This is a genomic window from uncultured Corynebacterium sp. (assembly GCF_902489365.1).
Lineage (GTDB): Bacteria > Actinomycetota > Actinomycetes > Mycobacteriales > Mycobacteriaceae > Corynebacterium.
This window is the reverse complement of sequence record NZ_CABTZR010000005.1, coordinates 1-56,685: the sequence shown is the minus strand read 5'-3', so window position 1 is coordinate 56,685 and position 56,685 is coordinate 1. Positions and strand designations below refer to the sequence as shown.

Genomic DNA, 56,685 nt, shown 5'->3' with positions numbered 1-56,685 from the left:
GACATCTGCGACGTCATTGGCAGCCTCGACCAATTCGCGGGTGCCGGTGGTCAGACCGATAATCGCGTCCGGCCCCAACAACGCGCGGGCAGCGGCGACGGGCAAATCGTCTTGGCCGACGTGCACGCCATGCACCGGCTCGCCGGCGTGGCGGAGGGCGGCGGCGACGTCCACGCGGTCGTCGATAAGCACGCGCGTTTCTGGGTTGGCCTTCGCCACCGCGCGGGCCACGTCGCGGCCTAAAAAGAAAAGGTCGCGGGCGGAAATCGGCTTGGAGCGCACCTGCACGACCCCGGCACCGCCCCGAGCCGCTGCCGCAGCGATGCGCACGATCTCCGCAGGCGTGCCCGCGCCCGTGACGAAGTAGCAGCGAAGATCAGGCATGCGCGGTTTCTTCTTCCTGATAGAGCTGAGATCCCTGAGCCTTAAACTCTTCCGACATCTGTTTCTCACCGGCACGGGCGGCGGCCACGACCTCGGGATCGATGGAGCCCTTACCCGGAAAACTTGGCATACCAAGGGAATCGGAGAAGGTATCCCGAATGTCCTGGCTGATGCGCATCGAGCAGAACTTCGGGCCACACATGGAGCAGAAGTGCGCGGTCTTCGCCGGCTCCGCGGGCAGGGTCTCATCGTGGTAGGCCTGCGCGGTGTCCGGGTCGAGGGAGAGCGCGAACTGGTCGTGCCAGCGGAACTCGAAGCGGGCCTTACTCATCGCATCATCCCAAGCGCGCGCACCTGGGTGGCCCTTGGCCACGTCGGCCGCATGGGCGGCAAGCTTGTAGGTGATGACGCCGGCCTTCACATCATCGCGGTTGGGAAGCCCCAAGTGTTCCTTCGGGGTGACGTAGCACAGCATGGCCGTACCACCCATGGCGATATGCGCCGCACCAATGGCGGAGGTGATGTGGTCATAGCCCGGTGCGATATCCGTAACCAGCGGGCCCAGTGTGTAGAAGGGAGCGTCGGAAGCCCAGTCCTGCTCGAGCTCGTTGTTTTCCTGAATCATGTTGAGCGGAACGTGCCCGGGGCCTTCCACCATGACCTGGACGTCGTACTCCCAGGCGCGCCGGGTGAGCTCACCGATGGTCTTCAGCTCGGCGAACTGGGCGGTGTCGTTGGCATCCGCCAAGGAGCCGGGGCGCAGGCCATCGCCGAGGGAGAAAGCGACGTCGTAGCGCGCGAAAATTTCACACAGCTCGTCGAAGTTTTCGTAGAGGAAGGACTCCTTGTGGTGCGCCAGGCACCATCCCGCCATGATGGAGCCGCCGCGGGAGACGATGCCGGTGACGCGGTTCGTGGTTAACGGCACGTAGGGCAAAAGCACGCCGGCGTGCACGGTCATGTAGTCCACGCCTTGCTCGCACTGTTCGATGACGGTATCGCGGAAAATCTCCCATGTCAGGTCTTCCGCGACACCATTGACCTTCTCCAGCGCCTGGTAAATGGGCACGGTGCCGATTGGGACCGGCGAGTTGCGCAGGATCCACTCGCGAGTGGTGTGGATGTCATCACCGGTGGAGAGGTCCATCACGGTATCCGCACCCCAGCGGGTGGCCCAGCGCAGTTTGGATACTTCCTCCGCAATTGAGGAGGTCACTGCGGAGTTGCCGATATTGGCATTGATCTTGGTCAGGAACCTCCGGCCGATAATCATCGGCTCCGACTCGGGGTGGTTGACGTTATTGGGCAGAATGGCGCGGCCACGAGCGATTTCGGAACGCACGAACTCTGGGTCGCAGTGCTCGCGCAGAGCCACGAACTCCATCTCCTTGGTGATGATCCCCTGGCGTGCGTAGTACATCTGGGTGACGCGCTTACCTTCCTTCGCACGCAGCGGCTGGCGACGCTCGCCTTTCCACTCCAAGGAGGCAGCACCGCGGCGCTCGGCCGAGCGGCCATCGTCAGCGAGGTTGCGTGCGCGGCCCTCATACTCTTCAACGTCCCCGCGCTCCGCAATCCACTCCGCGCGCAGCGCCGGCAGACCCACCTCAGGTTCACACTCCGGGCCGCGCGTGCGGTAGATCCGGAACGGTTCGTTGGGCCCGGTGGGAGAATCATCCAGCTGGATCTCGGTCTCTGGTACCTCCAGGCCATTCTCCCGGATGGGGGAGTAGTAGTGCTTGGGGTGGATCTCGCCGGAATCGGTGGATGGGATGGGGTTATGGGTAGCCGCCATGGCTGCTCCTCTCTTCCTTCGCTGGTGCTAACCAGACAGGTTCGAACGGTGCAGGCGCGGTATCAGCGCCACTCTCAGCCCACTTCCGGTGGGCGCCCGTGGGGTATCAGTGCGTCACCCACCTTAGAGCCCCCGGCGGGCACGTGTCAGGCGTTTGGGGCAATTTGTTCTGCGGGGGTGGGGTGTGGAAAGATAGCGATGTTCTGTGTAATAGGCACGAACCGGTCAGCCACCGCGAGGTGGCGCTAGGGTCCTCTGTCTTAAACTGAAAAGGAAAACACCAATGGCAAACCTCATTGACAAGGTTGATGCAGCTTCGCTGCGCGACGATATCCCGTCCTTCCGCCCGGGCGATACCCTTGACGTCAACGTCAAGGTCATCGAGGGCAGCACCGAGCGTACCCAGCTCTTCAAGGGTGTCTGCATCCGCCGTCAGGGCGACGGCATCCGCGAGACCTTCACCGTGCGTAAGGTCTCCTTCGGCATCGGCGTTGAGCGTACCTTCCCGGTTCACTCCCCGAACATTGCTTCCATCGAGGTAGTTCGTCGCGGCCGTGTTCGCCGCGCCAAGCTGTACTACCTGCGCGACCTGCGCGGCAAGAAGGCCCGCATCAAGGAGCGCCGCTAATTTACAGCGCGTCACAGCCCTTCGCCTTATCCTCACCGCGAGGAAAGGTGAAGGGCTTTTTTGGTTTCATCCCTCGAGCGCGCGCCGCGCGGGGCCCACAAGGCCCGTGAGGATAAGACACATTGCTAGGATTTAGCCCGTGGAAAAAGAAAACGACTTTACTGAAGGTTCCCAGGGCGCTGGGGGAGAGGCGTCGGAAAGCACGGCGCCCCCAGCTGAGGACAAGAAGCAGATGCCTTGGTTGCTGGAGACTGTCCTCGTGGTGGTCTGTGTGCTCGCGGTCGTTGGAGTTTTCCAGAACTTCGTGGGCCGGCAGTATGTCATCCCGTCCGGCTCCATGGAGCCGACACTGCACGGCTGCGAAGGGTGCAACAACGACCGTATCTTCACCGAGAAGGTTTCTTATTACGGCGACAAGAGCCCGGAGCCTGGTGATGTCGTGGTCTTTAAGGGGACCCCGGACTGGGACAGCAATTGGGTGTCGCCACGCTCCGATAACCCGATCATCCACCGTATCCAGGATGCCCTGAGCTACGTGTCGCTCACCCCGCCCGACGAGAACACCCTGGTCAAGCGCGTCATTGCTACCGGTGGTCAGACGGTGTCCTGCCAGGAGGGGGATCCGGCAGTCATGGTGGATGGCAAGCCTATTGAGCAGGATTATGTGCAGGATCCACCAACGTATCGAGTCGATGAGACCACTGGTTCCTACGCCTGCGGCGGCGCGTATTTTGGCCCCGTGACCGTGCCTGAGGGCAATATTTGGGTAATGGGAGATAACCGCACGGCCTCCGCGGACTCGCGTTATCACATGCAGGATGAGTACCAAGGAACTATCCCGCTGGAGAACGTTCGCGGCAAGGTGATGTTCATCTTCTTCCCCTTCAACCGCATCGGTGGAGTCGATGACCCGGACATCCAGTCCTAGAGTTCGCGATGTCTTATGGGCGCTGGCAGTTACCTTCGTGGCGCTGGCGCTGATTCAGGCCTTTGTGGGCAGGATGTACCTCATCCCGTCCTCCTCCATGGAACCCACACTGCATGGCTGCCCGGGATGCACGAATGATCGCATCGCGGTGCAGAAGGTGAGCTATTACTTTAACGACCCGCGTCCTGGGCAGGTCGTAGTCTTTTCCGGGCCAGACTCGTGGAACACGTCTTTTGAGGTGAAGCGTTCCCGCAACGTGCTCCTGCGCGGCATACAAAACCTTGGTGCCGCCGTGGGGCTCGTTCCTAACGGCGACAATATCTTGGTCAAGCGGGTCATCGCGACCGGTGGGCAGACCGTGTCGTGCCAGGAGGGGGATCCAGCCGTGATGGTGGATGGCAAGCCCACCAACCAGGACTTCGTTCTGAATCCGCCGGAGATACCTGTTGATGAACGCGTGGGCTCGCAGGCCTGCGGCGGCGCTTACTTTGGTCCCGTTACAGTCCCGGAGGGGCACCTGTGGGTCATGGGAGACAATCGCACAAACTCGCTGGATTCGCGCGCGCACCTCGGAGACAAACTGCAGGGCACCGTTCCCGTGGAGAACGTGCGCGGGAAGGTTGCCGCCGTGGTGATGCCGTTCAGCCGCGCCCAGACTATCGATGCTCAACCGGTGTAAACGCTATGCGCCGTCTCAAACAGAAGAGAACCTATGAAGTCGCGCTCTCCAAGGCGGGGCTGGGGCCTGTCGCGGGGGTGGATGAAGCTGGGCGTGGGGCCTGCTGCGGGCCGGTGACTATTGCCGCGTGCATCTTGCCCGATCGCATCATTCCCGGTTTGGAGCGGCTCGATGACTCGAAGAAGCTCACGCCGGCGGCCAGGGAGAAGCTGGAGCCGCTGATCAAACGTCGCGCGCTGGCGTGGTCGGTGGTGCACGTGGGGGCAAAGGACATCGATGACTTTGGCATCCAGCACGCCAACCTGTCGGGGATGCGCCGCGCGGTGGCACAGCTTAAGGTCCGCCCAGGCTATGTGCTGAGCGACGCCCTTTTTGTCCCTGGACTGCCCACCCCGCAACTGCCGATCATTGGCGGCGATACCGCCGCGCGCTGCATCGCTGCGGCAAGCGTTGTGGCCAAGGTGTCTCGTGATCGCTTGATGGATGAACTCGCGCAGCGCTACCCGGGCTATGCCTTGGAATCGCATAAAGGGTACGGCACCGCCGCACACCAAGAGGCCATCGTGCAGTTGGGGGCGACGCCGGAGCACCGCATGAGTTATCGCAACGTTGCTGGCGCGCACGCGCAATTCCTCGCGCGCGCCTGAAGCCTGAGACGGGCTGCGGGAACTAAGCTGGTGCTCAATCTGTGACACCGTGATCCCGGTTGATTGTGAGCGAAGGAGAAGCACACCGTGAGCGCTGAGGAACTCGATAACTACGAGGCTGAAGTCGAGCTGTCGCTGTACCGCGAATACCGCGATGTAGTCAGCCAATTCTCCTATGTGGTGGAAACCGAACGCAGGTTTTACCTGGCCAATGCGGTCGAGCTCATTCCGCATACGTCTGGGCCAGACGTTTATTACGAGGTCCGCATGTCCGATGCATGGGTATGGGATATGTACCGCTCGGCGCGCTTTGTGCGCTACGTCCGTGTGATCACCTACAAGGACGTCAACATTGAGGAGCTGGACAAGCCGGACTTTGTCCTCCCAGAGTAACGCTCGTCTGCGGGGGCGGGTGCCAATAAAGTGGTGAGTCCGGACTAGTTATCCACAGATTTGGTGTGGCGAGACTCAAGGATCTCGCCAGGGGGATGCCGAGTGAGGTGTTCTGGAAGTGCCGTAAGGGGGGTGTGCGGCACAGGTATTGTCTTGTGTCGTGCTTGCGGCGTGTTGTGTACACGTTCAATTCCAAGGAGCACCATAATGACAAAAAATCTAGCGACTTCTGTGCATTCACCGAGCGTGGGGCAGACCATCCGCCCTGCGGATGCACTGGGGAAAGCGGGGGAGAAGTTCGCCGCTGACTTTTACCGTGCGCGCGGGGCTCAGGTGATAGCCGCGAACGTCCACTACCGCGTGGGCGAGCTCGACCTCGTTGTGCGCGAGCCTGATGGAACCATCGTCTTCTGCGAAGTTAAAACTCGAGCAACCCGCAACTTTGGCGTGGCTGAAACGGTGACACCGCGCAAGCTGAAGCGCCTTCGCAAGGCTGCAGCGCAGTGGCTGAGCGCAAGGCGGAGTACTACTCAGCCCTTAAGCAAGGTTCGCTTCGATGTACTCGGGCTCGTGTCCACAGGGGCTGAGACGGGGGAAGCCTTCGAGGTGGAGTATTTCCAGGGAGTTGACCATGGCTCTCGGTAGATGCGACACGATAGCGCTAGATGGAGTCCTGGCCCGGGTGGTCACAGTGGAGGCCAACGTTGGCCCCGGACTTCCCGGAGTTCACGTTGTGGGACTGGGTGATGCCGCGATTTCGGAGTCGCGGGATCGCATCCGGACCGCGGTGAGCAACTCGCACCTACCGTGGCCGAAGACAAAAGTCGTGGTGTCCATGTCACCAGCATCGTTGCCCAAGGCGGGCGCACATTTCGATCTCCCCATGGCGCTGGCCATCTTAGCGGCAGGCCAGACCGAGAAAAGTCGGCTCAGTGGGGCGCTCGTGCTCGGCGAGTTGGGGCTGGACGGGCAGGTTCGCCCGGTCTCCGGCATCATCCCGGCGATTCTGGCGGCACGGTCGCAAGGCTATGACACGCTGATCATTCCGGTTGGTAACGCGGCAGAAGCAGCATTGGTTCCCGGCATGCGAGTGCTGGTGGCAGAGACTCTTTGGGACGCTTTCGCTTGGGTGTGTGGAAGTGATTGCCTGCCGGACGCGCAGCTGATCACGCACGCTGCGGCGCCTGCGCGCGAACAAGTTGCAGATTTCAGCGAGGTGGCCGGACAGCGGGAAGCCAAGTGGGCAGCTGAGGTTGCTGCGGCTGGCGGCCATCACGTGATGATGGTGGGGCCGCCCGGTTCCGGCAAATCGATGATTGCTTCGCGTTTGCCGGGCATCCTTCCGCGCTTGACCACGGAACAAGCAGTGGAGGCTACCGCGATCCACTCGGTGGCGGGAGCCGTTGGCACCGCGATTTCCCGGGCTCCCTTCATCGCGCCGCACGCTTCGGTCACGAGGGCCGCGTTGATCGGCGGTGGATCGGGGCGTCCGCGGCCAGGTGCGGTGAGTCTGGCGCACCATGGAGTGCTCTTTCTCGACGAGGTCAGCGAGGTTCCGGCGCAAGTACTGGATAGCTTGCGCGCACCGCTGGAAGAAGGACAGGTGCGCTTGACTCGGGCTAGCCGCGAGGTAATCTTTCCCGCCCGCTTTCAACTGGTGTTGGCTGCGAACCCGTGCCGCTGCGGCGCTGAAGAACCGTCACGCTGCGAATGCCGGGCAGCAGACAGGATGAACTACCTATCCAACCTTTCGGGCCCATTACGCGACCGCCTCGACATCATTGTGTCTTTGTCGGGGCAATCTGCGGTACTACACCCAGAAGGGGAGGAAACCTCCACAGATATAGCTCAGCGCGTTGCCGCCGCCAGGGAACGGATGAAGGCGCGCTGGGAGGCCGATGGGCTGGGAAGCGTAGTCAACGGCGCCGTGTCCGCCTCCTATTTGCGGCGTCATCGCCCAGCAGCGGAGTCGGCCATGATTATGCTTGCTGCCTACTTGGCTGAAGGAGAACTGAGCCAGCGCGGGGTGGATCGTGTGCTGCGCTTGGCCTGGACGCTGGCGGACCTCGATGGAACCGCCCGTCCCGAGCTCGACCACGTCAGCCGCGCACTCGATCTCCGCGGCGCTGACACGATCGAGAGGTTGGCCGCATGAGTGAACTCAACGTGTCGACCAGCAGACACACCTGGGCCTACCTCAACCGCGTGGTGGAAGGACCCTCACCAACTCTCCACGGTCTCTTGACCCAATACCCGGCTGAGGAGATAGCGCGAGGAATCTATAAGGGGGAGGACTGGATCGGGCCCCTGCGACAGGCCACAGCGTCGCGGCGAGACTGGCTACGACAAGACGAAGACCTCGCTGCCGCAGAGGCGGTCGGAGCCCGGCTCATCACACCCGATGACGCGGAGTGGCCTGGGGAGGAATTCGCCCGTGCTTTTGGGTTCTACCACCAGGGGCTAGTTGATGCCCCGGCGACGTTTGATGACCAAGCAGTCCCGCCCCACAGCCTCTGGGTTCGAGGCGGGAACCTGCGCGAAGCGGTAGCCCAATCCGTTGCCCTGGTGGGCACGCGCGCCGTGAGCCGGTATGGCTGGGAGGCGGGCTCACTTCTGGCTGGTGGCCTAGCAGCTCACCAATGGACCGTGGTTTCCGGCGGGGCGGTGGGTGTCGATACAGCGGTGCACGAAGCAGCTCTCGACGCAGGTGGGCAGACTGTCGCGGTGGCAGCCTGCGGTATCGACATTTCCTACCCGGCGCGCAATGCACGTCTCTTCGACAGGATCGCCGGGAATGGGTGCATCGTGTCCGAGTTCGCGCCGGGCACACGGCCACAGCGCTTCCGCTTTTTATCCCGCAACCGCCTCGTGGCGGCGTTGACCAGCGGCACCGTGGTGGTGGAGGCCGGGTTTCGTTCTGGTGCGTTAAACACCCTGAACTGGGCGGAGGCCCTGGGCCGGGTTGCCATGGCGGTGCCGGGCCCAGTCACGACGTCTGGGTCCTTGGGGTGCCACCAACGCATCCAGGATGGGCGAGCGCAACTGGTGGCCTCAGTCGATGAAATACGTGGACTCGTGGGCAAAGTGGGGGAAGTGGACGCTGCGGGGCAGTATGAACTTGAGTTCCAGCCGACCCCGGTACAACGCTTGTCCCGCAACGAGCTCAAAGTGTATGACTCCACTCCACCGGGAAGCGCGGAGGAAGGCGCGAGTGCGGAGGATATCGCGGCTGCTGCGGGAATGCGGGTGGCGCTGACCATCCACCTGCTCGTGGCGATGCAAAAGATGGGGGTGATTACACGCTCGGGCGCGATGTGGCAGCGCACCTGAGTACACTCATGTGACATGAGTGGAGCATGTGGTAACGCTGAACGGCGTGTGGGCGGCCAGCTGGAGGAAGCGATCGAGGACTTTGCGGATTATCAGCGCAACGTCCGCGGGCGCTCCGAAGCGACCATCCGTGGCTACTGCTCAGACCTGCGCCTGCTGGCTGCCGACGTTCCGAACTTCTCGTCATTCACTCTCAACGCCCTTCGTGCATGGCTGGCGGGTGCCGTCGATGAGGGAAAATCTCGCTCCACGCTGGCGCGGCGTACCGCGGCGGTGCGCGCCTTTTCCACGTGGGCTGCACGCGAGGGGTACCTCGAGACTGATGTCGCCCAGCGCCTGGCTACGCCCAAGGTGGGCAAGCATCTGCCCACTGTGATGTCTCCCGCCGCCGCGGGGGAACTGATGGGTAATGCCGTCTCCGCCGATGAGATCCATTTCCTGCGTGATAGCGCAATGCTCGAGTTTCTCTATGCTACCGGTGCGCGCGTAGCCGAATTGGTGAGCCTGGATATCGGGGATGTGGATCTTTCCCGTCGCACCGCGCGCGTGACCGGTAAAGGCAATAAGCAGCGCGTCGTCCCCTTCGGGGATGCGGCCCACGACGCGCTGCGCGCCTGGCTGAAGACCGGACGCCCCGAGCTCGCCGGCGAAACGGAAGCAGTCTTTGTGGGCACGCGCGGACGCCGAATCGATGCGCGCCAGGTCCGCCGCGTCGTCGAACGCGCTGCACAAGTCACGGGCGCGCCGGGGCTCACCCCGCACGGCCTACGCCACTCCGCGGCTACGCACCTGCTCGAGGGCGGGGCCGATTTACGAATCGTGCAAGAGCTGCTTGGTCACTCGTCACTGCAGACCACGCAGGTCTATACGCACGTTTCTGCCCAGCGCCTTAAGGACGTTTACGCTCGTTCCCACCCGCGGGCTTGAGTCGAATGACGGGTTCGCCGAGGAGATCCAGCGGGTTGATGTAGTCCTCGCGGCCTTTAATTGCGCCCCAATGGAGTCCCGGATAGCCGTCCACGGACGGCGCGAGTGTGCCGATCACGTCTCCTTCCTGTACTCGGTCACCTTTCTTAACCCGCGCGAACACTGGTTGATAAGTGGTGCGTAGGCCGTTGCCGTGAGCAATCGAAAGGGCCGGCTTGCCCGCTATGGAGCCGGCGAAGTACACAATGCCGTCGCCAGCGGCACGCACCTTACCGCCGACGGGCAGGTCCAGATCGACACCGCGATGCCCAGCCATCCACCGCTTCTCAGGAGGCTCGAAACCGCGCAAGACACGCGAAGCAACCGGCTCCCCGGTGGTGGGGTCAACGAAGGCGGTGGCGAGGGGGACGTCGGCAAGCGCGGCCCAGAGGCATAGCAGGGCAAATAAACAAAGTAGATGGTGACGCATGACCTCAAGCCTGCGCGTGAGCGCGACCAGTGGGAAGAGGCTGCGGTCCACCTGTGGATAACTCGTTGCAGAAGTAACCCATGGTGCGCTAGAGAAAAGTTCGTTAAGCCTGTCAACAATCCAGCGGAGCTGATTCGGTCGCGTCGTTTGGAATCGCCGTGTGTGCAGTACTAAGCTAGTCCACAGCAGTCTGTGCTCGGCACCGAATGGTTACCACATGGACTGACTACGCGCGGCGAAGTAGTCGCTTCCTGGGTTAAGGAAGAGACAGTCCGTGGTTGACGTGGTCCCCGGGATAATGGGGTGTTGACCAGGGCCTTCGTTGCTAGGGTGCGGAATAAAACACCGCACAATTTTTGCAAAACCGAAACAACTTATAGAAAGCGAGCGAAACATGGCAGTCGTAACCATGCGCGAGCTCCTCGACGCTGGTGTCCACTTCGGTCACCAGACCCGTCGCTGGAACCCGAAGATGAAGCGCTTCATCTTCACCGACCGTAACGGCATCTACATCATCGACCTGCAGCAGACGCTGACCTACATCGATGAGGCCTTCGAGTTCGTGAAGGAAACCGTCGCACACGGCGGCACCATCCTCTTCGTTGGTACCAAGAAGCAGGCTCAGGAAGCCGTTGCTGAAGAGGCAACCCGCGTGGGAATGCCCTACGTTAACCACCGCTGGCTCGGCGGTATGCTCACCAACTTCCAGACCGTCTCCAAGCGCCTGAAGCGCATGAAGGAGCTGCAGGCTATGGATGCGGCTGAGGACGGCTACAAGGGCCGCACCAAGAAGGAAGTTCTGATGCTGACCCGTGAGCGCACCAAGCTGGAGCGCGTCCTGGGCGGTATCTCCGATATGACCAAGGCTCCGTCCGCACTGTGGATCGTTGACACCAACAAGGAGCACATCGCGGTCAAGGAAGCCCAGAAGCTTAACATCCCGGTTGTTGCCATCCTGGACACCAACTGCGACCCGGATGAGGTCGACTTCCCGATTCCGGGCAACGACGACGCTATCCGCGCCACCAAGCTGCTCTCCGGCATCATCGCCACCGCTGTGGATGAGGGCAAGAAGGCTCGCGAGGAGCGTCAGCTTGCACAGGCCAAGGAGGCTGCCGGCGACACCGCTGAGAAGGACGCCCGCGACGCCGCTGAGGCTGCCGCTGCGTCTGACCCGGCTTCCGCTGAGAAGTCCGAGGACGCCGAGAAGTCCGCAGAGTAATCTGCATACCTGAAGCCCCCGTACCGCGCGGCCCCTACTGTCCGCGGCGATGGGGGCTTTTTCTCACGTGTTTTCCGAAGCTTGCGAAGGCGCGTGACACACCACAGGGGTGAAACACCACGCGGAGGGTTTCCTCCGTTGGGGGAGTGGGAGAAAGCTAACACCCCCCTCAACGCGACGTGGTGGTAGCGATTCAGCTACGCTGTTTCAACGAATACCGTTTAAATCCAAGGAGGATCGCTCCAACTATGGCGAACTACACTGCTGCAGACGTAAAGGCATTGCGTGAGGCCACCGGCGCCGGCATGCTCGATTGCAAGAAGGCTCTCGACGAGTCCCAGGGTGACTATGACAAGGCCGTTGAGTACCTGCGCATCAAGGGTGCGAAGAACGTGTCCAAGCGTGCTGAGCGTGAGGCTACCGAGGGTCTGATTGCCGTGTCCGGCAACACCATGGTCGAGATCAACTGTGAGACCGACTTCGTGGCAAAGAATGAGGCCTTCAAGTCCTTCGCTGCCAAGATTGCTGAGGCTGCTGGCGAGGCTAAGGTTAACTCCGGCGAGGAGCTCAACAACCTCGAGATCGATGGCAAGAAGGTTTCCGAGGTCGTCGACGAAGAGTCCGCAAAGACCGGTGAGAAGCTGCAGGCACGCCGTGCAGTCACCATCGAGGGTGACAACGTTGCTGTTTACCTGCACCAGCGTTCCGCTGACCTGCCGCCGGCTGTCGGTGTTCTCGTTTCCTACGAGGGCAACGCTGAGGGTGCACACGCAGTAGCCCTGCAGATTGCTGCCATGAACGCTGAGTACCTCACCCGCGAGGACGTCCCGGCTGAGGTCGTTGAGAAGGAGCGCGAGATCGCTGAGGCCACCACCCGCGAGGAGGGCAAGCCGGAGGCTGCGCTGCCGAAGATTGTGGAAGGCCGCCTCAACGGCTTCTACAAGTCCGTCGTCCTGCTGGAGCAGGCTTCCCTGTCTGACTCCAAGAAGACCGTCAAGCAGGTTGCAGACGAGGCCGGCACCACCATCACCGGTTTCGTCCGCTACGAGGTTGGCGCCTAAGCGTTCCTGACGCTGCCGCAGTCATGACCGCGTAGTGCGGCGACTGCGCTCTGCTCCCTCCCCCTCTTCATTTCCTTTAGCCGCGTGGCCGAGGGAAAGAGATGGGGGAGGGATTTCGCTGTTTTAGCCTGCCCCTGAGGGTGGGGCTCGCACGCAGCTGAGTATTAGTGAGCGGCTTCCTATGGTTAAGATGGAACAGAATTATTCAAGCGCTTAACTGAAGCGTCGCCATGCGTGAAGGAGACGATGAGGACCGTGACCAACCCTGAACCGAAGCGAACCGGATACAAGCGAGTCATGCTCAAGCTGGGCGGTGAGATGTTCGGCGGTGGCAAGGTCGGCATCGACCCTGATGTGGTAGAAAACGTCGCCCGCCAAATCGCTGAGGTGGCGAAGCAAGGTACCGAAATCGCCGTCGTTATCGGCGGCGGTAACTTCTTCCGCGGCGCCGAACTTTCCCAGCGCGGCATGGACCGCGCGCGCTCCGACTACATGGGCATGCTCGGCACCGTCATGAACTCCCTGGCACTGCAGGACTTCCTCAAGCAGCAGGGCATCGACTGCCGCGTGCAGACCTCCATCAACATGGCCCAGATCGCTGAGCCCTACCTCCCGCTGCGTGCCGACCGCCACTTGGAAAAGGGCCGCGTCGTCATCTTCGGCGCCGGAATGGGCATGCCGTACTTCTCCACCGATACCACTGCGGCGCAGCGAGCCCTAGAGATCGGCGCGGAAGTCCTCTTCTTGGCCAAGGCAGTCGACGGCGTCTATTCGGCCGACCCCCGCACCAACCCGGATGCCGAACTGTATTCCGAAATCACCCCGCGTGAGGTTATTGAGAAGGGTCTGAAGGTCGCCGATGCCACCGCATTCAGCCTCTGCATGGACAACAATATGCCGATTTTGGTCTTTAACCTGCTCACCGAGGGCAACATCAAGCGTGCTGTCAACGGCGAGAAGATCGGCACGCTGGTCCAGTCCTAGTACAAATGGGCTGCGACCTGCTAAATTCTTTCCCAGAACTTTTGACTATTTCAAGGGAGTTGTAACCCTCATGATCGACGAGATCCAGCTCGAAGCTGAAGAGCACATGACCGCTTCGGTAGAGCACACCCGTGAGCAGCTGCTCACCATCCGCACCGGCCGCGCCAACCCGTCCATGTTTAACGGCTTGGTCGCTGAGTACTACGGGGTTCCGACCCCGATTACTCAGATGGCAACCATCTCGGTCCCTGAGCCGCGCATGCTGCTCATCAAGCCTTATGAGCAGTCCGTGATGAATGAGATTGAGAACGCAATTCGCAACTCGGATCTGGGTGTGAACCCGACGAATGACGGTCAAGTACTGCGCGTGACCATCCCGCAGCTGACCGAGGAGCGCCGCCGTGACATGGTCAAGTTGGCCAAGAGCAAGGGCGAGGACGGCAAGATTGCTATCCGCAACATCCGCCGCCGTGCCATGGAGCAGCTGAAGAAGCTGCAGAAGGATGGCGACGCGGGTGAGGACGAAGTTATCGCCGCCGAGAAGGAGATGGAAAAGATTACTTCCGGCTACATCGATCAGGTAGACCAGCTCGTAGCTAACAAGGAAGAAGAGCTCATGGAGGTCTAGCCTCCGCGCTCACAGAGTTTTGACTTGCCGCCGCGCCAGGCACCGACCAGCACGGCGGTCTTTTCTGTGTAGACCTTGACTTACCCCACGATTGAATGAGGAGCACGCGTGAGCACTGAGCACTCGAGCCGAATGCCCAAACCCAAAAACTCCGCGGGTCGAGACATGCCCGCGGCGATTGCCGTTGGTGTTGGTTTGGGTGCGCTCGTTGTCTTTGCGGTGTGGGCCGGGCCCCTTGTGTGGTACCTCGTCGTAGCCACAGCGCTGGGTCTAGCCATGTGGGAGGTCCTTACCAGGCTGCGGGAACACTCCTACTACGTCCCGCGGACGTTGCTCATCGTCTTGGGCCAAGCCATGGTGTGGGTCTCGTGGTTCCTCAATGCCTCCGGCCTCGTCGCGGTTTATGTGGTTGCGGTCTTGGCGCTCATGTTCGGCCGCCTCTTTCACAACGGCAGACACCGCCCCCCGATCAACTATCTGCGCGATATGTCCGTGGGTATTTTCGTTCTCACCTGGATCCCACTTTTTGGCACCTTTGCCGCGATGCTTTCGCGGGTGGAGACCCCCTTTGCCTCGGGGGCGGCGTCGATTGTCGTGTTTATGCTGTGCGTCGTCGCCTCAGACACCGGTGGTTTCATCGCCGGCGTGATGTTTGGCTCGCACCCCATGGCTCCCGCGGTGAGCCCCAAGAAGTCGTGGGAGGGCTTTGCCGGCTCGGTAGTTTTCGGCACCATAACCGGTGCATTGAGTTTCGCGTTCCTGCTGCACCACACACCATGGGTGGGTGCGCTCATGGGCCTCGGGCTCGTTTTCTGCGCCACCCTCGGTGACTTGGTGGAGTCTCAGTTTAAGCGAGAATTGGGCATCAAGGATATGTCTGCCTTGCTGCCCGGTCACGGCGGCATCATGGACCGCCTGGATGGCATGCTGCCATCCGCGATGGTCACGTGGGTGGCAATGAGCTTCCTGACCACCCTGGCGCCGTAGGTCTTAGCGGCGCGCTTGCTTGCGTACCTGGCGGCGCAACTCGAACATGCGCCAGCCGCCCACCAGGGCCATAATGAGCGCGCCGGCAATGGCGCAGATGAGGTAGGTGACACCGGCGGGGAACTGCACTGACCAGTTAAGGAAGTTCAGCGGTACTTGGTGCTGGTTCTGCAGGATGAAGATGATAAGGACGATGAGCAGCAGGAAGCCTACGATGAGGGCAATCCACGTGCTGGCGGCGAAGGAGCCCTTCACCTTGCCATCATTCTTGTTCTCATTATTCGGCGTGGTTGGAACTGGCTCTACCGAGCCTTCGGTGGCGGGGGCTTCCGCGGTGTAATCAGTCAGCGGCTCGTCGGCCGGCGCGGTGGTGCGGAATTCCTCAGGGGAGTTTTCTGGATTCGTCATGCATCTATTAAATAGGTTGAGATGTCACTTTCGCCACTCCAGCAGAGCTTAGATTGGATAATGTGGCCAAAAACGTGGAAAATGGGCTCTACCATGGCTGAACCACTGAAACTGAATTTCTCCGCTCCGCGCCGCGGGTTACCCCCGAAGCACTTCGCGGACCTGACCGAGGCCGAGCGCATTGAGGCGCTCGCGGAACTTGGGCTGCCCAAGTTCCGGGCAAAGCAGCTGGCCAAGCACTACTACGTCCACCACACCGCTGATGTCTCCGAGATGACGGATATCCCGGCTGCCTCCCGCGAGGCAGTTCAGGAGCGTTTGTTCCCCACGCTCATGCAACCCATCCGTCAGACTTCCACCGATGACGGCGAAACCACCAAGTCCCTGTGGCGTTTGCACGACGGCACGCTGCTGGAGTCCGTGCTCATGCGCTACCCAGGGCGCGCCACCCTGTGTATCTCTTCCCAGGCTGGCTGCGGCATGGCCTGCCCGTTCTGCGCTACCGGCCAGGGCGGGTTGGACCGCAACCTGTCCACCGCGGAAATCGTGGAGCAGTTTAGGCACGCTGCTCGCCTCATGGAAGAGGAAGGGGGGCGCTTAAGCAACGTTGTTTTCATGGGTATGGGTGAGCCGCTGGCCAACTACAAGCGCGTGGTCCATGCGGTGCGCCAGATTACCGGTGCTGACTTAAACGGTTTCGGCCTTTCCCAGCGCAATGTCACGGTGTCCACGGTCGGCTTGGCCCCGGCCATCCGCAAGCTCGCAGATGAGGATTTGTCCTGCACCCTCGCCGTCTCCCTGCACACCCCGGACGATGAGCTGCGCGATACCCTCGTGCCGGTGAACAACCGCTGGCCGGTTGAGGAGGTCCTCGATGCCGCTAAGTACTACGCCGATAAGTCTGGCCGCCGCGTCTCCATCGAGTACGCGCTGATCCGCGATAAGAATGATCAGGATTTCCGCGCAGACATGTTGGGCCGGAAGCTCCATGCGGCGCTGGGCTCCAAGGTTCACGTCAACGTGATTCCGCTCAACCCCACGCCGGGTTCCGAGTGGGACGCCGCCCCGAAGGCGCGTCAGGACGAGTTCGTCCGCCGCGTCATTGCGCAAGGCGTGCCGTGCACCGTGCGCGATACCAAGGGCGATGAAATTGCCGCGGCCTGTGGCCAGCTCGCCGCCGACGAGCGCGAGAGCGCTTAAGAGCTCTGCTTACAGTTTCCTAACAATAGTTTCGCCGGAGAACAAAGCATTAATGGTTCTTGATACCGTTAAGGCTTATGACTCATCCTTATCGCGAGGACTTAGCCGCAGATCCGCGCAGCCAAGCTTTGGCGGTGCGCGATCTGCGCAAGTCCTTTGGTTCTCAGATCGCTGTCAATAGCCTCAACCTGGATGTTCCACGCGGATCCATCTACGGGATAGTGGGGCCCAATGGCGCGGGCAAGACCACGATGCTGACCATGGCCTGCGGTCTCCAGCGCCCCGATTCAGGCCAGAGCTTCATCGCTGGTCACAATGTGTGGGAGGAGCCCATTCCCGCCAAGCAGGCCATGGGGCTGCTCATGGATGGGGCGCCGGTCTTTGACCGTCTCACTGGCGCTGAATACCTCCATTACCTCGGTGCCCTTCACAAACTGGAACGCTCCGAGTCGCTGCGCCGTGCGCAGGAGCTTCTCGACGCCCTCTCCCTCTCCGAGGCCGCCGACAAACGCATCGCCGACTACTCCGCCGGCATGACCAAAAAGATCCTCCTGGCCGGGGCCGTCCTGCACAACCCGGAGGTGCTCATTCTCGATGAGCCGCTGGAAGCCGTGGATCCGGTCTCCGGGCGCCTCATCCAGCAGATGCTGCGCGCCTATGCCTCGCGCGGCGGCACGGTGATCTTGTCCTCCCACGTCATGGAGCTCGTCGAGGGGCTGTGTGATCACGTCGCCATCATCAACGGCGGCCAAGTCATCACTGCGGGACACGTTGACGATGTCCGCCAGGGCCAAAGCCTGAGCGATCTATTTATCGCTGCCGTCGGCGGGCGGGATCTGGATGCCTCGAAGTTTGGGTGGCTGCGCTCGCCAGCGGCAGGTGAGCGCGAATGACATCCACTCTGTTCAGCCTTCATCGCACTTTGTGGTGGCGAAGCGTTTCCTCCAACCCGGCGACGCTCATGATGGGGCTCATGATGCTGATCTACGGAGCAATCGGCCTCCTTTCCATCGCAGCTATGGCATATGCCGATATCACCACGCCCGGACACGGCTACCAAGCACTGACCGTCGGCGTGGCGGGCGGCATGCTCATCTACGTTCTCCTCGCTCTTTTTATGCCGGCGGGGGAGAACCAACTGAGTCCGACAACCTTAGGAGCCCTTCCTCTGACTCCCCGCGAGGTCCTTCCGGGCTTGTTCTTTGCCGGCCTGCTGACCACCCGTGCCATCATGTCGGTCGTCTTTTCCCTGGTGTATGCGATCATCGGCACCATTTTCCTCATCCTGACAGGACCCGGGTGGGCTGCGGTGCCCTTCGTCGTGGGCATGGTGCTGTCGTGCGCGACGACCATCATTGTTGGCGAATGCCTTGGCCAAGTGGCTTCTGCCATCGCGGATTCCCAGAAATCCCGCACCCAGATCGCGGCGATGGTCGTGATGGGCCTGCTGGTCTTTGGCGTGCTGCAAGCGCAGAGCGTCCTCGAGTCCTTGCCACCACTTGATAGAGTCGGCGCCATCATGGCCTGGACCCCGTTTGGTGCGGGGGTGGGGTGGGCGCTCGCGCTTGCCGACGGCCACTTCCTCACCGCCCTAGCCCAACTGCTCATCGCGGTGGCCAGCCTTGGACTGCTGGGCTGGGTGTGGTCGTGTCAGATAGCCGGCCTCATGCGCAATCCGGGAGCGGGTGGTGACGTAGCCAGCGAGGTGACGGGCAAGGGCGTATCCAAGTTGGAGTTGGGCGCGTGGTCTTATTCCAGCCCTGCGGCGATGGAGTATACCCGTGCGTTGCGTTATCTCACCCGTGATAAACGGCAAGCAGGCATGCTCTACATGATGCCTTTGTTTGGCGTGTTGACGCTCTATCAGTTGTGGAAGGGCGATGATTTCGCCGCCTATTTCATGCTGTGCTTCAGCGCAATCGTGCTCTCTTCGCTCTTGGCTAATGATTATGGCTTTGATGGACCGTCGAATTGGGTTCACATGGTGGCACCGGTTGCTCCGCGCACCATCCTCCATGCACGCCACCTCGCACACGTCACCATTCCCTTGATTGGGTTTGTGCTGCTTGCTGTAGTGGTTCTTGTCTTTAGTGATGACGTCACCTTGGGCTTGTTGAGCACAGCTGTGGCCATAGGCGTGTTCATCTCCACGGCGGCGGTGGGCTTGGGACTGACCGTGCTTAACCCTTATCCCTTGTCCGCTCCTGGGCAGAACCGGTGGAATGATAAGTCCGGCTATTCCGCTGGCGCTTTCTTCACGGCGTTTGTCGGCATGCTGCTGGTGTGGGTGCCCGCGCTTCCTGGCATCGTGGTCTCTGCCCTCAGCTATGAGCGCGGCGGCTGGCTGCTGTACGCCGCTGTGATAGTTTCTCTGCTGGTTCCGGCGCTCGTCTACGCCGGTGTCTGGCGCTTCGCCGGAAACAGAGCGCAGGAGCGGACACCGGAAATCTACGCTGTGGTCAACCGCTACGTGACTTAGGTGAGCGCAAAGCAAAGCTCCCTCTCCGCAATTCATACATGAACTGCGGAGAGGGAGCTTTGGTTAAAGCGAAGAGGCTTTTAGTTAGCCACCGGCTTGGCGGCGTGGCGGCCTTCGGTCACACCACGAAGGTGGGCAACGCGGGAGGGCTCGATGTTGAGGGCACGCAGCTCATCATCAGTCAGGGAAGCGTAGACGTTGTGAACGGTCTTCTGCTCGTATGCCCAGTCCGGCTCCTCGTGGCCTACCGGCTTGTTACGGGCGGTCAGGGTGCGCACCTGGGAGAGCTTCGGCTGCAGGGCGTAAATCACCAAACCGAGGGCGATAAGGACTGCCAAGGCGATAAGCCAAATCGTCTCCACGTGGCCCTTGTGGTTACCAAAGTTATAAGCAAGCAGGAAGACGACGGATGTCCAGCCGGCGATCTGTACGCCCGAGCGGCTGATGCGGGACCAACCGAAACCTGCGGACGGGACGTCATCGGTGGATACGCCGTCGAAAACCTGCGATGCCGGCTTGTGGGAAGACACTTGCTCTCCTTTGCGTGTACATGCAGCTCACCCTGGTTAGAACTAGTTGAGTCGAGCGAGCGCACGAAAAATGCCAGTTATTCTCTGTAGTAGTTTAAATGATCCTGCCGACAACCGCGATTAAACACCCCCGCCTATCGCTATCGGAGCGCACGGGACTCCGACTAGGGTCGACCGGCTAGGGTTGAGAGTGTGAGTACCCAACGCATTCTGATTCTCGGCTCTACTGGCTCGATCGGCACCCAAGCTCTGGACGTTATCGCAGATAATCCGGATAAGTTCACGGTCGTGGGCATTGCCGCCGGCGGTTCCAACCCGCAGCTTATTATCGAGCAGGCTCGTGCCCTCAACCTTTCGTTTGACCACGTGGCCGTCGCCAAGCCCGATGCGGCACGCACCGTCTCCGAGGCCCTCGGCGGCGCTGTGCTGTCGGGCCCAGACTCCGCAGAAGAACTTGTCAAGGCCATCGATGCGGATAAGGTTCTCAACGCGCTCGTTGGATCCATGGGCTTGGCATCCACCATCGCCACTTTGGAGAAGGGCGAGCTGTTGGCGTTGGCGAACAAAGAATCTCTCGTCGCCGGCGGCTCCATCGTCACTCGCTTGGCGGGGGAGGGGCAGATCATTCCGGTGGATTCCGAGCATTCCGCCATGGCGCAGTGCCTACGCGCGGGCAGCGGTGTGGAGCTTGAGCGCCTCGTTCTTACTGCCTCTGGTGGTCCTTTCCGTGGGTGGACCCGCGAGGAGATGTGGGATGTCACCCCGCAGCAAGCAGCGCAACACCCGACGTGGTCGATGGGGCAGATGAACACCCTGAATTCGGCGACATTGGTGAATAAGGGCCTGGAGCTCATCGAGGCGACGCTGCTTTTCGACGTCCCCCCGGACCTCATTGACGTCACCGTCCACCCCCAATCCATCGTGCATTCCATGGCCACCTTCACCGATGGTTGCACGATTGCACAATGCTCGCCGCCGTCGATGAAGCTGCCGATCTCCTTGGCGCTGGACTGGCCGCACAGAGTGCCGGGTGCTCAGCCAGCGTTGGACTTTTCCACCGCACATGATTGGCGCTTCGAGCCGCTCGATGACGAAGCCTTCCCAGCCGTTCGCCTTGCCCGGGAGGTAGCCGCTGCCGGAGGCACGCATGCTGCCGTGTACAACGCTGCGAACGAGGAGGCCGCGGCAGCTTTCTTGGCGGGCCGCATCCACTTCCCGGAAATTGTTGACGTGGTTAGCCACGTCGTGGGTCAGGCCTCGGAGTTCGCTGGTGTACCCTCTAGCGTCGATGATGTCCTCGCCGTGGAGGGTGAGGCCCGCCGTCGCGCGAACGCGCTGGTGGATTCGCTCGCTCGTTAGAAAGCCTCAGAGTTTATGGCAAATGTCCTCGGTATTATCCTCTTCGCTTTGGGGATCGGCATCACTGTTGCCCTACACGAGGCAGGCCACATGTTCACCGCCCGTGCCTTCGGGATGCGAGTGCGGCGCTACTTCATCGGCTTCGGACCCCGCATAGCGTCCTTTACGCGAGGCCATACCGAATATGGCCTCGCGGCGTTCCCAGTGGGCGGCTTCTGCGATATCGCGGGCATGACCGTGCAGGATGAGTTCCTCACCGAGGAGGAAGAGCCCTACGCCATGTACAAGAAGCCGGCATGGCAACGCATCATCGTGCTGGCTGGTGGAATCACGGTCAACCTCCTCTTGGGATTCATTATTCTGCTGCTCATCGCCATGACCTCGGGCCTGCCCAACCCAGATGCGGATGTCCGTCCGCGCGTCGGTGAAGTGTCTTGCGCGGCGAATCAGAATTCCAACGGTGATCTCGAGCCCTGCCAAGGGAAGGGCCCGGCAGGTGAAGCGGGAGTGGAACCAGGGGACATTGTTCTAGCGCTCAACGGTGAAACTATGGATTCCTTCGCCCAGCTTCGCGACACCGTTATGACCCACCCCGGCGAAACCGTCACCCTCACAGTGGAGCGCGATGGCGCACCACGCGATTTCGACATTCCCCTGGCCACCGTGACTCGCCTCAACGCTGAGGGTCAGCTGGTGGAGGTCGGTGCCATTGGCATGACCAATCAGATTATCGATATTAGGGAGACCTACTCCTTCGTCGATGCCTTCCCAGCGACTGCCCGGTACACGGGCTTCGTTCTGGACGCTACGGTGCAAGGAATCGCCCAGTTCCCCGCAAAGATTCCAGGTGTGGTGGCTTCCATCTTCGGGCAGGAGCGCGATGTCAACGGGCCGATGTCCGTGGTGGGTGCTTCCCGCGTAGGCGGCGAACTAGTGGAGCGCAGCCTGTGGTCTTCCTTCTTTATGATGTTGGCCACCCTCAACTTCTTCCTCGCGCTGTTTAACCTCATCCCGTTGCCGCCTTTTGATGGCGGTCACATCGCCGTCATCATCTATGAAAAGATCCGCGATGCTCTGCGCCGCCTCATGGGTAAGGAGCCGAAGGGGCCGGCAGACTATACCAAGCTCATGCCAATTACCTATGTGCTGGCTTTCCTCCTCATGGCGGTGGGCGCGCTCATCATGATTGCGGATGTGGTCAACCCGATTCGGCTATTTGGCTAGCGATCCTGCTGCCCCGTGCGGTGCTAGAGTGGGGGCGTTAAACCCCAATTAGCAAGGAGCGCACATGTCGACCCCTATTGGTCTTGGAATCCCCGACGGCCCACCTCCTACCTTGGCGCCGCGCCGCAAGACGCGCCAGCTCATGGTTGGTCAGGTGGGCGTGGGCTCTGATCACCCCATTTCCGTGCAGTCGATGACCACGACGAAGACGCACGACGTCAACGCCACCCTTCAGCAGATTGCCCAGCTGACTGCCAGCGGCTGCGATATTGTTCGCGTGGCCTGCCCGAAGACGGTGGACGCGGAGGCTTTGCCAGCGATTGCCAAGAAGTCCCCGATCCCGGTGATCGCCGACATCCACTTCCAGCCCAAGTACATCTTTGCCGCCATCGATGCCGGCTGCGCGGCAGTGCGCGTCAACCCGGGCAACATCAAGGAATTCGATGGCCGCGTCAAGGAAGTTGCGAAGGCCGCCGGCGATGCTGGCATTCCGATTCGCATTGGTGTCAACGCCGGTTCTTTGGACAAGCGCATCATGGAAAAGTACGGCAAGGCCACCCCGGAGGCTCTCGTCGAGTCTGCACTGTGGGAGGCTGGCCTCTTCGAGGAGCACGGCTACGGCGATATCGCCATTTCCGTCAAGCACAATGACCCGGTGGTCATGGTGGAGGCCTACCGCCAGCTCGCCGCTCAGTGTGACTACCCGCTGCACCTCGGTGTTACCGAGGCCGGCCCGGCATTCCAGGGCACCATCAAGTCATCCGTGGCTTTCGGCGCCCTTCTCGCCGAGGGCATCGGTGACACCATCCGCGTGTCCTTGTCTGCGGACCCGGTCGAGGAGATCAAGGTCGGCGACCAGATTCTGCAGTCCCTCAATTTGCGCCCGCGCAAGCTGGAGATTGTCTCCTGCCCGTCCTGTGGTCGTGCACAGGTGGACGTCTACAAGCTGGCTAACGAGGTCACCGAAGGCCTCGACGGCATGGAGTTCCCGCTGCGCGTGGCCGTCATGGGCTGCGTGGTGAACGGTCCGGGCGAGGCCCGCGACGCCGATCTTGGAGTGGCCTCCGGTAACGGCAAGGGCCAGATCTTTGTCAAGGGTGAGGTCATCAAGACCGTTCCCGAATCCAAGATCGTGGAAACGCTCATCGAAGAGGCAATGCGCCTGGCAGAAGAGCAGGGCCTGGAAGCCGTGGAGGGCGCCAAGGCTGAGGTTCGAGTTACCAAGTAGTCCACCCCGCGGTGTGGGGCGGCCGTCTAGCCGCCCCAGGCTGCTACGCTGCCCAAGCATGAAGAGGTTCGTGGCGCTGCTGGGTGCGGTAGGTTTCGCGGCGTCGTCTGTGGTGGGATGTACCCCCAAGCCGGTGTCTGCGCGCCCTGTTGCAGAAGAGTTTCTTGAGAGCATGGAAACTCGCAACAATGAAGAGTTGGTACAGCTGATCGATGACGGAACCACCGCCACGAACACCCTCGACGCCACCTTCGCAGGCCTCCAAGCAGAAGGCCTTGACGTCGAGCTGACCGGGGTAGATCAGGAAGAGGCTCAGGCCACCGCGCACTATTCAGTGACGTGGACTCTGCCGCGTAATCGTTCCCTCCGCTATGACACGTCCATGGCCTTGACTCGCAAGGACAAGGACTGGACTGTCCGCTGGCAGCCCAGCATCATTCACCCTGATCTCGGCGCGCACCAGCACCTCGAGCTGCGCTCGGTCGCACCGAAGCGCGCAGGCGTGGTCTCCTCCGATGGCGTGGAGTTGATGTCACCGGGGCTGCAATACCGCCTTGTTGTCGATACCGAGGCTGTTGATGACCCGCGCCCGCTGGCAGCTAAGGTTTCCGGCGCTTTGAGCCAGGCGCATCGGGAGGATGACTCCATCCCCGAGATTGATTCTGGCGAACTTGCTACAAACCTCGAAGGGATCGATGGTTCCTACTCGGTCACCATGCTCAACGAGGCCCAGGCAGCGAGGCTGCGTCCCGTCCTGGAAAACCAGAAGGGGATTCGCTTCAATGAGGAGCCGGCTCTCATCACTCGCGATACCGGCCTGGCACCCGACATCCTCTCTCGTGTGCGATCCATGGTTTCTGAAGAAGTCGATGGCAAGAATGGTTGGTCCGTCTCTGTCGTGAACGAACACGGGGCTGCGCTATCCGACGTCGAGTATCACGAGCCCGAAGCGGCTCCTTCCATCAAGGTCTCGCTGGATTATGACGTTCAGCGTGCTGCGCAAGAAGCCATTAATCTGCACCCCGGGTACGAGGCCATGATTGTGGCCATGCGCCCCTCAACGGGCGAAATCCTGGCCGTGGCGCAAACCCCGGAAGCGGATAAGAAGGGTGACATCGCACTCCAAGGCCAGTTCCCTCCCGGCTCGGTCTTCAAGATTATTACGGCCTCGGCGGGCGTCGACAAGCAAGGCCTGTCCACAGACTCTATCGTGCCCTGCCCGGGCACCATGGATCTGTACGGGCGCACTGTGACCAACTACAACGGGTTCTCGCTCGGCTCGGTTCCGCTGCGGCAAGCCTTTGCACAATCCTGCAACACCACGTTCGCACAGATCTCGACCGACCTTCCCAAGGGTGAACTGCGCGACGTGGGCAAGCAATACGGGCTGGGCATCGACTACGACGTGCCGGGGCTTTCGACGATTACCGGTTCTATCCCAGAGGGCGAAACCCCGCTCGAACGCACGGAAGCCGGCTATGGCCAGGGCCTTGATCTTGTCTCTCCCTTTGGCATGGCGCTTGTTTCTTCGACGGTAGCGGCTGGCAGGACCCCGACGCCGACTCTCATCGAGACACGGGAGACCAAGGTTTCCGAGGAGGTCTCCGCGCCGAGTGAGGAGACGCTGAATCAGGTACGGGATATGATGCGCCAGGTGGTGGCGAGCGGTACTGCGGCGGGTATGCAAGCCGGGGGCACTATCTACGGCAAGACCGGTGAGGCGGAAATCAACGAAGGATCACACGCGTGGTTCACCGGATACCGTGATGATGACATCGCGTTCGCCACGCTGGTAGTGCTGGGCGGTGGCTCGACGATTTCGGTCAACATCACTGATAACTTCCTACAGCGTTTGGACGCCCTCCGCGCGGAAGGCCACGGCGAGGTTGCACCCGCACAAGAGCAGTAGCGCGCACCCATTAGTGCGCCAATGGTGCTCTTTGTCGGGCGCTGGGGAAGAGGGCTACCATGAGTAGTTATGACTAAGCGCGCGATGCTGAAACAGGAAAAAGATACTCCAATCCGCACGGTACCGAAGGATATTGAACGCCCAGAGTACGTGTGGAAGGACACGGTCCAGGAAGCCCAGGGCGAGCCATTTGTGCAGACTCCGGAGGTCATTGAGGCCATGCGTGAAGCCTCCCGCATCGCGGCCAACGCTCTGCAGGAAGCCGGAAAGGCTGTGGCCCCCGGTGTGACCACGGATGAGATTGACCGCGTTGCGCACGAGTACATGTGTGATCACGGTGCCTACCCGTCGACGCTAGGGTACTTGGGCTTTCCGAAATCCTGCTGTGTGTCCCTCAATGAGATTGTCTGTCACGGCATCCCGGATACCACGGTGATTGAGGACGGCGACATCGTCAATATCGACGTCACGGCCTTCAAAAATGGTGTACACGGCGATACCAACGCCACCTTCCTTGCGGGCAATGTCTCGGAGGAACACAAGCTGTTGGTGGAGCGCACGAAGGAAGCGATGATGCGCGGCATCAAGGCCGCTAAGCCCGGCCGTGAGATCAACGTCATCGGACGCGTCATTGAGTCTTATGCTCACCGCTTTGGCTATAACGTGGTGACTGACTTTACGGGGCACGGTGTGGGCCCGACCTTCCACAATGGCCTCGTCGTTTTGCACTACGATTCCATGACCTACCGCGACATCCTGGAACCGGGAATGACGCTGACCATCGAGCCGATGATTAATCTCGGCTCGCTGGACTATGAGATTTGGGATAACGGCTGGACCGTCCAGAACACCGATGGCAAGTTCACCGCCCAGTTCGAGCACACCATCGTTATCACCGATGACGGCAACGAGATTCTTACCCTGCCTGGTGAGCTTGACTAGCTAAGAATACACACAACACATACAGGGCTGCCCTAACTGCCGAAAGGTCTCCGGATCCATGATCCGGAGACCTTTCGGTACATTAGAGGGGCTCGCGTGCCCGTTTCGCTAAAGACTGGAAATAGAAAAGAGCCCGTCCCCTCGAAGGAGTCGGGCTCTTTGTGACTGCGCTGAGCTAATCAGCGAGTCCGCGTACTAATTAGCGGCGGAAGATCGGGTCCAGCACGTGTGCCGGGATGATGTGGTTGTACACAGCGAAGTTGTACGCAGCGAACAGGGCACCTGCAATGGCGGAGCCGATAGCAGCGTAGGTACCCTCACGCCAAGCCTTAGCCCACGTTGGGTTGGTGGTGTCATCAGCGGTGTTCTTGCCGAAGAGATCAGCGCCGGTGACCTTCGTGTCGGCATCGGTAGCGTCGCCCCACTTGGAGGACAGGGTAGCGTCGCTGTCGTCCTCCTTGACCTTCTCGTTTGCGGAGGACAGCTCGGAGGAGAGGGTGGTCTTCTCGGTGTCCTCAGCAGCGAAAGCAACGGAGGTACCAGCGAATACAACGGAAGCGGCGGTTGCAGCAGCAACAGCGGCGGTGCGGAAGTTACGCATGAATTTTAAGCCTTTCGGAAAGTGTGTGTGGGGCGTCTTAGAAGGACGGACCGTGGACGAAGAAGTTGTAGATCACGCCGATGAGGCCGGCGATGGAAGCCACAGCGCTAGCAACGCCCACGCCGTAGAAGGTCTTGGCCCAGGTCGGCTGGTCGCCGATGGTGGTGCACTCGCCAGCTTCGCCCGCATCGCAGTGCTCAGACTTGGAGGAACCAAAGATGGCACGGCCGTCAGCCTCGGTGCCGATGTTGTCGTCCTCGTCGATGTTGAACCAGCCGCCAACCTTGGAGGACAGGGAGCCGCCCTCCTTGTCGTAGGGCTGACCGGTCTGTGCGTCGTCGGTAGCTTCGGTGGTGTTGGAGCCGTCGAAGGTGGCTGCGGTGGCAACGGTGGAGCCGCCGAAGGCAACAGCGAGAGCGGTAGCGCCGGCGAGGGCTGCATTGCGGATACGCATATCAAAATTCCTTAATGTCGTACGTGCAAGGCCTCCAGGTGGAGGAGCCTCGATTCACAGGGATAGGGATGAGTTTGGTATCCCCAAAACACACTGAGCCGACAGAGACCATCGACTCGTTCCGGTGTCTGTATAAAACCTAGTCAACGGTCAGGCAAAATGCACGCTAGTTGGAGCTTTCTTTTATGCGACCGGCGGCGATACCCCCAAATTAGGCTAAAGCCTGAAAGTTTCCTGGGGGGATGTTTTCGGCGTTAAGGCACCTTTGTAATGCTATTAGATAAATAAGGCGAGATTAGTTCAAGGGCAGTGTGAGATAATTCACCAAGCGATCTGTAACGATCACTCTAGCCACTCTAGTCCCAAGACGGCGTTTTCGACGACCTCCGGCAATGCTGGGTGGATCCAATACTGCGAACGGCCGAACTCGCGCATGTCGAGCCCGTAGCTCATTGCGGTAATTAATTGTTGAATGAGCGTGGAGGCTTGCGGGCCCATGAGGTGAGCTCCGAGGAGCTGACCGGTTGCGCGGTCGCCGATGAGTTTGCAGATGCCTGTCGAATCTTCCATGGCCCAGCCATAGGCGACATCGCCGAAGTTCTGTACCTTTACTGTCACGTCGTAGCCCTGCTCGCGGGCCTGGGCTTCGGTGAGGCCAACGGTCGCAATCTGCGGGTGAGTAAAGACGGCGGCGGGAACGTGCTCGTGGGGCATGGGCTGAAGATCTTCTGGGTGCAACAGGTTGTGCTGCACTGCTCGCTGCTCCGCGTTGGCGACATGCTTGAGCATGTAGGGCGAGGAGACGTCACCCAATGCCCACACGCCCTCGCAGGTAGTGCGACCGTACTCGTCGACCTTGATGCGTCCGTCCTCGTGCATCTCAATGCCGCTCGCGCAGAGATCCATTTGGTCGCCGTTGGGCTGGCGGCCAGTGGCGACGAGGACTGCCTCTGCTTCCACGACGTCACCGCTATCCAAAGTAAGACGCACACCGTCTGCGGTTTCTTCCACCTCCGTCGCGCTACCAATGCGGACATCGAAACGCTCGCGCACGATGTCATTAAAGCGTGAGCGCAGGTCTTCATCGAGGAAGCGAAGGAACGTCTCCGAACGGTTGACCACGGTTACCTTGGTGCCCAGTCCGTCAAAGGCATGCGCGAATTCCATAGCGATGTAGCCGCCGCCGACAACGATGAGGCTGCGCGGCTGCTTATCCAAGCGCATGATGTCTTCGTTGGTATGGATCGGAGCAGTTGCGCTGGCATAGGGCTCAGGCAGTACCGGGCGTGAACCGGTAGCGATGACGATGTTGTCACCAGTAATAATGTCCTCGCCCGCCTGCAGGGTCTTCGGCCCGACGAACCGCGCGTGCTGGTCGAAGACCGTAATATTTGGGGTCTCCTCGCCGCGGCGGTATTCTTCCCCGCCTTGGGCGATCTGATCAATGCGGTCGTGGAAGACACGCTTGACAATGCCCTCCCAATCCACGGCATCTACGTGGGCGCTGAGGCCAAGGCGTGTGGCTTCACGCGCAGCAAGCGCAACGTCGGCCGCATAGACGTACATTTTCGTAGGGATGCAGCCCACGTTGAGGCAGGTGCCGCCGAAGGTTCCCTTTTCAATGATGGCAATAGATTTATCGTCGAACTCGGGGGAGGGGATGGAGTTTCCCGAGCCGGTGCCGATGATGACGAGATCAAAGTGCTGTGCAGAAGTCATGGCGACCATTCTAAAGGTTCTATAGTCGCGGTTTCTGGAGGTCGAAGAGCGCGCAGCGTGCACACTTACTGAGCACGCTGTTCTGCATCTATCGGCGCAACGACGCGAAGCCACTCCGCCGTGGCATTCAGCGCGTCTTCCAACGGTTCGGGCCGAGAGAGGAAAAGGTCGTGGCGGCCATCTTTGACGACGTGGAGGGTGTAGCGCGAGCTTAGCTCCTTAGCCCAGCGCTGACTTTGCCGGACATCGACAACGACATCGGCCGTGTTGGAGGACTCGCTATAGGACTGATCAAGTTGCGAGCGCGCCGAGGTCATCGTCAGCAGTGGAACTCCAATGGTGATGCGCCCGGAATGGATTGCGTCGAAGCCATGGAAGACAGCGGCGACCCAGCCTAGGTACTTCGCATGCCCGCCCAGCGGCTTCAAGCGGCGATCAAAATCCCACTCGCCCTGTTCTTGGACGTGGATGGATTCCCCGTAAGTGGTGAGATCCCCAGCGGGTAGCTCGACGCGAGGAGAGATGGCAGCACCAGCATAAACTATGCGCTTGACCACCCCATAAGCGCCGTCTGACATTCCCATCATGGCTAGCCAGGGGCTGTTGAAGACGACGCCGGCGATACGACTGAAACGTTGAGCGTCGTGGCGGCGGAGGCGATCGAGCCACAGAGCAATGATGGTGCCGGCTGTGGAGTGCCCCATGATGACGACACGTGGGTTAGGCAGGGCGTCGACAGCCGCGTTGAGGTCGGCGTCGTAGTACTGCAAGTCGCTGATGTAGTGCCAGGTTTGGCCCTCCTGGCGGGAGCGTCCGCACTTGCGCAAGTCGAGAGCATAAAACGCGTAACCGAGCTCATAGAAGTAGCGGGCCACGTGCTCGTGGAAGAAGTAATCCGTCATGCCATGGACCCACAACAAGGCGGGGCGGTCGTCGTGGGCGTTGGAAGCGGGACAGTAGCGCACGAGAGTCGCGCAGACATCGCCCTCGCCATCAGGATCGGAGCCGAGTTCGAGCGGAGCAGCCTGAAAATCTGGGCCGAGAAGATCTTCTGACCATTCGAGTTCGTCACATGTCATGACGTTCATGATAGGTCGTCTGGTCATCTACGTCCGGATGGGCGGAGAGCTGAGGGGATATGTCCTGCACCACAAAAGGGGTAGCGGTTTGGGATTCGGGCATTTATTTTCCGAGGAATGCCTATTTCGTAGGAAGGGGCGTAAGGTGGAATTAATGCTTGACGGACCTTCCTGAGCGGAGGTCTGTATGCCGGCTTGGCCTTAGCATCGTCGAGCGCTTTCTCACCGCGCCCTGTGCCCCCACATGCGCAGGGCATTTGACCACATCGAATACATCGACTCTAAGAGGTAATAAGTACAGTGTCCTCCGATAAGAAGACAGCACAAGTAGTAGACGAGGTTGAGGTCGCACTCATTGGTGCAGGTATCATGAGCGCCACCCTCGGCGCCATGCTGCGTGAACTCGAGCCCAGCTGGACTCAGATGGTGTTCGAGCGCTTGGACGGTCCTGCTCTTGAGTCCTCCTCCCCGTGGAACAACGCCGGTACGGGCCACTCTGCACTGTGCGAGTTGAACTACACCCCGGAGAAGAACGGCCGCATCGACGTTTCCAAGGCCCTGAACATCAACGAGAAGTTCCAGGTTTCTCGCCAGTTCTGGTCCCACCAGCTCAACAACGGCATCCTCACTGACCCGAAGGCCTTTATCAACCCGGTTCCGCACGTATCCTTCGCGCAGGGTTCCATTCAGGTGGATTACCTGAAGCGCCGCTTCGACGCGCTGAAGGACAACCACATGTTCCCGAACATGCAGTTCAGCGATGATGACGCTACCTTCCAGGAGAAGCTGCCCCTGATGTCTGAGGGCCGTGATTTCGGTTCCCAAAAGGTTGCCATCTCGTGGACCGATGCCGGTACTGACGTTAACTTTGGCGCCCTGGCTAAGCAGTTCTTCACCGCAGCGAAAGCTGCAGGCACCGAAATCCGCTACGGCCACGAGGTCGTCGATATTAAGCGTGACGGTTCCAAGTGGCGCGTGGTGGCAAAGAACCTGCACACCGGTGATTACCAGGCTGTCCACGCCAAGTTTGTCTTCGTCGGCGCCGGCGGTTACGCGCTCGATCTGCTGCGCAAGGCCGGTGTCCGTGAGGTCTCTGGTTTCGCAGGCTTCCCGGTTTCCGGCCTGTGGCTGCGCTCCAAGAACCCGGAGCTGGTCAAGCAGCACCACGCCAAGGTCTATGGCAAGGCTGCCGTCGGTGCTCCGCCGATGTCCGTGCCGCACCTGGACACCCGTGTCATCGACGGTGAAGAGGGCCTGCTGTTTGGCCCCTACGGTGGCTGGTCCCCGAAGTTCCTGAAGAAGGGCTCCTACCTGGACCTGTTCAAGTCCATCCGTCCGGACAACATCACCTCTTACCTGGGCGTGGCAGCACAGGAGTTTGGTCTGACCAAGTACCTGGTGACCGAGGTCCTCAAGGACTTCGACAAGCGCGTTGAAACCCTGAAGGAATACGTCCCGAGCGCCGATCCGGCCGATTGGGAGACCGTCATCGCTGGCCAGCGCGTCCAGGTCATTAAGCCGGCGGGTGCACCGCAGTTCGGCTCCCTGGAGTTCGGTACCACCCTCATCAACAACCCTGAGGGCAATATCGCCGGCCTGCTCGGCGCTTCCCCGGGTGCCTCCATCACCCCGGCAATCATGATTGAGCTGCTGGAGCGCTGCTTCGGCGAAAACATGATTCAGTGGGGCGATAAGATCCAGGAAATGATTCCGTCCTACGGCACCAAGCTCTCCAAGGACAAGAAGCTCTACGACGAGATGTGGGAGTACACGCAGAAGACTCTGCAGCTTGAGTCCAAGTAGTCCCGTTTCGCTTCGCAGGTAACTCTCAGTAACTGGCAGGAAGCGTCCAGTGCATCGGAACGCTTCGCCAAGGAGGATGCTCCATACTTATGTTGTGCGTTTGAGAGAGCGCATGCGAGAGATAGAGAGAACCCCAGCCGCGCGGGGCGGTCGGCCTGAGAAACCGACCGGGAGCGCGGCAGTGAAAGATAGAGACACACCACCGCCCCGAGACTCCGTTGCCTTTCCTACGGCGACCTCGGGGCGGTGGTGTGTTTCCTTCTGTTTTGCACTCTTAGGTGCCGCAGTAGGTGAGATAGCCCTCCGTGCCACCGGGCTGTTCATAGTCCGGTGCGGGATCGAAGGGGTGGGTCGTGGCGTGGAGAAGGCGGGAGAACTCATCAAGATCGCCCAGCGCCGCGTCGACCAGACGCGGGCGGGGAATCACGCGCGGCACGGTTCGCTCGAGTAGCGCAACGTCGGGGCCACTCGCGCAGTAGGCGTCAACGAACTGCGAGTCCGCGAATGCCTCGTAGGCCGCTGTTGATGTACCTGCCGCGGCGCTGACGAGAGCCCGGTGGGCCTGTGTGAGGTCAGGGCTCGCCTCAGCGAGTGCTGCGCTGTAGTCCTGAATAAGCTCTTCAGGCATCTGCAAGCGCTGCAGGGCTTCGACTCGCCGTGCTTTATCGAAGCGTTGCGCAAAGGAATTGATGGCCTCCTGGGCCCAAGCGAGGGCGGAGTCAGGGGAGTCGTCGAGAAGCGGCAGCAGGGATTCAGCGAGTCGCGCAAGGTTCCAACCCACCATGTCAGGCTGGCGACCAAAGCGGTAGCGGCCCTGCGTATCGATGGAGCTAAACCAGGTATCGGGATCATAGTTTTCCAGGAATGCGCAGGGGCCGTAGTCGATGGTCTCGCCCGATAGCGTGGTGTTATCCGTATTCATCACGCCGTGGATAAAGCCCAGCTGCATCCATCCGGCTACTGTGGCGGCCTGCGCATCCATGACACGGGTGAACAGCCCCTGATAGTCGGCACCGGGGTAGTGGCGTTCAATGGTGTAGTCGGCGAGCTGTTCGAGCAATCCGGGCCGCTGAGACTGCGCGGCGAAGTGAAAGGAGCCGACGCGAATGTGGCTCGCTGCAACGCGCACCAGCACGCCCGCCTCCTCCACCACTTGGCGTTGAATGGGGCGGCCGGTGGCAAGGACCGCGAGAGACCGAGTGGTGGGCACTCCCAGGGCATGCATCGACTCGGAGAAGAGATACTCGCGCAGCATCGAGCGCAGAGTGCCACGACCATCAGAGCCGAAGCGCGAGTACGGTGTGGGACCCGTCCCCTTGGCGTGCAGATCCCACAGGCCCGCCGGGTTTTGGGGAGCAGTAGGGCCTGTGACCTCTCCCAGTAGGAGAGCGCGGCCATCACCCATGGATGGGTTGTACTGCCCGAACTGAAAGCCGGCGTAGGCCATGGCGTGGGGAGCTATGGGGCCGCGGCCTAGGAGAAACTCCACGCCTTCATCGCTACGTAGCCAGTCAGCGTCGAGTCCGAGCTCAGAAGCTAGCTGCTCATTGAGCACCACGATCCGCGCTGCGGGCTGTTCCTCCCCCCGGGCCTCGGCGACGAGGTGGGGTAGACGGTCGGCGAACTCAGAGTGCAGCTCGATAGGAAGGGGAGGCTTAGGCATCGCGGGACTCCAGGGTGCCACGAACGCGCACGCGGACGTTGCCGCCCACCCAGATGTTGTCCCCGTCGTCGTCGATGAAGACGCGACCAGCGCGTCCTACCTGGCTACCTTGTGCCGCGGTGTAGCGAGCAGGAACTGCATTTTTAGCGCGGAGGAATTGGGCAGCCCCGCCGTTGAAGGAACCGGTGACGGGGTCCTCGAAGTGCCCGGTAATGGCGCGCACTTCGTACGCTGGGTCATCATCATTGGTGAGGCCGATCACGCCAACTTTGACACCGGGCGTGGGTGTGGGGTTGAGTTCGCGTACTGCCTCGGCGGAATCTAGCTGGATGAGGCGCCATCCGGGGCCGTTGTCTACCCAGCCAGAGTCAACGATGTGGTTCTCAGCAATTCCGAGGACTGCAGCTGCATCGGCTCGTTCGGCATCACTGAGAGCCCCCTCGCGCACCAAGGGCGGGGTAGCGAAGGAAAAGCGTCCGTCCTCCTGGCGTACGGTGATGAGGCCTACACCGCATTCCTGAATCAAGGTGCCGCTTTTTTCAAGCAGCTCTGCTGCGACCCGAGCGGTGCCCAGCGTGGGGTGGCCGGCGAAAGGGAACTCCTCGTAGGGGGTAAAGATCCGCACTCGGTAGTCCGCGCGTGGATCCGTAGGCGAGCACAGGAAGGTCGTCTCAGAGAAATTGGTCCAGTGCGCGATGCGCTGCATTTCTTCGGTGCTCAAGTCATCGGCATCCGCAACCACGGCGAGGGGATTACCGGTAAACGGCCCAGTGGCGAAAACGTCTACTTCAAAGAATCGGTGCTGCATGGACCCCAAGTCTAGTCGCACCGGTGGGAGTGGAGGTCTACGCTGGGTTGCATGAGCGAAGCACTCTTTAGCCGCGTCGAGCCCATCCAAACCATGGCTGATGGGACCGTCAAGCAGGTCAACCCCTTCTCCGGAACGGAGGTGTGGACGGTGCCTGGCCGCGGCAACCGCCCGCTCGCGCATCCAGCACAGGACCCACAACCGCTGGCGGCCGATGCTTTCACTCACAGCTGTGCATTTTGCTCAGGCCGCATGCTGGATACCCCGCCGGAAAAGTCCCGCATTCTGGCTTCGGGGGAGATTCAGCGCGGCCTCCTTCCTCACGAGCTGGATAAGTCCGTACCAGCCTTTCGCCGCGTGCCCAACCTTTTTGAGATCGTGTCCTATGACTACTGGCACGAGAACTATGGCTTCACCATGGACCCCGACGTGGCCCGCCACAAGGAGCGCTACGAGTCCGACGAAGCTGGGCGCCTGCATGTGCTCAATGTGGTGCGCACCAAGCTCAAGGCGGCAGGCAAGGATGCCGCGCTGGACGACGACTCTCTGCTCGCCCTTGCCGATGGTTTCTTTGGTGGCGGCCACGACGTCATCATTTCTTCGCGCCACTTTGTGGAGGGGGCGGTCGATGATAGTCAGCTAGCGTCTTCCGGCACGCTGAACCCCGACGAGCACTTCCTGCTGACAACCTTTACAGCAGAATCGACGCGCGAGCTCTACCAGCGCAACCGCTACGCCTCCTATGTCGCCGTGTTCCAGAATTGGCTGGCGCCGGCGGGTGCGTCCTTTGACCACCTGCACAAGCAGCTCGTTGCTATTGACGCTCTAGGTATGGCCGCCCACCAAGAAAACGCCATTCTGCGCGCGCATCCCAACATGTACAACGATTGGGCGGTGGGCTATGCGGCAAAGCGCAACCTTGTTATTGCCGAAAATGACTATGCGGTGCTCTTCGCTGGCTTCGGGCACCGTTATCCCACACTGGAGATCTTTTCCAAATCGCCGCGCTGTGAACCGTGGGAACAGACCCCCGGCGAGGTACGCGGGATGTCAGATCTCATCCACGCAGCACATGCCGCCGTGGGCCCAGATGTGGCGTGCAATGAAGAATGGCACCACCGCCCGCCCAGCGTAGATCTGCCACAGCCGTGGCGCGTGATGATCAAGCTCAGGGTATCGACCCTGGCCGGCTTTGAGGGCGGCACCAAGGTCTACATCAACACCATCGATCCGTGGGGCTTGCGCGATCGCATCGTGGATGCCATGTTCCGCCTGCGCGAGCGCGGCAAGATTGCTTCAGGCATCGCAATCGCCACCGAGTGCGAGCTCAAGCGCAATAGTTTGCGTTATAACCCGCTGGTGTAATCGGCCACGGTTAGTCCACGTAGGTTTGTTCGCCGCCGGCGTGAAGATAATCGCGAAGGTACGGTAGAGCTAGAGCAACGGTGCCGTGCCGTGGGGCGTCGATAAGCCCCTGCTCCAGCAAACGCGCGCGCACTTCACTGAGAGATGTTGTCGTTGTCTTGAGTTCGTGAGCGATAGCGCCAGAGGCGGCCGTCCCTGCCTCATCTGCTATGTCCGCCAGCGCGTGTAGGTACTCAAGTTGGCGTTGGCTGAGTGCACGTACCGCAGGATCGTGCACTTGGGTTCCCATTGTCGTGATTGCCTCACCAAGAACTGCGTCGACGGTTGTTGAGGAAACGGTAGTTTCACTGGCTTGGGATGCAGCGTTCCAGGCCAAGTACCCGATGAGCTGGATGAGGAAGGGATAACCGTGGCTCGCTTCAGTAGCGCGGTCGGCGGCGTCGTCGTTGAAAGCAATCGAAGTCAAAGCTGCCGTTTCTTTGAAAGCGCTGGTCGTAGCTTCCGGGTTAACAGGCCCTAGGTGAAATCTGCGGGCACGGCGCAAAAACGTTGTTCCCGGCAGGTGCAGAAGCTTGTCAACACCGGCAGTAAGCCCTGCCATCACAATGGAAACGTCGAGTTCATCGCGAACAAGATGCTGGAATGTGACTGCTATGCTCTCGAGGTCATGAGGATCGGCGTCCTGAATCTCGTCGATAGTAAGTAGAATTCCGCTGTCTCGGAGATGAGCGGAGAGTTCGCGCAAGCGTGATTCTAATGTTGGCACTGGTGGCGTACCAATCTCTTCAGTGCCAATGCCGCCGAGGCCCGCAATGCGTATGTCCTTGATTCGACGGGTTGATGGAGAAGACAGCTGGTTGATCTTTTCTGGGATGATGGAGTCGATGAGCTGAGTGACTGAATTGCTTCGGCCACTGACCCGAATAACAGCCCATCCTTGTTGGGCTGCGATGTCCTCAAGCTCGGTCAACAGAACCGTTTTGCCCATCCCACGATGACCGCTAATAAGCATTGCGCGATTAGGGTTGCCAACTCCGCCGCCGAGCCCAACCGTGAAGTCATTGAGGACCGCACTGCGGCCAGCCCACTTGAGTGGGCTGGCACCAAAAGTTGGGCGAAAAGGGTTTCCAGTCATGCTGGAAGTATATAGCAGGCAGATAAATTGATAAATAGATAAATCGGCGGGCGTAGATAAATTGATAAATAGATAAATCAGACCACGAGCACCAGCTCGGTGCCGCGCAGTTCGGTGCTCATGCCCGCTTCCTGCGCAACACTGGCCGCATCCTTGAGGGAGGACACACGCTCGCCACTCAGGGCTAGCGCGCGAGCGAGCTCCCCCTTGTAGTGCTTGTTGAAGTGAGAGACCACTTTGCGCGAACCGTCCTCCTGTACAGTCTCCACGCGCACCGTGGCAGCGTCCTTGAGCTTGCCCAGTTGCTGGTAGGTACCCGAGCGCATATCGAGGAGGAACTCGCCAGCGTCGACAAGCGCGCGCAGCTCATCCGTGATGGCCGTACCCCAGCGTGACTTGAGAGTCTTCCCGCCCAACTTGGTGCCGCCGGAAAGCCGGTAGTGGGGGATGAGATCATCGGCGCGCACCAGACCAAACAATGCATCGCCCACGGCGAGGTAGCTCCGCGCTTCCGGGGGAAGGGTGGGGGCGTCGAGGGCGTCGTAGAGCACGCCCGTAAACCGCTCCAGCGCGGGCATGGTGGGGGAGGAGGCCAACTCGCGGTTGGACTCGGCTTCCCCACGCAGCTTCTCAGAGAGCTTGAGCACCTCCAGCGCTTCATCGACGTCGAGGGCCGACAATTCTGCAGCGATTTCTTGGCGGATGGGGTTGAGCGCCGGGAAGGAAAGCTTGTTCCAGTTCACGGCTGCGCCGCTGCCGCCGTGTGCTTTGGTCTCAGAAGGAGGGAGGATGATCAGCATGGCTACATGCTAGCGATGTAGACTGAGCAACCATGATTACACGTCTTTCTGAGCTTTTCCTCCGCACCCTTCGTGAGGATCCGGCTGATGCCGAAGTCCCCAGCCACAAGCTTCTCGTCCGCGCAGGTTATGTGCGCCGCGTCGCGCCGGGTGTGTACACCTGGTTGCCACTGGGGTTGCGCGCCATGCGCAAGATTGAAGACGTAATCCGTCAGGAGATGAACGCCATCGGCGGCCAGGAGATGCTCTTCCCGGCGTTGCTGCCGCGCGAGCCCTACGAGGCATCGAACCGGTGGACGGAATACGGCGATAACCTGTTCCGTCTTAAGGACCGCAAGGGCGCTGACATGCTCCTGGGCCCGACCCATGAGGAGATGTTCACCACAGCGGTGAAGGATATGTACTCCTCCTACAAGGATTTCCCGGTCACGCTGTACCAGATCCAGACGAAGTACCGCGATGAGGAGCGCCCGCGCGCCGGCGTGCTGCGTGGCCGCGAGTTCACTATGAAGGACTCGTACTCCTTCGACATGACGGACGAAGGCCTAGATGAGTCCTACGCCCGCCACCGCCAGGCTTATCAAAACATCTTCAACCGTCTGGAGATTGATTACGCCATCTGTAAAGCCACCTCTGGTGCGATGGGCGGCTCGGCCTCCGAGGAGTTCTTGGCTGTGTCCGAGGTGGGCGAGGATACCTTTGTCCGCGCCACGGAGGGAGAGTACGCCGCCAACGTGGAAGCCGTGGTCACTCAGGCTCCGGAGGAGATTCCCTTCGAAGGCCAGCCGGACGCGCAGGAGCATGAGACTCCGAAGTCCGAGACCATCGAAACGCTGGTGGAGTGGGCTAAGAGCGCCGGCATTACTGTCGCTGGCCGCGAGGTCACCGCAGCGGACACCCTCAAGTGCATGATGATCAAGGTGGCTGCGCCCGCGGCCGCAGAGGAAGAGAAGGAATGGGAGCTTGCCGCCGTCCTCATTCCGGGCGACCGCGAGCTGGATGAAAAGCGCCTGGAAGCGTCGCTGGAGCCGGCCGAGTTTGAGCTCGCCGGTGAGGGTGACTTCAAGAAGAACTCCTTCCTGGTCAAGGGTTATGTTGGACCGCGTGTTCTGAATGCTCACGACGTGAAGGTTTATGCTGATCCGCGCGTTGTCTCCGGTACTTCGTGGATTACCGGTGCGGATGCCCCGCAGCGCCACGTCGTCGGTTTGGTGGCTGGCCGCGACTTCACCGTGGATGAGTTCATCGAGGCTGCCGAGGTTAAGGAAGGCGACCCGGCACCGAACGGCCAGGGCACTCTGACCCTGGAGCGTGGTATTGAGTTAGGCCACATCTTCCAGCTGGGCCGCAAGTACACCGAGGCTTTCGACGTCCAGATTCTTGATGAAAACGGCAAGCGCGCCGTGCCGACCATGGGTTCCTACGGCATCGGTGTTACGCGCATGCTCGCTGTACTGGCGGAGCAGCGCCACGATGAGAAGGGCCTCAACTGGCCGGTGGCTGTTGCTCCATACCAGGTGCACGTGGCCGTAGCGAACAAGGATGCCGCTGCCCTCGAGGCAGGGCAGAAGCTGGTGGAGGATCTGGACCGCGCGGGCGTGGAGGTGCTCTTCGACGATCGCCCGAAGGTTTCCCCGGGCGTGAAGTTCAAGGATGCCGAGCTTTTGGGTATGCCGTTCATTGCCATCTTGGGCCGCGCCTTTGCTGACGGCATCATTGAGCTGCGCATCCGCGGCGGCGAGACCCGTGAGGTCCCCGCCGACCAGATCGTGGAGACGCTCACCGAGCTCATCCGCGGTTAGCAGCTAGCAGAAGCTAGGCGGCGTGGAAGCGGTGTGACTGCGCCGCGACCGCGATAAGCCAGCGCTGCCACGGGGTTGACGGTTCAGCTGAGATGGCCGCATCGGTCCACTTCAGCGTGTCGTTGCGTGCGGCCTCGTCGATGAATGTGCGCGCTGAGTCGGCGTCCGTCGGTAGGTTTCCTGCCGGTGAATCATAGGCCGGCGCGGCCTGCGGCACAGCGCCGAGCTTTTCTAATTGCCCTTGAAGTTGCAGGATTCTGTCCTCATGAGCGTGCAAAAGCTCATCAACGTGCGCCTCCTGGTCGGGGGACACATAGGAGCGCGCGAAATCGAGGGCATAGACCTGCTGGTACTCCCATTCCAAGAGAGTAGTTGCGGCATCGCGTTCCTGCTCGGTGAGTTCGGGGACTTCAGCAAGCCCATCATCGTTCCACGCTGCGAGCGCAATAGCTTGTGCTACTACAAGAGCGCGGGATTCCTCAGGAACGCTGCTGATGATCTCTTCTGAGGAAGAGGAGGCGTCGTGAAGCACAGCGGCCACGTCAGCGGAATCGCGTGGGACAACCTCACGGTCGACTGCGCAAGAGCGAGGAGCATTTCCTTCCTCATCACGGCCGCACAGGCGGTCGATTTCGTCATAAAGCTGCTCAGCCTGCTCCGCGCGCAGGGCCGCGGCATCCGCATCAAGCTCTTCCAAGGCGAGAGCATCCGCGCTGGCGGCTTGAGCAAGCGACGCGAGGGAGGGATCCGCGTGGGGGCCAAAATAGTCCACGATCGCGTCGGTGGCTTGGCAGCCGCCCAACCAGGGGGCGGCGCAGACAAGGAGGGCGGGCACAACTACTCGGCGGTTCACGCGATAGACCCTACCCGTGTGACCTAGTCTAGAGCGCATGGCATTCCCAACACCCGCGCAACTGACCGAAATCCTGCAGCCTATTGCCGCTGCACGCGATCTCGACATCGAAGACGTCAAGACCACACGAGCCGGTAAAAAGTCGCAGGTTATTATCCGCGTTGATGGCGATGAGCGTCCGAGCTCCGATCTCATCGAGGAGCTGTCACAGGAGATTTCCGCGCTTTTTGATGCGCAGGAAGAAGCGGGCGCGCTCAACTTCGGCGCGGGCTACACCCTGGAGGTGTCGACCCCCGGCGTGGATTTTCCGCTCAGCGCCCCACGCCATTGGCGCCGCAACCAAGGAAGGCTTGTCGGATATGCGCTTGCCGAGGAACCTGGAACCACTCGCGTCGCGCGCATCGGCGCCCTGTCTGAGGACGAAGAATCCGTGGCGCTCATCACGACCGTGAGGAAGGAGGTGCGCTATCAGGTCGAGCGATTGGAAAATGTGAGCCGTGCAGTGGTAGAAATTGAGTTTGCTCAACCTTCAGCACAGGAGCTGGAGGCGGCAATGCAGACGTTCGACTTCGCCGAGCAGAACTCGGCAACCCGAGAGGACTAACAAGTGAATATTGATCTAGAGGCACTCCGCACGATTCAGCGCGAGCGAGGCGTCCCGGTGAAGGACCTGCTCGAGGCAATCGCGGGTGCCCTTTTGTATTCCTATCTGGATCACCGTGCCGAGTCCGCTGAGACGAAGGCAGAGGGGACAAAGTCCCGCGTGGATATCGACGCCGATACCGGCGCCGTTGCCGTCATCGTGACGGAAAGCGATCCGGAGACCGGAGAGATCGTCAGCGAATACGACGACACCCCGGATAACTTTGGGCGCGTCGGCGCCCAGGCTGTCCGTGATGCCATCCTGCGCAAGCTGCGCGAGAACGAAGCGGAGCGGACCTATGATTCCTATTCTGAACTGACCGGAACGGTTGTGTCGGGCGTCGTCCAGCGCGATATCCACGCGAACAAGCGCGGCGTCGTCGTGGTGCAGCTGGGTACCGAGCACGATTCGCAGGATGCTTTCCTGTTGCCGGCCGAGCAGCTGCCGGGGGAGAAGCTTGAGCACGGCGACCGCGTTAAGGCTTATGTCGTGGGTGTAAGCCGGAACGGGGCCAAGGTGCAGATCACGCTGTCGCGTACCCACCCAGAGCTGGTTCGCGGCCTGTTCGAGCTGGAGGTCCCAGAGGTGGCCGACGGTGCAGTAGAGATCATCGCCATCGCCCGCGAGGCAGGGCACCGCTCGAAGGTGTCCGTGCGCGGCCACGCTAAGGGCCTCAACGCTAAGGGTGCCTGCATTGGCCCGAAGGGTTCCCGCGTCAGCAACGTGATGCGTGAGCTCGGCGGTGAGAAGATTGACATCATCGATTACAACGAAGACCCAGCCGTCTACGTGGGTAATGCTCTCGCCCCGTCGAAGGTCGTGCGCGTAGAAATCCTCGATGAAGAAGCACAGGTAGCCAAGGTGACCGTGCCTGATTACCAGCTGTCGCTGGCCATCGGCAAGGAGGGGCAGAACGCACGCCTTGCCGCACGTTTGACCGGATGGAAGATTGATATCCACTCCGACGCCGCTCGCGACTAGCTTTCCCACTAACGTGCGGTGGGATTAAAGGTTTGGCCTATTTTCGCGTAGACTAGACAACGGCCCACATGCAGGAATGCTGTGGCGTAGTAGCAGTGGTGATTTGGCGTAAGGAGTGGGATGTCTCAGGGACAGCGACTCCGCACCTGTATTGCCACGCGTCAAAAGCATCCCGACACGGAATTGCTCAGGGTTGTCGCCGATAGGGACGATCCCACAGGAAGCCGTGTTGTTCCGGATCCGCGCCGCCGCCTCCCCGGTAGGGGAGCGTGGATTAGGCCAGATCTGGAGGCAGTAGAGCTGGCGGAGCGAACCCGTGCCTTCAGGCGCGCGCTCCGATTGTCCACAGACGTGGACACAGGTCACGTACGTGAGTACCTCGCTGCTCGGCAGCAGGTGCAGTCGGCGGGCACTAGCCCGTTCGACCCAGAGTTAAAAAGGAAGACCGAACACTGATGAGCGCACAACCATGAAGCAGCATCAGCGATGAAAGTCCATAGCCATTAACTAGGGGTCAAGCCGTATTCCGCGGCCTTGACTCCTAGAAAGATTAAAGAGGAGACAAGTGCCCGGAAAGCTACGTGTACACGAGTTGGCAAAGCAGCTCGGTGTAACCAGCAAGGAACTGCTCGCCACGCTGAAGGAACAAGGCGAGTTCGTCAAGACCGCATCCTCGACCATCGAACCGCCGGTGGTCAAGAAAATGCGCGCACACTATGAAGCTAAGGGCGGCAACGACAAGCCGGCGGAGAAATCCGCGCCGGCAGCCTCCCCGGCTTCTGCTGCCAAGAAGGCGGCAGGGAAGAAACCAGCAGAGAAGCAGCCGGCTACCGCGACTAAGCCTGGACCAAAGCCGGGGGCAGCACCTAAGCCGGGTGCGGCTCCCAAGCCGGGTGGTGCCCCGAAGCCGGGAGCTGCACCAAAGCCAGGCGGTGCCCCGAAGCCGGGTGCACAGCGCAAGAATGCTGACAAGCCTGGCGAGCGCGCCGTTACGCCGCGCTCCATGCCGAAGCCTGGCGGTACCCGTCGCGTCGCCAACAACCCGTTCTCCACGGGTGGCTCGAGCGATCGCCCCAGCCCCGGACCGCGTCCGGGCGGCAGCAAGGGGCAGCGCTCCGGCGGCAAGCCTGGTGATAACCGCGGTGGCAAGGGCGGAGCACGCCCGCAGGGTGATGGCAACCGCAGCGGTGGCCGTCGCCCATCGCCGGCCATGATGCCTTCGCACCCGAACCCGGCCAGCATGCCGTCGAAGGCGGCAGGCAGCGGCGGTGGTGGTCGCGGCCGCGGTGGTCGCGGCGGCGGCCCCGGCCACGGTGGTCCTGGCCACGGTGGTTTCCGTGGCGGACGCGGCGGTCGCCGCGGTGGTACCGCTGGTGCATTTGGTCGTCCTGGTGGTGCACCGCGTCGTGGCAAGAAGTCGAAGCGTCAGAAGCGCCACGAGTTTGAAGAGCAGCAGAAGCATGAGGTAGGCGGCGTACGCCTGCCTGACGGCGGCGGCAAGGTAGTTCGCCTGCGCCGCGGTGCTTCCCTGGCTGACTTTGCCGAGAAGATCGGTGCGGATCCCGCAGCATTGGTTCAGGCACTGTTCAATCTCGGCGAGATGGTGACGGCTACGGCCTCCGTATCCGAGGACACCCTGCAGCTTTTGGGCTCGGAGATTAACTACGAGGTCCAGGTTGTCTCGCCGGAGGACGAGGACCGCGAGCTGCTCGAGTCCTTCGACCTGCAGTTCGGTGAGGACGAGGGCGGCGAAGAAGCCCTTGAGAAGCGCCCGCCAGTCGTTACCGTGATGGGTCACGTTGACCACGGTAAGACCCGCCTTCTGGACACCATTCGTAAGACCAACGAAGGTGCGGGTGAGGCCGGTGGCATTACCCAGGGCATCGGTGCCTACCAGACCACGGTGAAGCTCGAGGATGGCCCTCGCACCATCACCTTCCTGGATACACCGGGCCACGAGGCGTTTACCGCCATGCGTGCCCGTGGTGCTAAGTCCACCGACTTGGCCATCCTGGTGGTCGCCGCTGATGACGGCGTGATGCCGCAGACGATTGAGGCTATTAACCACGCGAAGGCAGCGGACATCCCAGTCGTTGTCGCGGTCAACAAGATTGATAAGCCGGAAGCTTCCCCGGATAAAATCCGTGGTCAGCTTACTGAGTACGGTCTGGTGCCGGAGGAATACGGCGGCGACACGATGTTCGTGGACATCTCCGCGAAGAACAACATCAGCATCGACGAGTTGCTGGAGGCTGTCATCCTGACGGCGGACGCTGCACTCGAGCTCACCGCTAACCCGGATATGGATGCACAGGGTTCTGCCATCGAGGCTCACCTCGACCGTGGCCGCGGTCCGGTGGCTACCGTCATCATTCAGCGCGGTACGCTGCGCATTGGTGATTCCATCGTGGTTGGCGATGCGCACGGACGCGTGCGTCGTATGCTCGATGAGTTCGGCAACGACGTGGAAGAGGCCGGTCCGTCCCGTCCGGTCCAGGTGCAGGGCCTCAACGGCGTGCCTGGTGCCGGCGACAACCTCTTGGTTGTCGAAGATGACCGCGTCGCTCGCCAGATTGCCGCGCAGCGTGACGCGCGTAAGCGTTCTGCTTTGCAGGCCAAGGCCCGCAAGCGCGTCTCCCTCGAGGATCTGGATGCAGTGCTCAAGGAAACTTCGACGCTCAACCTCATCCTCAAGGGCGACAATGCCGGTTCCGTCGAAGCTCTGGAAGATGCCCTGCTGGACATCGAGGTCGACGACGAGGTTCAGCTCAACATCATCGACCGTGGCGTCGGTGCTGTGACGCAGACCAACGTCAGCCTGGCTGCGGCTTCCGACGCCGTCATCATCGCCTTCAACGTTCGCGCTGAAGGCAAGGCGACGGAGGAAGCGAATGCTGAGGGCGTTGACATCCGCTACTACACCGTGATTTACCGCGCCATCGAAGAGGTTGAGGCAGCTCTCAAGGGCATGCTCAAGCCCATCTACGAGGAGCGGGATACCGGTGCAGCGGAGATTCGTGCGCTGTTCAAGTCCTCCGCTGTCGGCACCATTGCCGGTTGTATGGTCACCGAGGGCAAGGTCAAGCGCAACGGCAAGGTTCGCCTTGTGCGCGACGGAAACGTCATCGTCTCCGATGCCAAGATTGAGTCCCTGCGCCATGAGAAGGATGACGCTAACGAGATCAACGCTGGCTACGAGTGCGGTATGGTCCTGTCCTACCCGGACATCCAGGTAGGCGATATCATCCAGGCCTACGAGCAAGTCGAGGTTCCGCGCGACTAATCGCATCCGAGCTCTCCGCTCACTAAGAGCGCTCGAATAACAAAGCCCAGCCAGGAAACATTCCTGGCTGGGCTTTAATCGTTTCGGCCGAAAGGCGCAGAATCGGTATCCTAGACTAGTTGCCAGTAAACGTACGCAAAGGAGCTTCACCATGGTTGATCACGCACGCGCCGCGCGCATGGCAAAGCGCATTCAGACAATCGTTGCCAGCGCTATTGAACGCCAGATTAAGGATCGTCGCCTTGAGCTTGTGACTATCACGGATGCCCGCGTTACGGGTGACCTGCACGATGCCACCGTGTACTACACGGTGCGCGGCGCGGATATCGAATCCGAGCCGGATTACGATCAGGCTGCCGAGGCTCTCACTCGAGCTAAGGGGCAGTTGCGCAAGATCGTGGGCGATGAACTGTCGGTCCGCTTTACACCGACGCTGTCCTTTGAGCTTGATACTGTCCCCGAGGCGTCCGCTCACATGGAGGATTTGCTCGCCCGCGCCCGTGCCCGCGATGCGGAGTTGGCCAAGTTAAAGGAAGGCGCGCAGCCGGCTGGTGATGCGAATCCGTACAAGACCTCGGATATGGAAGAGGACTAAGTGTCACGAACCAACTACGAAGCCGCAGTTGATGCGCTGGTGCAGGCCAGCAGTATTTGCATTATTACGCACTTGCGCCCAGACGCCGATGCTGTCGGTTCCGCGGCGGCCCTCACTTTGGCGCTGCGCCAGCGCGGGAAGCAGACCCGCACCGTGATCGGGCAGCGCCGCGATATTTCCGCCAACCTATTTTCCATTCCCACCGTGGACGAGATTGAGTTGGTGGATGAGCTTCCGCAGGGCTATGACCTTTATGTCACTGTGGACTGTGGCTCGATAGAACGGACAGGTTCGGTAGCGCAGGGGCTCGAGAAAATGGCCGCCGTCGGCCGCGTCCTATGTATCGATCACCATGCCTCTAATGACGGCTTCGGCGCCATCAACGTGGTGGATCCAGTGTGTGAGTCCACCACGGTGGTTCTGCTCGATATCCTGGATAGGCTTTCCATCCAGATCGATCGCGTCATCGCGCACTGCTTGTACGCGGGCCTTGTCACCGATACCGGTAACTTCCGGTGGGGCCGCCCAGCCATGCATGATATCGCTGCGCGCCTGATGCTCTATGGGCTCGACACCAAGCAGATTGCGCTGGAACTCATGGATTCCAGCACTGCCGATGACCTGCAGATGATCGGACGCGTGCTCTCAGGCCTCAGGATTGAGGAAGCAGAGGAGCACCGACTGGCTGTTCTCTACGTGCCGCATGAGGAAGTTGCGTCCCACGCCGATTCCGCGATTGAGTCTTTTGTCGATTATGTCCGCGCATTGAAGGGCACTGACATTGGAGTGGTCTTCAAGGAACAAGCCCCCAATGTGTGGGCTGTATCCTTGCGTTCCTCCGCGGTCAACTGCGCTGAAGTGGCTCTCACCTTCGGCGGCGGTGGGCATGTTCCGGCCGCTGGGTATACCGCGCACGGAACGCCCGAGGAGGTTATCGCGCAGCTGGTAGGTGCGTTGTCCTAAATGGCTTCCGCGCAACCAGTCAAGGTTTCTGCCGCGGAGGTTTTCCGCCTTGCTGTGCCCGCTTTGGGCGTTCTCGCGGCGATGCCGCTTTATTTGCTCCTAGATACCGCGGTGGTGGGCCGGCTTGGAGCGGAGGATTTGGCCTCGCTGGGGGCTGCGGCCACGCTACATTCCGTGGTCACGACCCAGCTGACCTTCTTGTCTTATGGCACGACCGCGCGAGCCTCTCGCTTATTCGGTGCAGGTAAGCGGGAAGAGGCCGTGGCTGAGGGCGTGCAAGCAACGTGGGTTGCCGTGGGCGTGGGGGTGGTGCTCGCTATCACCATGTGGCTCTTCGCCGGCGTCTTCGCGATGTGGTTGACTGGCAATCCAGATACGGCACGCGGGACGGCGCAGTGGCTGCGTATCGCCGCCGTCGCGATTCCCTTTACCCTCATCAACATGGCTGGCAACGGCTGGATGCGCGGCGTGCAAAACACCCGCAAGCCCCTCTATTTCACCCTTGCAGGTATGGTTCCTGGCGCCATCGCGGTGCCTATTTTCGTGCACTTCTGGGGTCTGCCGGGCTCTGCTCTGGCCACGGTGCTGGGGATGGGGATCATCGCGGCGTTCTTCGTGGGGGAGCTGCGCCGCGAGCATACCGGCTCGTGGGAGGTTCGCTGGAGCGTTGTGCGTCGGCAGCTCGTGTTGGGGCGAGACCTCATCGTTCGTTCGTTGAGTTTCCAAGTGGCATTTTTGTCGGCGGCAGCGGTGGCCTCGCGTATCGGAACTGCCCAGTTGGCTGCGCATCAAATCATGATGCAGATGTGGAACTTCCTGTCCCTCGTTCTGGATTCCCTCGCGATCGCTGCCCAAGCATTGACCGGCGCAGCGTTGGGGGCAGGGTCAGCGCGCTATGCCCGCACTGTAGGAACCAAGGTGACGCTCTACTCGACGTCCTTCTCCCTCGCGCTCGCAGCGGTACTCGGCCTCGGCGCCGGTGTCATCCCGCAGATTTTTACTACGAGCCCGGAGGTCCTCGAGGTCATTTCCGGCCCGTGGTGGGTTATGACTTTCCTCGTCATTATTGGCGGCGTCGTTTTCGCCCTGGACGGCGTTCTCCTGGGCGCTGGGGACGCAGCCTTCCTCCGCACACTCACCCTCGCGTCAGTGCTTCTAGGCTTCCTCCCTGGTGTCTGGTTGGCCCTGGTTTTCGGCACCGGCCTGACCGGGGTGTGGGGCGGAATCGCCGCGTTCATCCTCATCCGCATGGTGGGCGTGGTGTGGCGCTTCTACTCCATGCGGTGGGCGCAGGTCTAGCCCTGTGGTAAAAGTAGAGAGAATGTTTGTGTGAAGGAGGCGCTATGACCACTTTGTGGGCAGTCTCCGATCTCCACGCGGCGGTACGAGTCAACGGGGACCGCATCGACGAACTCGTTCCGCCGAACCCGAATGACTGGTTGATTGTGGCGGGCGACGTGGCCGAGCGCATTGACCTTGTCATCAACACCTTGGCGCGGCTGAAAAACCGCTACGCCACTGTGATCTGGGTGCCCGGCAACCACGAGCTCTTCTCACGCGGCCAGGACGCGTACCAGGGACGCGAAAAATACGATCGGCTCGTGGAAGGCTGTCGGGAGATTGGCGTGGTTACCCCAGAAGACCCTTTCCCGGTTTTTGGAGGGGTTACCGTCGTACCGCTCTTTACGCTGTATGACTACAGTTTTCGTCCGCCGGGAACAACGGTAGAGCAGGCGCTCGCGAGCGCGAAGCAGAAGCAGATCATCATGACCGATGAATTTGCTATCGCCCCGTTCGTCGATGTGCGCGCGTGGTGCTGGGACCGCTTGGCGTATTCCATCAAGCGCTTATCACGGGTTGAGGGCGAGACCGTCCTGATCAATCACTGGCCGCTGGTGCAGGAGCCAACCTTGTACCTGCGCTGGCCCGAGGTGGCGTTGTGGTGTGGAACCCGCCACACGCGTTCCTGGCCGCGGCGCTACAACGCCAAAGCGGTCATCTACGGTCACCTCCATATGCCCAACCGAGCCAACATTGATGGGGTAGACCACATTGAGGTGTCTCTGGGCTATCCGCGTGAGTGGCAAGCGCACGGACATCTCCAGCCGTGGCCATATCCGGTGCTGAGTATCGATGAGAAGACAGGGAGGGCAGAGCATGCTTGAGCCTTCCCTCTTCCCGGAGTCAGCGCGCTATTGCTATGTGCGTACAGACGAGTCGATGACCGACCTGCTCAATTACAACCACCTATCCCCGGAAGAGCGCTCAGTGGTCTCGCAGGCCGTGGACGTGCGCAAGTCCGAATTTGGGGATGCACGCTGGTGTGCCCACCAAGCCTTGAAGGAGCTCAACTACACCGACAATGAGCCGATTCTGCGCGGCGAGCGAGGCATGCCGCTGTGGCCGGAGGGCTATACCGGATCGATGACGCACACCGAAGGCCTGCGTGCAGCGGTAGCAGCGCCGACCACCCATGTGCGCTCGATGGGGTTGGATGCCGAACCCGCGGAGCCTTTGCCGGAGCATGTGCTGACGATGATCGCTCGGCCGGGGGAGATGCCGCAGCTGGCTCAGTTACAAGCGGCGGGTATTTCCTGCCCGGATCGCCTGTTGTTCTGTGCTAAGGAGGCCACGTACAAGACATGGTTCCCCATGACCCGGCGGTGGCTTGATTTTGACCAAGCGGAAATTGACCTGCGCTTGGACGGAACGCTGGTCTCTTATCTCTTGGCACGGCCAACTCCAGTGCCGTTTATTACTGGGCACTGGATCATCCGGGATGGCTATGTCATCGTTTCTGCTGCCGTTCCGGCGCTCAACTTTGACAGGTAAACCGAGTCATTAAAGCGTCGAGGGCCGCGCGACGAAAACCGTGGCTAAGCGCTTTCCTTTTTCCTTGATCAAGGCGATCGAGCGTCCCTGCGGATCGACGGCCGCGTACGTGCCTTTCAACCCACGCGGCTCTAGCCACTTGCCCATAGCCAGGGCTTGGGCCTCATCATCGGTGACTTCTAAAACCGGATAGCTGCGAGCGAGAGCCTCATCGAGGCTGAGGGACAGGGTCGGAGAGTCCTCGAGAGTAGAGAGGGGGAGGGCGTCGTCAAGCGTGAAAGGGCCCACCTCCGTGCGGCGCAAGGCGGTGAGATGCCCGCCGACGCCGAGGGCCTCACCCAGATCCCGAGCCAGCGAGCGGATGTAGGTTCCCGAAGAACACGCGACCGACACGTCCAAATCAATGAACTCGCCGCAGCGCCGCGTATCGAGGATATCGAAGCGACTGACCGTCACTGGGCGCGCGGGGATCTCAACTTCTTCGCCTGCCCGCACCCTTTCGTGCGCGCGTTTGCCATCGATCTTGATAGCGGAGACCGCTGCCGGCCGCTGCAGAATATCGCCGGTCAGCGCAGCAATTTCCTGCGAAATGGCAGAATCCTTCACAGCGGTTGCCGGTTTGCCCCACGTAGCTTCACCTTCCGCATCGTCGGTGTGGGTAGCCATGCCGAGTCGAATCGTCGCGTCGTAGGCCTTGGTGGAGGCCACCATGTGCGCGAGGAACTTGGTGCCACGTTCGAGCCCCACAACGAGCACTCCCGTGGCCATCGGATCAAGCGTGCCCGCGTGGCCCACCTTGCGGGTGTGGAAGAAGCGGCGGAGTTTTCCCACGACGTCGTGCGAGGTCATGCCGGCGGGTTTGTCGACGACCACGAGGCCGGAACGTTCGAGCGGATCAGTCATGCCCTGCAGTCTAGGGCACCGGCCGCAGTGGGATAGCATGGTGCCCGTGGATATTTGGTACGGAATCGATAGCATCCCCGCTGACCTTGGCCCGACCTCGGTGACGATTGGTGTCTTCGACGGCCTGCACCGCGGTCACCAACAGCTCGTGACGAAGGCCGTCGAGCATGCGCGCACGCATGGCCAACGCCCAATCATGGTGACCTTTGATCCGCACCCAGTCTCCGTGTTCTTGCCGGAGCGCGCGCCGCTCTCCGTGATTACTTTTGAGCGCCGCATGCAGCTGGCGGAAGAGATGGGCATCGAGGCCGTGCTCGTCATCGACTTCACCGAAGAACTCCGGGGCGTCGAGCCGCGCGAGTACGTGGCGGATCTCCTGGTGGGGCGTTTGCACACAGAACACGTCGTGGTGGGGGAGAACTTCACCTTCGGCGCAGGCGCGTCCGGCACCGCGGAGGCGCTAGCGAAATTCGGTACCGAGTTCGGGTTCGACGTTGACATCGTGCCTCTGCTTGACGAAGACGGCGAGCGCATCTGCTCCACCAACATCCGCGCCGCTCTTGCCAAGGGCGATATCGCGCGTGCCAATTGGGCGCTGGGACGCCACTTTACGGTGACTGGGCCCGTTGTACGTGGTGCAGGACGTGGTGGAAAGGAGCTTGGTTTTCCAACCGCCAACCAGTATTTCCCGGAATCCGTCGCCATTCCAGCCGATGGCGTCTACGCGGGCTGGTTCGTGGTTGAACCCACCGGCGCACCACTGGAAGGCGACATGGAGCCCGGTGTTCCTTATCCAGCCGCTATCTCGGTAGGAACGAACCCTACCTTTGGCGATGAGGAGCGTTCGGTGGAGTCCTTTGTGCTGGACCGAGACGCTGACCTCTACGGCCACGAAGCCACCGTGCATTTCGTCGACCACGTGCGTGACATGGAGAAATTCAATTCCGTGGAGGAACTCCTGACAGCTATGGAGCGAGATGTTGCTCGAGTTCGTGAGATTCTGGCACGCGAGGCCTAAATGAAGATCATCCTCGACCTCGACACCGGAATCGACGATGCCCTCGCTCTCGCCTATGCCGTAGCACACCCCGACCTTGAGTTGATCGGGGTTACCGGCACCTATGGCAACGTGCCGGTGGCGCTGGGAGTGCGTAACTCGCTGGCGTTGCTCGAGCTTCTCGACGCCAAGGATGTCCCCGTCTTCATCGGTCCGACGCGGCCGGGCTTCGATGTTGCTCCCATTTCAGCTTTCATCCATGGCCGCAACGGCCTCGGAGAGGTTCTTCTGCCTCCTCCGCGCCGCAAAGCACACGAGGATGCAGTGGGCTTTCTGATCCGTTCGGTCCGTGAGCATGGTGAGGATCTGGTCATTGTGCCGACGGGGCCGTCGACAAGCATTGCAGCCGCCATGCGCAAAGACCCGGACTTCGCCCGCAACGCCCGCATCGTCATGATGGGTGGGGCGCTGACCGTGCCCGGGAACGTCACGCCCTATGCCGAGGCCAACGTCTTCCAAGATCCCCAAGCCACGGACTATGTATTCCGCCATGCTCACGACCTCACGATGGTGGGGCTCGATGTCACGCTGCGCACCTTGCTCACCAGGGAGCACACGAAGCAATGGCGCGGTACACCCACTGGTCGTATCTATGCAGACATCGTGGACTACTACATCCGCGCCTACAAGACGACCTCCCCGCACCTTGGCGGTTGCGGTCTGCATGATCCGTTGGCAGTGGCCGTGGCTGCAGATCCTTCACTGGTCACATGCCTCGACCTCAACCTGCGGTGTGAGGATAATGGCCGCACGATCGGTGACCCGGAACGCCTTAACGATCCCACCACCCGCGTGGCCGTTGCGGTGGATGACGCGCGCTTCGTCGATGATTTGATGTCGAAGCTGGGCAGCCTCTATACTTCTACTTCGGCTTGCTGACTGCGGTCCACAGTAGTCACGGGCAGTGCCTCACGGCGCATCATTTCATGTGGACTGAAATACAATAGGAGATTTTCCATGGCTTTGAGCACTGAGAAGAAGGCAGAAGTCCTCAAGGAGTACGGCCTGCACGAGACCGACACCGGCTCCCCGGAGGCACAGGTTGCCCTGCTGACCTCCCGCATCAACAATCTGACCGAGCACCTCAAGGATCACAAGCACGATCACCACTCTCGCCGTGGTCTGCTGCTCATGGTTGGTCGCCGTCGTGGCCTGCTGAAGTACCTGGCCGCTAATGACGTTGACCGTTACCGCGACCTGATTTCTCGCCTGGGTCTGCGCCGCTAAGCGCTTAGCTTTTCAACCCCCGCACTGCGTGCGGGGGTTTTCTTATCTCATCTGCTAAAATCCTTGGACGTTGTCAGAAAACATCGAAGAAGAGGCGGCACCGAAGATCGCCATGACAGCTCCAAGGAGAGTTACATCCATGAGCGCTAAGAACGCTAAAAAGCAACCGAACAATTCCGTCGAGTTTCTTATCGACGACGACTACGGCATCACCGAGGCCATCGCCACCCTGGACAACGGCGATTTCGGCACTCGCACCATCCGTTTTGAGACGGGCCAGCTGGCTCGCCAGGCCGGTGGCTCCGTGACCACTTACCTGGACGAGGACACCATGCTGCTGTCCACGACCACCGCTTCTAACCAGCCGCGTGAAGGCTTCGACTTCTTCCCGCTGACCGTGGACGTCGAGGAGCGCATGTATGCCGCAGGTAAGATTCCGGGCTCCTTCTTCCGCCGCGAGGGGCGTCCTTCTACTGAGGCTATTCTGGCGTGCCGCCTCATTGACCGCCCGCTGCGCCCGACTTTCGTGAAGGGCTTGCGCAACGAGGTTCAGGTCGTCGTCACTGTTCTGTCCATGGACCCGGAGGAGTATTACGACGTCGTCGCTATCAACGGCGCTTCCGCCGCCACCCAGCTCTCTGGCCTGCCTGTATCCGGCCCGGTGGGCGGCGTGCGCATGGCACTGATTGCTGATGATAAGCACCCGAAGGGCCAGTGGGTGGCCTTCCCGAATAACGAGCAGCACGAGCGTGCTCTCTTCGAGATGGTCGTTGCCGGCCGCATCGTGAAGAAGGGCCGCAAGGACGACGTTGCCATCATGATGGTCGAGGCCGGCGCTGGTGTGAACGTAGCCGAACGCATCAAGGAAGGTGCACCGGCTCCGCAGGAGTCCACCGTGGCTGAGGGCTTGGAGGCTGCGAAGCCTTTCATCAAGTCCCTGTGTGAAGCGCAGGCAGGTCTGGCGGAGCGTGCAGCCAAGGAGACGCAGGAGTTCCCGCTCTTCCCGCCTTACGGTGATGATGTTTACGCGGCCGTCGAAAAGGCAGCCGCCAAGAAGCTGGAGAAGCTGCTTACCATCCCGGGCAAGCAGGACCGCGATGACGCCACTAACGAGTACATGGAGCAGGTCGAGGCTAAGCTCATCGAAGACTTTGACGACCTCGACGAGGCCGACGCGTCCAAGCAGATCCGCAATGCTTTCAACGCCGTGATGAAGGACATCGTCCGCACCAAGATCCTCACCGAGGGATTCCGCATCGATGGCCGTGGTGTGACCGATATCCGTGACCTTGGCGTTGAGGTTGATCTCGTTCCGCGCGCCCATGGATCCTCCCTCTTTGAGCGCGGTGAGACCCAGATTCTGGGTGTAACCACGCTGGACATGCTCAAGATGGAACAGCAGATCGACTCCCTGACCCCAGTCGAGTCCAAGCGTTACATGCACCACTACAACTTCCCGCCGTATTCCACCGGCGAGACCGGCCGCGTGGGCTCCCCGAAGCGCCGCGAAATCGGCCACGGTGCGCTTGCTGAGCGCGCCCTGCTGCCGGTTATCCCGTCCCGCGAGGATTTCCCGTACGCCATCCGCCAGGTGTCTGAGGCCCTTGGTTCCAACGGCTCTACCTCCATGGGCTCCGTCTGTGCGTCCACCCTGTCCCTCTACAACGCGGGCGTTCCGCTGAAGGCTCCGGTGGCCGGTATCGCTATGGGCTTGGTCTCGGGCGAGGTCAACGGCAAGGAAAAGTTCGTGGCGCTCACCGATATCCTCGGTGCTGAGGATGCTTTTGGCGATATGGACTTCAAGGTCGCCGGCACCTCCGAGTTCATCACTGCACTGCAGCTGGATACCAAGTTGGACGGCATTCCTTCGCGCGTGCTTGCCGACGCCCTCGACCAGGCCCGCGACGCCCGTGCCGCCATCCTCGACACCATGGCGGAGGTCATCGAGAGCCCGGACGAGATGTCTGGCCTTGCCCCGCGTATTACCTCGGTGACGATCCCTGTCAACAAGATTGGTGAGCTCATTGGTCCGAAGGGCAAGACCATCAACGCCATCACGGAGGAAACCGGCGCCGATGTTTCCATCGAAGAAGACGGCACGGTTTATATCTCTGCGGCCACTGGTGAGGCTGCTGAGGCAGCAATCGACCGCGTGAATAGCATCGCTAACCCGCAGCTGCCGAAGGTGGGCGAGCGCTTCCTTGGCACCGTGGTGAAGACCGTAGCCTTTGGTGCCTTCGTTTCCCTGACCCCGGGCCGCGATGGCCTTGTGCACATCTCGAAGCTGGGTGGCGACGAGCGCATTGAGAAGGTCGAGGACGTCGTCAATGTTGGCGATAAGATTCAGGTCGAAATTGCCGACATTGATAATCGCGGCAAGATCTCCCTGGTTCCGGTTGAGGAGGACTAATCCTCGGACTAGCTAGGACTACTAGGACCTCCTAGATCAAGGGCCCTGTAACCCAGAAACTAGCTGGGGACAGGGCCCTTATCGTTTCACCACACGTCAATCCTGGAAGTCGAGAACTAGGCGTTTAGGGCCCTCCAGGAAAGTCACTGAGTACGGCGTCTTCTTCTGTAGTCCAATGATCAATTGGGTTTGTGCCTCGAATGAGGTGGTATATACGACCTCGCTCACCACACCAGTACCGGGAGTAGTTCCCGGCTTCATATACTTTTCTTCGAGCTCGGGTGTGGAAGGCCACGGAGTTCCTTCTATCCCCAGATTGAGAAAAGTGTTTCCGTCTACCTCAACTGGATAACCTGATGCCTGTTGACGCGGATCGCCGGTATAAGACGTGAACCACCCCGGCTCACCTTCTCCTTCGAGGTCAACCACCACCCTCGTGAAACCGTCGTGAGCACCTACGCGCACGCCCGTCGGAATGAGGCCGCCCAACCGATCTGGCATGTGGTGTTGGTCATCAATCGCAGCCGTCCCCATACCCGCAAAGGCAGCAACATTGGCATCCTGTTGTGAGGGAGCATTCTGCGTGTCACTGGACGGCGGCTCCGGCCCATCGATAGCAGCGGAGCTAGACGGAATTGCACTGAACTGCGGCGCCGGAGTCGTGTCTGACCCACGCTCGGCGCATGCAGTCAGAGGCATTACGCATACGGCGCTAACGGCTGCGATGATAGCGACGGAAGAAGGTAAGTGTGGCATTCTTTATTCTCTATTTCTTGAGCTGTACCAGTTGGATGAGGTTCCCTACGGTGTCATCGAAGACGGCGATGATGGAGGGGCCGACGTCGGTAGGCACCATAGTGAAATGCACTCCCTTTTCAGTGAGCTCGCTATATTCCCTCTCCACGTCTGCGGATAGGAACTGGGTGACAGGGATACCGTCAGCATTGAGTGCTGCTGCGTAGTCCTTGGCCGCGGAATGGGCCTTGGGCTCGAGTAGGAGCTCCATATCCCCTTGGCCTTCCGCATTGGTGACCGTGAGCCACCGAAAGTCTCCGTGGGTTACATCGTCCTTGACTCGAAAGCCGAGCGTATTGACATAGAAGTCGTGAGCGAGGGCAACATCATCGACGGGTACTGAGGCAATGTAGATCTGCATTCACCCCATCCTAACCGGCATCACTAAGTCCAGCCGATCCCAACTGCAACAGTTGGGGCGAGCCTGACTGGGCCTCGGCAGTGCAGTCGTCGTCTGTGACGACGGTGGTTTTGTTCCTGGGTTTCTTTTCCTTTCTGGTGGTGTGGTCTCGTCGTTTTATTCGACGGCGGGGTTTAGAAGGGGATGTCGTCGGTGCCTGCGTCTGTGTCGGT

Annotated in this window: 55 protein-coding genes and 1 riboswitch (1 of these 56 only partly in view); of the genes, 38 read left to right on the top strand and 17 right to left on the bottom strand. The window is 60.8% G+C overall.

Going from position 1 to position 56,685, the window contains the following annotated elements; translation table 11 throughout:
• Together RDN59_RS01780 and thiC are read right to left on the bottom strand one after the other, a co-directional pair.
• On the bottom strand, nt 1–384 hold the 5' portion of the coding sequence (locus RDN59_RS01780) for a thiamine phosphate synthase (RefSeq protein WP_308606298.1). It extends 267 nt beyond the left edge of the window; 384 of the gene's 651 nt are visible here — the first part of the coding sequence; it begins with the start codon at nt 382–384; its stop codon lies off the left edge, out of view.
• On the bottom strand, nt 377–2,179 hold the full coding sequence (thiC, locus tag RDN59_RS01775; RefSeq protein WP_308606297.1) for a phosphomethylpyrimidine synthase ThiC: 1,803 nt from the start codon (nt 2,177–2,179) through the stop codon (nt 377–379). Before thiC ends, RDN59_RS01780 begins: the two co-directional genes overlap by 8 nt.
• Nucleotides 2,175–2,289, bottom strand: a riboswitch (TPP riboswitch). Its footprint overlaps the gene before it by 5 nt.
• Nucleotides 2,290–2,462: 173 nt before the next feature.
• On the opposite strand from thiC, the gene rplS reads away from it, so the two are divergent.
• The 9 genes from rplS (at nt 2,463) to RDN59_RS01730 (ending at nt 9,711) form a co-directional block, all read left to right on the top strand.
• Nucleotides 2,463–2,807, top strand: a complete 345-nt coding sequence (gene rplS / locus RDN59_RS01770; RefSeq protein WP_046648044.1) for a 50S ribosomal protein L19 — start codon at nt 2,463–2,465, stop codon at nt 2,805–2,807.
• 232 nt (nt 2,808–3,039) lie between these two features.
• Nucleotides 3,040–3,735 (top strand): signal peptidase I, encoded by a 696-nt coding sequence (gene lepB / locus RDN59_RS01765; protein WP_308606305.1) that lies wholly within the window; start codon nt 3,040–3,042, stop codon nt 3,733–3,735.
• Nucleotides 3,713–4,414 carry a signal peptidase I gene (gene lepB / locus RDN59_RS01760; RefSeq protein WP_308606295.1) on the top strand — a complete coding sequence of 234 codons (702 nt, stop codon included), beginning with the start codon at nt 3,713–3,715 and terminating at the stop codon, nt 4,412–4,414. The genes lepB (RDN59_RS01765) and lepB (RDN59_RS01760) overlap by 23 nt, the downstream gene beginning before the upstream one ends.
• A gap of 5 nt (nt 4,415–4,419) precedes the next feature.
• Entirely contained in the window at nt 4,420–5,061 is a 642-nt protein-coding gene (locus RDN59_RS01755) for a ribonuclease HII (protein WP_308606294.1), read from the top strand.
• 87 nt (nt 5,062–5,148) lie between these two features.
• Nucleotides 5,149–5,454: a DUF2469 domain-containing protein gene (locus RDN59_RS01750; protein ID WP_005528899.1), complete on the top strand. Its 306-nt coding sequence runs from the start codon at nt 5,149–5,151 to the stop codon at nt 5,452–5,454.
• Nucleotides 5,455–5,661: 207 nt separating this feature from the next.
• Entirely contained in the window at nt 5,662–6,099 is a 438-nt protein-coding gene (locus RDN59_RS01745) for a YraN family protein (RefSeq protein WP_308606293.1), read from the top strand.
• Entirely contained in the window at nt 6,086–7,609 is a 1,524-nt protein-coding gene (locus tag RDN59_RS01740; RefSeq protein WP_308606292.1) for a YifB family Mg chelatase-like AAA ATPase, read from the top strand. The genes RDN59_RS01745 and RDN59_RS01740 overlap by 14 nt, the downstream gene beginning before the upstream one ends.
• Nucleotides 7,606–8,784, top strand: coding sequence for a DNA-processing protein DprA (gene dprA / locus RDN59_RS01735; RefSeq protein ID WP_308606291.1), 1,179 nt, complete (start codon nt 7,606–7,608; stop codon nt 8,782–8,784). Before RDN59_RS01740 ends, dprA begins: the two co-directional genes overlap by 4 nt.
• Before the next feature lie 15 nt (nt 8,785–8,799).
• The gene (locus RDN59_RS01730; RefSeq protein WP_308606290.1) at nt 8,800–9,711 is read left to right on the top strand and encodes a tyrosine recombinase XerC; all 912 of its coding nucleotides are present in this window, start codon (nt 8,800–8,802) and stop codon (nt 9,709–9,711) included.
• Here the strand turns inward: RDN59_RS01730 and RDN59_RS01725 are convergent.
• Nucleotides 9,674–10,180, bottom strand: a complete 507-nt coding sequence (locus RDN59_RS01725; protein WP_308606289.1) for a M23 family metallopeptidase — start codon at nt 10,178–10,180, stop codon at nt 9,674–9,676. The genes RDN59_RS01730 and RDN59_RS01725 overlap by 38 nt on opposite strands.
• Nucleotides 10,181–10,574: 394 nt before the next feature.
• On the opposite strand from RDN59_RS01725, the gene rpsB reads away from it, so the two are divergent.
• The 5 genes from rpsB to RDN59_RS01700 all read left to right on the top strand — a co-directional run bounded on the left by rpsB (nt 10,575) and on the right by RDN59_RS01700 (nt 15,062).
• Entirely contained in the window at nt 10,575–11,402 is an 828-nt protein-coding gene (gene rpsB / locus RDN59_RS01720) for a 30S ribosomal protein S2 (RefSeq protein WP_046648052.1), read from the top strand.
• A gap of 248 nt (nt 11,403–11,650) precedes the next feature.
• Nucleotides 11,651–12,463 carry a translation elongation factor Ts gene (gene tsf / locus RDN59_RS01715; protein WP_308606288.1) on the top strand — a complete coding sequence of 271 codons (813 nt, stop codon included), beginning with the start codon at nt 11,651–11,653 and terminating at the stop codon, nt 12,461–12,463.
• Between the two features lie 246 nt (nt 12,464–12,709).
• Complete coding sequence (gene pyrH, locus RDN59_RS01710) at nt 12,710–13,447, top strand: UMP kinase (RefSeq protein ID WP_308606287.1); 738 nt, start codon at nt 12,710–12,712, stop codon at nt 13,445–13,447.
• Between the two features lie 70 nt (nt 13,448–13,517).
• Complete coding sequence (frr, locus tag RDN59_RS01705; RefSeq protein ID WP_308606286.1) at nt 13,518–14,075, top strand: ribosome recycling factor; 558 nt, start codon at nt 13,518–13,520, stop codon at nt 14,073–14,075.
• 132 nt (nt 14,076–14,207) lie between these two features.
• A complete protein-coding gene (locus RDN59_RS01700; RefSeq protein ID WP_308606304.1) occupies nt 14,208–15,062 on the top strand; it encodes a phosphatidate cytidylyltransferase in 855 nt (284 codons plus the stop codon).
• 3 nt (nt 15,063–15,065) lie between these two features.
• On the opposite strand, the gene RDN59_RS01695 is transcribed toward RDN59_RS01700, so the two are convergent.
• Nucleotides 15,066–15,470, bottom strand: coding sequence for a lipopolysaccharide assembly protein LapA domain-containing protein (locus tag RDN59_RS01695; RefSeq protein WP_308606285.1), 405 nt, complete (start codon nt 15,468–15,470; stop codon nt 15,066–15,068).
• Between the two features lie 93 nt (nt 15,471–15,563).
• Here RDN59_RS01695 and rlmN point away from each other — a divergent pair, with 93 nt between their 5' ends.
• The 3 genes from rlmN to RDN59_RS01680 all read left to right on the top strand — a co-directional run bounded on the left by rlmN (nt 15,564) and on the right by RDN59_RS01680 (nt 19,149).
• Entirely contained in the window at nt 15,564–16,670 is a 1,107-nt protein-coding gene (rlmN, locus tag RDN59_RS01690) for a 23S rRNA (adenine(2503)-C(2))-methyltransferase RlmN (protein WP_308606283.1), read from the top strand.
• A 77-nt stretch (nt 16,671–16,747) separates the two neighbouring features.
• The gene (locus RDN59_RS01685) at nt 16,748–17,563 is read left to right on the top strand and encodes an ABC transporter ATP-binding protein (protein ID WP_308606282.1); all 816 of its coding nucleotides are present in this window, start codon (nt 16,748–16,750) and stop codon (nt 17,561–17,563) included.
• Nucleotides 17,560–19,149 (top strand): ABC transporter permease, encoded by a 1,590-nt coding sequence (locus RDN59_RS01680; protein WP_308606280.1) that lies wholly within the window; start codon nt 17,560–17,562, stop codon nt 19,147–19,149. The genes RDN59_RS01685 and RDN59_RS01680 overlap by 4 nt, the downstream gene beginning before the upstream one ends.
• 80 nt (nt 19,150–19,229) lie before the next feature.
• On the opposite strand, the gene RDN59_RS01675 is transcribed toward RDN59_RS01680, so the two are convergent.
• A complete protein-coding gene (locus RDN59_RS01675) occupies nt 19,230–19,679 on the bottom strand; it encodes a DUF2631 domain-containing protein (RefSeq protein ID WP_308606278.1) in 450 nt (149 codons plus the stop codon).
• Between the two features lie 192 nt (nt 19,680–19,871).
• Between RDN59_RS01675 and dxr the strand changes: the two genes are divergently transcribed.
• From dxr to map, 5 genes are all read left to right on the top strand, one after another.
• Entirely contained in the window at nt 19,872–21,038 is a 1,167-nt protein-coding gene (dxr, locus tag RDN59_RS01670; RefSeq protein ID WP_308606276.1) for a 1-deoxy-D-xylulose-5-phosphate reductoisomerase, read from the top strand.
• A gap of 15 nt (nt 21,039–21,053) precedes the next feature.
• Nucleotides 21,054–22,262: a site-2 protease family protein gene (locus tag RDN59_RS01665; protein ID WP_308606275.1), complete on the top strand. Its 1,209-nt coding sequence runs from the start codon at nt 21,054–21,056 to the stop codon at nt 22,260–22,262.
• Nucleotides 22,263–22,326: 64 nt separating this feature from the next.
• Entirely contained in the window at nt 22,327–23,490 is a 1,164-nt protein-coding gene (ispG, locus tag RDN59_RS01660) for a flavodoxin-dependent (E)-4-hydroxy-3-methylbut-2-enyl-diphosphate synthase (protein WP_046648061.1), read from the top strand.
• A gap of 58 nt (nt 23,491–23,548) precedes the next feature.
• Entirely contained in the window at nt 23,549–25,399 is a 1,851-nt protein-coding gene (locus RDN59_RS01655; RefSeq protein ID WP_308606274.1) for a penicillin-binding transpeptidase domain-containing protein, read from the top strand.
• Nucleotides 25,400–25,468: 69 nt separating this feature from the next.
• On the top strand, nt 25,469–26,341 hold the full coding sequence (gene map, locus RDN59_RS01650; RefSeq protein ID WP_308606273.1) for a type I methionyl aminopeptidase: 873 nt from the start codon (nt 25,469–25,471) through the stop codon (nt 26,339–26,341).
• A 199-nt stretch (nt 26,342–26,540) separates the two neighbouring features.
• Here the strand turns inward: map and RDN59_RS01645 are convergent, their stop codons facing one another.
• From RDN59_RS01645 to RDN59_RS01630, 4 genes are all read right to left on the bottom strand, one after another.
• On the bottom strand, nt 26,541–26,942 hold the full coding sequence (locus tag RDN59_RS01645) for a hypothetical protein (RefSeq protein WP_308606272.1): 402 nt from the start codon (nt 26,940–26,942) through the stop codon (nt 26,541–26,543).
• 37 nt (nt 26,943–26,979) lie between these two features.
• A complete protein-coding gene (locus RDN59_RS01640) occupies nt 26,980–27,396 on the bottom strand; it encodes a hypothetical protein (RefSeq protein WP_308606271.1) in 417 nt (138 codons plus the stop codon).
• Between the two features lie 342 nt (nt 27,397–27,738).
• Nucleotides 27,739–29,124 carry a mycothione reductase gene (mtr, locus tag RDN59_RS01635; protein WP_308606269.1) on the bottom strand — a complete coding sequence of 462 codons (1,386 nt, stop codon included), beginning with the start codon at nt 29,122–29,124 and terminating at the stop codon, nt 27,739–27,741.
• 56 nt (nt 29,125–29,180) lie between these two features.
• A complete protein-coding gene (locus RDN59_RS01630; protein ID WP_308606268.1) occupies nt 29,181–30,194 on the bottom strand; it encodes an alpha/beta hydrolase in 1,014 nt (337 codons plus the stop codon).
• Between the two features lie 300 nt (nt 30,195–30,494).
• Between RDN59_RS01630 and mqo the strand changes: the two genes are divergently transcribed.
• Nucleotides 30,495–31,997, top strand: coding sequence for a malate dehydrogenase (quinone) (gene mqo, locus RDN59_RS01625; protein ID WP_070545811.1), 1,503 nt, complete (start codon nt 30,495–30,497; stop codon nt 31,995–31,997).
• A 274-nt stretch (nt 31,998–32,271) separates the two neighbouring features.
• On the opposite strand, the gene RDN59_RS01620 is transcribed toward mqo, so the two are convergent.
• Complete coding sequence (locus RDN59_RS01620; protein WP_308606267.1) at nt 32,272–33,660, bottom strand: protein adenylyltransferase SelO family protein; 1,389 nt, start codon at nt 33,658–33,660, stop codon at nt 32,272–32,274.
• The gene (locus tag RDN59_RS01615; RefSeq protein ID WP_308606266.1) at nt 33,653–34,468 is read right to left on the bottom strand and encodes a PhzF family phenazine biosynthesis protein; all 816 of its coding nucleotides are present in this window, start codon (nt 34,466–34,468) and stop codon (nt 33,653–33,655) included. Before RDN59_RS01615 ends, RDN59_RS01620 begins: the two co-directional genes overlap by 8 nt.
• A 51-nt stretch (nt 34,469–34,519) precedes the next feature.
• On the opposite strand from RDN59_RS01615, the gene RDN59_RS01610 reads away from it, so the two are divergent.
• Nucleotides 34,520–35,833, top strand: a complete 1,314-nt coding sequence (locus RDN59_RS01610; protein WP_308606265.1) for a DUF4921 family protein — start codon at nt 34,520–34,522, stop codon at nt 35,831–35,833.
• Between the two features lie 10 nt (nt 35,834–35,843).
• On the opposite strand, the gene RDN59_RS01605 is transcribed toward RDN59_RS01610, so the two are convergent.
• Entirely contained in the window at nt 35,844–36,968 is a 1,125-nt protein-coding gene (locus RDN59_RS01605) for an AAA family ATPase (RefSeq protein WP_308606264.1), read from the bottom strand.
• Nucleotides 36,969–37,045: 77 nt separating this feature from the next.
• Nucleotides 37,046–37,768 (bottom strand): peroxide stress protein YaaA, encoded by a 723-nt coding sequence (gene yaaA, locus RDN59_RS01600; RefSeq protein WP_308606263.1) that lies wholly within the window; start codon nt 37,766–37,768, stop codon nt 37,046–37,048.
• 32 nt (nt 37,769–37,800) lie between these two features.
• Between yaaA and RDN59_RS01595 the strand changes: the two genes are divergently transcribed.
• Complete coding sequence (locus RDN59_RS01595) at nt 37,801–39,570, top strand: proline--tRNA ligase (protein ID WP_308606262.1); 1,770 nt, start codon at nt 37,801–37,803, stop codon at nt 39,568–39,570.
• A 13-nt stretch (nt 39,571–39,583) separates the two neighbouring features.
• Here RDN59_RS01595 and RDN59_RS01590 read toward each other — a convergent pair whose 3' ends face one another.
• A complete protein-coding gene (locus tag RDN59_RS01590; protein WP_308606261.1) occupies nt 39,584–40,423 on the bottom strand; it encodes a hypothetical protein in 840 nt (279 codons plus the stop codon).
• Between the two features lie 37 nt (nt 40,424–40,460).
• On the opposite strand from RDN59_RS01590, the gene rimP reads away from it, so the two are divergent.
• From rimP to RDN59_RS01545, 9 genes are all read left to right on the top strand, one after another.
• Nucleotides 40,461–41,027, top strand: a complete 567-nt coding sequence (gene rimP / locus RDN59_RS01585) for a ribosome maturation factor RimP (protein ID WP_308606260.1) — start codon at nt 40,461–40,463, stop codon at nt 41,025–41,027.
• A 3-nt stretch (nt 41,028–41,030) separates the two neighbouring features.
• The gene (gene nusA / locus RDN59_RS01580; RefSeq protein ID WP_070754138.1) at nt 41,031–42,047 is read left to right on the top strand and encodes a transcription termination factor NusA; all 1,017 of its coding nucleotides are present in this window, start codon (nt 41,031–41,033) and stop codon (nt 42,045–42,047) included.
• Between the two features lie 120 nt (nt 42,048–42,167).
• Nucleotides 42,168–42,503, top strand: a complete 336-nt coding sequence (locus RDN59_RS01575) for a YlxR family protein (RefSeq protein ID WP_308606259.1) — start codon at nt 42,168–42,170, stop codon at nt 42,501–42,503.
• 109 nt (nt 42,504–42,612) lie between these two features.
• On the top strand, nt 42,613–45,330 hold the full coding sequence (gene infB, locus RDN59_RS01570; protein WP_308606258.1) for a translation initiation factor IF-2: 2,718 nt from the start codon (nt 42,613–42,615) through the stop codon (nt 45,328–45,330).
• 151 nt (nt 45,331–45,481) lie between these two features.
• Entirely contained in the window at nt 45,482–45,925 is a 444-nt protein-coding gene (gene rbfA / locus RDN59_RS01565) for a 30S ribosome-binding factor RbfA (RefSeq protein WP_308606257.1), read from the top strand.
• On the top strand, nt 45,926–46,888 hold the full coding sequence (locus RDN59_RS01560; protein ID WP_308606255.1) for a bifunctional oligoribonuclease/PAP phosphatase NrnA: 963 nt from the start codon (nt 45,926–45,928) through the stop codon (nt 46,886–46,888).
• Entirely contained in the window at nt 46,889–48,187 is a 1,299-nt protein-coding gene (locus RDN59_RS01555) for an MATE family efflux transporter (RefSeq protein ID WP_175973139.1), read from the top strand.
• Nucleotides 48,188–48,231: 44 nt separating this feature from the next.
• A complete protein-coding gene (locus RDN59_RS01550) occupies nt 48,232–49,053 on the top strand; it encodes a metallophosphoesterase (protein WP_071409996.1) in 822 nt (273 codons plus the stop codon).
• Nucleotides 49,046–49,720 (top strand): 4'-phosphopantetheinyl transferase, encoded by a 675-nt coding sequence (locus tag RDN59_RS01545; protein ID WP_046648085.1) that lies wholly within the window; start codon nt 49,046–49,048, stop codon nt 49,718–49,720. Before RDN59_RS01550 ends, RDN59_RS01545 begins: the two co-directional genes overlap by 8 nt.
• A gap of 9 nt (nt 49,721–49,729) precedes the next feature.
• Here the strand turns inward: RDN59_RS01545 and truB are convergent, their stop codons facing one another.
• Complete coding sequence (truB, locus tag RDN59_RS01540) at nt 49,730–50,623, bottom strand: tRNA pseudouridine(55) synthase TruB (RefSeq protein ID WP_308606254.1); 894 nt, start codon at nt 50,621–50,623, stop codon at nt 49,730–49,732.
• A gap of 37 nt (nt 50,624–50,660) precedes the next feature.
• On the opposite strand from truB, the gene RDN59_RS01535 reads away from it, so the two are divergent.
• The 4 genes from RDN59_RS01535 to RDN59_RS01520 all read left to right on the top strand — a co-directional run bounded on the left by RDN59_RS01535 (nt 50,661) and on the right by RDN59_RS01520 (nt 55,317).
• Nucleotides 50,661–51,641 (top strand): bifunctional riboflavin kinase/FAD synthetase, encoded by a 981-nt coding sequence (locus RDN59_RS01535; RefSeq protein WP_308606252.1) that lies wholly within the window; start codon nt 50,661–50,663, stop codon nt 51,639–51,641.
• Nucleotides 51,642–52,559, top strand: coding sequence for a nucleoside hydrolase (locus RDN59_RS01530; RefSeq protein ID WP_308606251.1), 918 nt, complete (start codon nt 51,642–51,644; stop codon nt 52,557–52,559).
• A gap of 78 nt (nt 52,560–52,637) precedes the next feature.
• Complete coding sequence (gene rpsO / locus RDN59_RS01525; RefSeq protein ID WP_308606250.1) at nt 52,638–52,907, top strand: 30S ribosomal protein S15; 270 nt, start codon at nt 52,638–52,640, stop codon at nt 52,905–52,907.
• 139 nt (nt 52,908–53,046) lie between these two features.
• Entirely contained in the window at nt 53,047–55,317 is a 2,271-nt protein-coding gene (locus RDN59_RS01520; RefSeq protein ID WP_308606249.1) for a polyribonucleotide nucleotidyltransferase, read from the top strand.
• Between the two features lie 96 nt (nt 55,318–55,413).
• On the opposite strand, the gene RDN59_RS01515 is transcribed toward RDN59_RS01520, so the two are convergent.
• Together RDN59_RS01515 and RDN59_RS01510 are read right to left on the bottom strand one after the other, a co-directional pair.
• A complete protein-coding gene (locus tag RDN59_RS01515) occupies nt 55,414–56,016 on the bottom strand; it encodes a hypothetical protein (protein WP_308606248.1) in 603 nt (200 codons plus the stop codon).
• 67 nt (nt 56,017–56,083) lie between these two features.
• A complete protein-coding gene (locus RDN59_RS01510) occupies nt 56,084–56,473 on the bottom strand; it encodes a VOC family protein (RefSeq protein ID WP_308606247.1) in 390 nt (129 codons plus the stop codon).
• Nucleotides 56,474–56,685: the final 212 nt, after the last annotated feature.

Coding starts and splice junctions, on each gene's coding strand:
- thiC (WP_308606297.1), bottom strand. CDS start 2,179: ATGGCGGCTACCCATAACCCCATCCCATCCACCGATTCCGGCGAGATC.
- rplS (WP_046648044.1), top strand. CDS start 2,463: ATGGCAAACCTCATTGACAAGGTTGATGCAGCTTCGCTGCGCGACGAT.
- lepB (WP_308606305.1), top strand. CDS start 3,040: ATGCCTTGGTTGCTGGAGACTGTCCTCGTGGTGGTCTGTGTGCTCGCG.
- lepB (WP_308606295.1), top strand. CDS start 3,713: ATGACCCGGACATCCAGTCCTAGAGTTCGCGATGTCTTATGGGCGCTG.
- RDN59_RS01755 (WP_308606294.1), top strand. CDS start 4,420: ATGCGCCGTCTCAAACAGAAGAGAACCTATGAAGTCGCGCTCTCCAAG.
- RDN59_RS01745 (WP_308606293.1), top strand. CDS start 5,662: ATGACAAAAAATCTAGCGACTTCTGTGCATTCACCGAGCGTGGGGCAG.
- RDN59_RS01740 (WP_308606292.1), top strand. CDS start 6,086: ATGGCTCTCGGTAGATGCGACACGATAGCGCTAGATGGAGTCCTGGCC.
- dprA (WP_308606291.1), top strand. CDS start 7,606: ATGAGTGAACTCAACGTGTCGACCAGCAGACACACCTGGGCCTACCTC.
- RDN59_RS01730 (WP_308606290.1), top strand. CDS start 8,800: ATGAGTGGAGCATGTGGTAACGCTGAACGGCGTGTGGGCGGCCAGCTG.
- RDN59_RS01725 (WP_308606289.1), bottom strand. CDS start 10,180: ATGCGTCACCATCTACTTTGTTTATTTGCCCTGCTATGCCTCTGGGCC.
- rpsB (WP_046648052.1), top strand. CDS start 10,575: ATGGCAGTCGTAACCATGCGCGAGCTCCTCGACGCTGGTGTCCACTTC.
- tsf (WP_308606288.1), top strand. CDS start 11,651: ATGGCGAACTACACTGCTGCAGACGTAAAGGCATTGCGTGAGGCCACC.
- pyrH (WP_308606287.1), top strand. CDS start 12,710: ATGAGGACCGTGACCAACCCTGAACCGAAGCGAACCGGATACAAGCGA.
- frr (WP_308606286.1), top strand. CDS start 13,518: ATGATCGACGAGATCCAGCTCGAAGCTGAAGAGCACATGACCGCTTCG.
- RDN59_RS01700 (WP_308606304.1), top strand. CDS start 14,208: ATGCCCAAACCCAAAAACTCCGCGGGTCGAGACATGCCCGCGGCGATT.
- RDN59_RS01695 (WP_308606285.1), bottom strand. CDS start 15,470: ATGACGAATCCAGAAAACTCCCCTGAGGAATTCCGCACCACCGCGCCG.
- rlmN (WP_308606283.1), top strand. CDS start 15,564: ATGGCTGAACCACTGAAACTGAATTTCTCCGCTCCGCGCCGCGGGTTA.
- RDN59_RS01685 (WP_308606282.1), top strand. CDS start 16,748: ATGACTCATCCTTATCGCGAGGACTTAGCCGCAGATCCGCGCAGCCAA.
- RDN59_RS01680 (WP_308606280.1), top strand. CDS start 17,560: ATGACATCCACTCTGTTCAGCCTTCATCGCACTTTGTGGTGGCGAAGC.
- RDN59_RS01665 (WP_308606275.1), top strand. CDS start 21,054: ATGGCAAATGTCCTCGGTATTATCCTCTTCGCTTTGGGGATCGGCATC.
- ispG (WP_046648061.1), top strand. CDS start 22,327: ATGTCGACCCCTATTGGTCTTGGAATCCCCGACGGCCCACCTCCTACC.
- RDN59_RS01655 (WP_308606274.1), top strand. CDS start 23,549: ATGAAGAGGTTCGTGGCGCTGCTGGGTGCGGTAGGTTTCGCGGCGTCG.
- map (WP_308606273.1), top strand. CDS start 25,469: ATGACTAAGCGCGCGATGCTGAAACAGGAAAAAGATACTCCAATCCGC.
- RDN59_RS01645 (WP_308606272.1), bottom strand. CDS start 26,942: ATGCGTAACTTCCGCACCGCCGCTGTTGCTGCTGCAACCGCCGCTTCC.
- RDN59_RS01640 (WP_308606271.1), bottom strand. CDS start 27,396: ATGCGTATCCGCAATGCAGCCCTCGCCGGCGCTACCGCTCTCGCTGTT.
- mtr (WP_308606269.1), bottom strand. CDS start 29,124: ATGGTCGCCATGACTTCTGCACAGCACTTTGATCTCGTCATCATCGGC.
- RDN59_RS01630 (WP_308606268.1), bottom strand. CDS start 30,194: ATGACATGTGACGAACTCGAATGGTCAGAAGATCTTCTCGGCCCAGAT.
- RDN59_RS01620 (WP_308606267.1), bottom strand. CDS start 33,660: ATGCCTAAGCCTCCCCTTCCTATCGAGCTGCACTCTGAGTTCGCCGAC.
- RDN59_RS01615 (WP_308606266.1), bottom strand. CDS start 34,468: ATGCAGCACCGATTCTTTGAAGTAGACGTTTTCGCCACTGGGCCGTTT.
- RDN59_RS01610 (WP_308606265.1), top strand. CDS start 34,520: ATGAGCGAAGCACTCTTTAGCCGCGTCGAGCCCATCCAAACCATGGCT.
- RDN59_RS01605 (WP_308606264.1), bottom strand. CDS start 36,968: ATGACTGGAAACCCTTTTCGCCCAACTTTTGGTGCCAGCCCACTCAAG.
- yaaA (WP_308606263.1), bottom strand. CDS start 37,768: ATGCTGATCATCCTCCCTCCTTCTGAGACCAAAGCACACGGCGGCAGC.
- RDN59_RS01595 (WP_308606262.1), top strand. CDS start 37,801: ATGATTACACGTCTTTCTGAGCTTTTCCTCCGCACCCTTCGTGAGGAT.
- rimP (WP_308606260.1), top strand. CDS start 40,461: ATGGCATTCCCAACACCCGCGCAACTGACCGAAATCCTGCAGCCTATT.
- RDN59_RS01575 (WP_308606259.1), top strand. CDS start 42,168: ATGTCTCAGGGACAGCGACTCCGCACCTGTATTGCCACGCGTCAAAAG.
- rbfA (WP_308606257.1), top strand. CDS start 45,482: ATGGTTGATCACGCACGCGCCGCGCGCATGGCAAAGCGCATTCAGACA.
- RDN59_RS01555 (WP_175973139.1), top strand. CDS start 46,889: ATGGCTTCCGCGCAACCAGTCAAGGTTTCTGCCGCGGAGGTTTTCCGC.
- RDN59_RS01550 (WP_071409996.1), top strand. CDS start 48,232: ATGACCACTTTGTGGGCAGTCTCCGATCTCCACGCGGCGGTACGAGTC.
- RDN59_RS01545 (WP_046648085.1), top strand. CDS start 49,046: ATGCTTGAGCCTTCCCTCTTCCCGGAGTCAGCGCGCTATTGCTATGTG.
- truB (WP_308606254.1), bottom strand. CDS start 50,623: ATGACTGATCCGCTCGAACGTTCCGGCCTCGTGGTCGTCGACAAACCC.
- RDN59_RS01535 (WP_308606252.1), top strand. CDS start 50,661: ATGGTGCCCGTGGATATTTGGTACGGAATCGATAGCATCCCCGCTGAC.
- RDN59_RS01530 (WP_308606251.1), top strand. CDS start 51,642: ATGAAGATCATCCTCGACCTCGACACCGGAATCGACGATGCCCTCGCT.
- rpsO (WP_308606250.1), top strand. CDS start 52,638: ATGGCTTTGAGCACTGAGAAGAAGGCAGAAGTCCTCAAGGAGTACGGC.
- RDN59_RS01520 (WP_308606249.1), top strand. CDS start 53,047: ATGAGCGCTAAGAACGCTAAAAAGCAACCGAACAATTCCGTCGAGTTT.
- RDN59_RS01515 (WP_308606248.1), bottom strand. CDS start 56,016: ATGCCTCTGACTGCATGCGCCGAGCGTGGGTCAGACACGACTCCGGCG.
- RDN59_RS01510 (WP_308606247.1), bottom strand. CDS start 56,473: ATGCAGATCTACATTGCCTCAGTACCCGTCGATGATGTTGCCCTCGCT.